This window comes from Paraliobacillus sp. JSM ZJ581 (assembly GCF_044383835.1).
GTDB lineage: Bacteria > Bacillota > Bacilli > Bacillales > Amphibacillaceae > Paraliobacillus.
This window is the reverse complement of record NZ_JBISEP010000008.1, coordinates 1-57671: the sequence shown is the minus strand read 5'-3', so window position 1 is coordinate 57671 and position 57671 is coordinate 1. Positions and strand designations below refer to the sequence as shown.

49 protein-coding genes, 3 pseudogenes and 1 riboswitch are annotated in these 57671 nt (G+C 34.4%); of the genes and pseudogenes, 45 read left to right on the top strand and 7 right to left on the bottom strand.

The window, feature by feature from the left end:
* Positions 1-312: 312 nt before the first annotated feature.
* The 15 genes and pseudogenes from ACH6CY_RS06830 (at position 313) to ACH6CY_RS06760 (ending at position 16387) form a co-directional block, all read left to right on the top strand.
* Complete coding sequence (locus tag ACH6CY_RS06830; protein ID WP_374066571.1) at positions 313-591, top strand: hypothetical protein; 279 nt, start codon at positions 313-315, stop codon at positions 589-591.
* 34 nt (positions 592-625) lie between these two features.
* A complete protein-coding gene (locus ACH6CY_RS06825) occupies positions 626-2389 on the top strand; it encodes an SIR2 family protein (RefSeq protein ID WP_374066570.1) in 1764 nt (587 codons plus the stop codon).
* A 192-nt stretch (positions 2390-2581) separates the two neighbouring features.
* Positions 2582-3164, top strand: a pseudogene (locus ACH6CY_RS06820) (transposase); the annotation flags it as partial.
* Between the two features lie 347 nt (positions 3165-3511).
* Positions 3512-3907 (top strand): MurR/RpiR family transcriptional regulator, encoded by a 396-nt coding sequence (locus ACH6CY_RS06815; RefSeq protein WP_374066569.1) that lies wholly within the window; start codon positions 3512-3514, stop codon positions 3905-3907.
* Positions 3904-4251 (top strand): SIS domain-containing protein, encoded by a 348-nt coding sequence (locus ACH6CY_RS06810; protein WP_374066567.1) that lies wholly within the window; start codon positions 3904-3906, stop codon positions 4249-4251. The genes ACH6CY_RS06815 and ACH6CY_RS06810 overlap by 4 nt, the downstream gene beginning before the upstream one ends.
* A gap of 118 nt (positions 4252-4369) precedes the next feature.
* Complete coding sequence (locus ACH6CY_RS06805; RefSeq protein ID WP_374066565.1) at positions 4370-5692, top strand: 6-phospho-alpha-glucosidase; 1323 nt, start codon at positions 4370-4372, stop codon at positions 5690-5692.
* A 72-nt stretch (positions 5693-5764) separates the two neighbouring features.
* The gene (locus ACH6CY_RS06800) at positions 5765-7300 is read left to right on the top strand and encodes a PTS transporter subunit EIIC (RefSeq protein WP_374066564.1); all 1536 of its coding nucleotides are present in this window, start codon (positions 5765-5767) and stop codon (positions 7298-7300) included.
* Positions 7301-8534: 1234 nt separating this feature from the next.
* On the top strand, positions 8535-9371 hold the full coding sequence (licT, locus tag ACH6CY_RS06795) for a BglG family transcription antiterminator LicT (RefSeq protein ID WP_374066563.1): 837 nt from the start codon (positions 8535-8537) through the stop codon (positions 9369-9371).
* 90 nt (positions 9372-9461) lie between these two features.
* Entirely contained in the window at positions 9462-11321 is a 1860-nt protein-coding gene (locus ACH6CY_RS06790; protein ID WP_374066562.1) for a beta-glucoside-specific PTS transporter subunit IIABC, read from the top strand.
* A gap of 15 nt (positions 11322-11336) precedes the next feature.
* Positions 11337-12749: a glycoside hydrolase family 1 protein gene (locus ACH6CY_RS06785; RefSeq protein ID WP_374066561.1), complete on the top strand. Its 1413-nt coding sequence runs from the start codon at positions 11337-11339 to the stop codon at positions 12747-12749.
* A 32-nt stretch (positions 12750-12781) separates the two neighbouring features.
* Positions 12782-13492 (top strand): glucosamine-6-phosphate deaminase, encoded by a 711-nt coding sequence (locus tag ACH6CY_RS06780; protein ID WP_374066560.1) that lies wholly within the window; start codon positions 12782-12784, stop codon positions 13490-13492.
* A gap of 1382 nt (positions 13493-14874) precedes the next feature.
* Positions 14875-15195, top strand: a complete 321-nt coding sequence (locus ACH6CY_RS06775; protein ID WP_374066558.1) for a hypothetical protein — start codon at positions 14875-14877, stop codon at positions 15193-15195.
* Positions 15195-15434: a hypothetical protein gene (locus tag ACH6CY_RS06770; RefSeq protein ID WP_374066557.1), complete on the top strand. Its 240-nt coding sequence runs from the start codon at positions 15195-15197 to the stop codon at positions 15432-15434. The genes ACH6CY_RS06775 and ACH6CY_RS06770 overlap by 1 nt, the downstream gene beginning before the upstream one ends.
* Before the next feature lie 225 nt (positions 15435-15659).
* Positions 15660-15983, top strand: a complete 324-nt coding sequence (locus ACH6CY_RS06765; RefSeq protein WP_374066555.1) for a hypothetical protein — start codon at positions 15660-15662, stop codon at positions 15981-15983.
* A 92-nt stretch (positions 15984-16075) separates the two neighbouring features.
* Positions 16076-16387 carry a Tle-like phospholipase domain-containing protein gene (locus ACH6CY_RS06760; RefSeq protein ID WP_374066643.1) on the top strand — a complete coding sequence of 104 codons (312 nt, stop codon included), beginning with the start codon at positions 16076-16078 and terminating at the stop codon, positions 16385-16387.
* Positions 16388-16754: 367 nt separating this feature from the next.
* On the opposite strand, the gene ACH6CY_RS06755 is transcribed toward ACH6CY_RS06760, so the two are convergent.
* On the bottom strand, positions 16755-18695 hold the full coding sequence (locus ACH6CY_RS06755; protein WP_374066553.1) for a BglG family transcription antiterminator: 1941 nt from the start codon (positions 18693-18695) through the stop codon (positions 16755-16757).
* A 156-nt stretch (positions 18696-18851) separates the two neighbouring features.
* Between ACH6CY_RS06755 and ACH6CY_RS06750 the strand changes: the two genes are divergently transcribed.
* The 4 genes from ACH6CY_RS06750 to ACH6CY_RS06735 are packed head-to-tail and all read left to right on the top strand — an operon-like array spanning position 18852 to position 22239.
* Positions 18852-19160 carry a PTS sugar transporter subunit IIB gene (locus tag ACH6CY_RS06750; RefSeq protein ID WP_374066552.1) on the top strand — a complete coding sequence of 103 codons (309 nt, stop codon included), beginning with the start codon at positions 18852-18854 and terminating at the stop codon, positions 19158-19160.
* 29 nt (positions 19161-19189) lie between these two features.
* On the top strand, positions 19190-20422 hold the full coding sequence (locus ACH6CY_RS06745) for a PTS sugar transporter subunit IIC (RefSeq protein WP_374066550.1): 1233 nt from the start codon (positions 19190-19192) through the stop codon (positions 20420-20422).
* An 18-nt stretch (positions 20423-20440) separates the two neighbouring features.
* Positions 20441-20788 carry a PTS lactose/cellobiose transporter subunit IIA gene (locus tag ACH6CY_RS06740; RefSeq protein WP_374066549.1) on the top strand — a complete coding sequence of 116 codons (348 nt, stop codon included), beginning with the start codon at positions 20441-20443 and terminating at the stop codon, positions 20786-20788.
* A 17-nt stretch (positions 20789-20805) separates the two neighbouring features.
* Positions 20806-22239: a glycoside hydrolase family 1 protein gene (locus ACH6CY_RS06735; RefSeq protein ID WP_374066548.1), complete on the top strand. Its 1434-nt coding sequence runs from the start codon at positions 20806-20808 to the stop codon at positions 22237-22239.
* Positions 22240-22300: 61 nt separating this feature from the next.
* On the opposite strand, the gene ACH6CY_RS06730 is transcribed toward ACH6CY_RS06735, so the two are convergent.
* Positions 22301-22498 carry a hypothetical protein gene (locus ACH6CY_RS06730; protein WP_374066547.1) on the bottom strand — a complete coding sequence of 66 codons (198 nt, stop codon included), beginning with the start codon at positions 22496-22498 and terminating at the stop codon, positions 22301-22303.
* A 342-nt stretch (positions 22499-22840) separates the two neighbouring features.
* Between ACH6CY_RS06730 and ACH6CY_RS06725 the strand changes: the two genes are divergently transcribed.
* The 7 genes and pseudogenes from ACH6CY_RS06725 to ACH6CY_RS06695 all read left to right on the top strand — a co-directional run bounded on the left by ACH6CY_RS06725 (position 22841) and on the right by ACH6CY_RS06695 (position 30504).
* A complete protein-coding gene (locus ACH6CY_RS06725) occupies positions 22841-23578 on the top strand; it encodes a MerR family transcriptional regulator (protein WP_374066546.1) in 738 nt (245 codons plus the stop codon).
* On the top strand, positions 23571-25289 hold the full coding sequence (locus ACH6CY_RS06720; RefSeq protein WP_374066545.1) for an ABC transporter ATP-binding protein: 1719 nt from the start codon (positions 23571-23573) through the stop codon (positions 25287-25289). Before ACH6CY_RS06725 ends, ACH6CY_RS06720 begins: the two co-directional genes overlap by 8 nt.
* A 311-nt stretch (positions 25290-25600) precedes the next feature.
* The gene (locus ACH6CY_RS06715; protein WP_374066544.1) at positions 25601-25759 is read left to right on the top strand and encodes a virulence RhuM family protein; all 159 of its coding nucleotides are present in this window, start codon (positions 25601-25603) and stop codon (positions 25757-25759) included.
* A 21-nt stretch (positions 25760-25780) separates the two neighbouring features.
* Positions 25781-26320: pseudogene (gene rhuM, locus ACH6CY_RS06710) on the top strand (RhuM family protein).
* A 558-nt stretch (positions 26321-26878) separates the two neighbouring features.
* Positions 26879-28429 (top strand): Re/Si-specific NAD(P)(+) transhydrogenase subunit alpha, encoded by a 1551-nt coding sequence (locus tag ACH6CY_RS06705; RefSeq protein ID WP_374066542.1) that lies wholly within the window; start codon positions 26879-26881, stop codon positions 28427-28429.
* A gap of 3 nt (positions 28430-28432) precedes the next feature.
* On the top strand, positions 28433-29839 hold the full coding sequence (pntB, locus tag ACH6CY_RS06700) for a Re/Si-specific NAD(P)(+) transhydrogenase subunit beta (RefSeq protein WP_374066541.1): 1407 nt from the start codon (positions 28433-28435) through the stop codon (positions 29837-29839).
* Between the two features lie 323 nt (positions 29840-30162).
* On the top strand, positions 30163-30504 hold the full coding sequence (locus ACH6CY_RS06695) for a hypothetical protein (RefSeq protein WP_374066540.1): 342 nt from the start codon (positions 30163-30165) through the stop codon (positions 30502-30504).
* Between the two features lie 292 nt (positions 30505-30796).
* On the opposite strand, the gene ACH6CY_RS06690 is transcribed toward ACH6CY_RS06695, so the two are convergent.
* Positions 30797-31123, bottom strand: a complete 327-nt coding sequence (locus tag ACH6CY_RS06690; protein WP_374066641.1) for a DUF3139 domain-containing protein — start codon at positions 31121-31123, stop codon at positions 30797-30799.
* Positions 31124-31350: 227 nt separating this feature from the next.
* Between ACH6CY_RS06690 and ACH6CY_RS06685 the strand changes: the two genes are divergently transcribed.
* From ACH6CY_RS06685 to ACH6CY_RS06675, 3 genes are all read left to right on the top strand, one after another.
* A complete protein-coding gene (locus tag ACH6CY_RS06685) occupies positions 31351-31602 on the top strand; it encodes a hypothetical protein (RefSeq protein ID WP_374066538.1) in 252 nt (83 codons plus the stop codon).
* Between the two features lie 60 nt (positions 31603-31662).
* Positions 31663-31959 (top strand): hypothetical protein, encoded by a 297-nt coding sequence (locus tag ACH6CY_RS06680; protein WP_374066537.1) that lies wholly within the window; start codon positions 31663-31665, stop codon positions 31957-31959.
* A gap of 538 nt (positions 31960-32497) precedes the next feature.
* On the top strand, positions 32498-34597 hold the full coding sequence (locus ACH6CY_RS06675) for a tetratricopeptide repeat protein (protein ID WP_374066535.1): 2100 nt from the start codon (positions 32498-32500) through the stop codon (positions 34595-34597).
* A 228-nt stretch (positions 34598-34825) separates the two neighbouring features.
* On the opposite strand, the gene ACH6CY_RS06670 is transcribed toward ACH6CY_RS06675, so the two are convergent.
* Positions 34826-35854: an NAD(P)H-dependent amine dehydrogenase family protein gene (locus ACH6CY_RS06670; protein WP_374066534.1), complete on the bottom strand. Its 1029-nt coding sequence runs from the start codon at positions 35852-35854 to the stop codon at positions 34826-34828.
* 82 nt (positions 35855-35936) lie between these two features.
* Between ACH6CY_RS06670 and ACH6CY_RS06665 the strand changes: the two genes are divergently transcribed.
* The 4 genes from ACH6CY_RS06665 (at position 35937) to ACH6CY_RS06650 (ending at position 41738) form a co-directional block, all read left to right on the top strand.
* Positions 35937-36770, top strand: a complete 834-nt coding sequence (locus tag ACH6CY_RS06665) for a MerR family DNA-binding transcriptional regulator (RefSeq protein WP_374066533.1) — start codon at positions 35937-35939, stop codon at positions 36768-36770.
* Between the two features lie 562 nt (positions 36771-37332).
* Positions 37333-38175 (top strand): PRD domain-containing protein, encoded by an 843-nt coding sequence (locus tag ACH6CY_RS06660; RefSeq protein WP_374066531.1) that lies wholly within the window; start codon positions 37333-37335, stop codon positions 38173-38175.
* Positions 38176-38364: 189 nt separating this feature from the next.
* Positions 38365-40227: a beta-glucoside-specific PTS transporter subunit IIABC gene (locus tag ACH6CY_RS06655; protein WP_374066530.1), complete on the top strand. Its 1863-nt coding sequence runs from the start codon at positions 38365-38367 to the stop codon at positions 40225-40227.
* 47 nt (positions 40228-40274) lie between these two features.
* On the top strand, positions 40275-41738 hold the full coding sequence (locus ACH6CY_RS06650; protein WP_374066529.1) for a glycoside hydrolase family 1 protein: 1464 nt from the start codon (positions 40275-40277) through the stop codon (positions 41736-41738).
* Between the two features lie 1334 nt (positions 41739-43072).
* Here ACH6CY_RS06650 and ACH6CY_RS06645 read toward each other — a convergent pair.
* Both ACH6CY_RS06645 and ACH6CY_RS06640 read right to left on the bottom strand, forming a co-directional pair.
* On the bottom strand, positions 43073-43615 hold the full coding sequence (locus ACH6CY_RS06645) for a helix-turn-helix domain-containing protein (RefSeq protein ID WP_374066527.1): 543 nt from the start codon (positions 43613-43615) through the stop codon (positions 43073-43075).
* 429 nt (positions 43616-44044) lie between these two features.
* Positions 44045-45143, bottom strand: a pseudogene (locus ACH6CY_RS06640) (IS4 family transposase).
* 354 nt (positions 45144-45497) lie between these two features.
* Here ACH6CY_RS06640 and ACH6CY_RS06635 point away from each other — a divergent pair.
* Positions 45498-45758 (top strand): hypothetical protein, encoded by a 261-nt coding sequence (locus tag ACH6CY_RS06635; RefSeq protein ID WP_374066526.1) that lies wholly within the window; start codon positions 45498-45500, stop codon positions 45756-45758.
* A gap of 102 nt (positions 45759-45860) precedes the next feature.
* Here the strand turns inward: ACH6CY_RS06635 and ACH6CY_RS06630 are convergent, their stop codons facing one another.
* Entirely contained in the window at positions 45861-47051 is a 1191-nt protein-coding gene (locus tag ACH6CY_RS06630; protein WP_374066524.1) for an MFS transporter, read from the bottom strand.
* A gap of 73 nt (positions 47052-47124) precedes the next feature.
* A riboswitch (purine riboswitch) is annotated at positions 47125-47223 on the bottom strand.
* 223 nt (positions 47224-47446) lie between these two features.
* On the opposite strand from ACH6CY_RS06630, the gene ACH6CY_RS06625 reads away from it, so the two are divergent.
* From ACH6CY_RS06625 to ACH6CY_RS06575, 11 genes are all read left to right on the top strand, one after another.
* Positions 47447-47926: an RrF2 family transcriptional regulator gene (locus ACH6CY_RS06625; protein WP_374066522.1), complete on the top strand. Its 480-nt coding sequence runs from the start codon at positions 47447-47449 to the stop codon at positions 47924-47926.
* 33 nt (positions 47927-47959) lie between these two features.
* Positions 47960-48913, top strand: coding sequence for an LLM class oxidoreductase (locus ACH6CY_RS06620; protein ID WP_374066520.1), 954 nt, complete (start codon positions 47960-47962; stop codon positions 48911-48913).
* 54 nt (positions 48914-48967) lie between these two features.
* A complete protein-coding gene (locus ACH6CY_RS06615; protein ID WP_374066519.1) occupies positions 48968-49195 on the top strand; it encodes a DUF896 domain-containing protein in 228 nt (75 codons plus the stop codon).
* Between the two features lie 45 nt (positions 49196-49240).
* Positions 49241-50242, top strand: a complete 1002-nt coding sequence (locus ACH6CY_RS06610) for an LLM class flavin-dependent oxidoreductase (protein ID WP_374066517.1) — start codon at positions 49241-49243, stop codon at positions 50240-50242.
* A 1412-nt stretch (positions 50243-51654) separates the two neighbouring features.
* Positions 51655-53100 (top strand): PTS sugar transporter subunit IIC, encoded by a 1446-nt coding sequence (locus ACH6CY_RS06605; protein ID WP_374066516.1) that lies wholly within the window; start codon positions 51655-51657, stop codon positions 53098-53100.
* Between the two features lie 76 nt (positions 53101-53176).
* Positions 53177-53401, top strand: coding sequence for a hypothetical protein (locus tag ACH6CY_RS06600; protein ID WP_374066514.1), 225 nt, complete (start codon positions 53177-53179; stop codon positions 53399-53401).
* Between the two features lie 194 nt (positions 53402-53595).
* Positions 53596-54027, top strand: a complete 432-nt coding sequence (locus ACH6CY_RS06595; protein WP_374066512.1) for a DUF3284 domain-containing protein — start codon at positions 53596-53598, stop codon at positions 54025-54027.
* A 322-nt stretch (positions 54028-54349) separates the two neighbouring features.
* Positions 54350-54667 carry a PTS sugar transporter subunit IIB gene (locus ACH6CY_RS06590; protein WP_374066510.1) on the top strand — a complete coding sequence of 106 codons (318 nt, stop codon included), beginning with the start codon at positions 54350-54352 and terminating at the stop codon, positions 54665-54667.
* A gap of 110 nt (positions 54668-54777) precedes the next feature.
* On the top strand, positions 54778-55095 hold the full coding sequence (locus ACH6CY_RS06585; RefSeq protein WP_374066509.1) for a PTS sugar transporter subunit IIA: 318 nt from the start codon (positions 54778-54780) through the stop codon (positions 55093-55095).
* Positions 55096-55175: 80 nt separating this feature from the next.
* Entirely contained in the window at positions 55176-56066 is an 891-nt protein-coding gene (locus tag ACH6CY_RS06580; protein ID WP_374066508.1) for an ROK family protein, read from the top strand.
* A 50-nt stretch (positions 56067-56116) separates the two neighbouring features.
* Positions 56117-57439: a 6-phospho-beta-glucosidase gene (locus ACH6CY_RS06575; RefSeq protein WP_374066507.1), complete on the top strand. Its 1323-nt coding sequence runs from the start codon at positions 56117-56119 to the stop codon at positions 57437-57439.
* Positions 57440-57671: the final 232 nt, after the last annotated feature.

The window sequence follows — 57671 nt, the reverse complement described above, 5'->3', positions numbered from 1 at the left end:
TAACTGAAAAACTCAATAGGAAATTTCTAACCGGGACTATGATAGTTGCAGTTTATTTGTGTTTGATTAAGAAAGGAGGTGATGTTATGTCACCAATTGATTTATTTAAGGCAGGGGTTGCATTTGGGATATCTATTTATGCATTGGCTAAAAAAGGATTTAAAGATGATAGATTTCGAGCCTAAAAGCTTTTGGAGGGCTGAAAAAATGAAGGGGGTAATTATATTGCCATATTTCTTATTAGGTACTGTTGTTGGAATAGTTGTCTGTGTGGTTACGGAATATACCCAAAAATAAATGGAGGAAAATTAAATGAAAAGAATTCAAAATATAAAGGAATTATTAGCATTAGATCAAGAACTACCAGATGAATTTATTAAGTATTTGGAGGATGAATTTTTACTTGAATCCTATCAAGCTATGATATTATTGGAGGGAAAGGAAGAATTGAATAAACTCGTAAGTAACCACTTTAAATTGGAATTTACAGAGGAAGTTAAGCTTGAAAGTTTCATTGCTTTAAGAATAGGAATACTTAGTGATGAAGATGTACAACTTTACTATATGGTAAAAAGTAATCCCAATATATGATTAACCGTAAATTATAGATTAGGAGGGCGTTATGATGGATGAAAAATTAATGTCAATGTCGTTTTCAGTCGAAGCAAATAAAGGTGTTTATGCTTTATTGCTTGGTTCGGGTATATCATATTCTGCAAGTATACCTACAGGGTGGGGTGTGTTAAAAGAACTATGCAGAAGAATCATGTTATTAAATGGAGCGGAAGAACAAGATGAAATTAAATGGTATGAAGATAATTTTGGTAAAGCGCCTTTATATGACGAGCTAATAGGTATGTTAGCAAAGACTTCTTCGGAGCGGAATGGATTATTAAAAGAATTTTTTGAGCCTACTGAAGAAGAAATTGAGGAAGGAAGAAAAGTTCCTACGGACGCACATAAAGCAATAGCGGAATTAGTAAAACAGGGTTATATAAAAGTAATTGTTACCACAAACTTTGACCGATTAATTGAACAAGCATTAGATGAATTGAATATACAGTACCAAACACTTTACCATGATTCAGACATAGAAGGAATGAAGCCATTAGCACATGCTGATTGTACGGTTTTAAAAATTCATGGTGATTATAGAGATACAAGATTTAAGAATATCACAGATGAATTGGAGAGTTATTCAGATTCTTTAACTGACATTCTAAAAAGAATATTTGATGAGTACGGATTGATAATATCGGGGTGGTCTGCTGAATGGGATACAGCCTTAAGAGATACTATTAAAAGCGTAAAAGGACGGAGATATTCTTGGTATTGGCATTCATTTTCAAAAGAGGTTGGTGAGAAGGCTCAAGAGTTAATAAATTTTAGAGATGCTTCTGTCATAATTGATAGTTCGGGTGCAGACCACTTCTTTAGAGAATTAAGTGCAAATGTAATTAGCATCTCCGAAGTAAAGAAAGTGAATCTTGATAACCTTCAAGTAAAATTAAAACGATTAAAACGCTATATAGCCAATAATGATGAAATTGAAATTAGAGAAATGATTACTGATGAAACATTAAAGGTAGCGGAATATGTTAATAAAGTTAATACAAATGCTGAAGTTTCTAAAGAATATGTAGACCAAAAGGTGGATGAAATTAAAGAAAAATCCAAGCAGCTTGCTATTTTACTTGCTTTACTTTCTTATTATGCAAAGACAACCGAACAAGACCAATTACTTATTGAAACACTAGAGAGGTTAACTTCGACAAATAAGCACAGTGGTAATGTATTATTATTGTGCTTACCACAAATTCCTTTACAAATAGCTTTTTATAGTATTGGAATCTCTTTGGTGAAAAGTGGGAATTATAAATTATTGGAAAAGGTATTTAAATTACCTAGGGTCAGAGATAGTTTTAAAAATAGATTAGATTTCTTAAGTTTTACTTCTCCAAGTAGAGGTCTTCATGGTTTATTTGATTACATTAAATCTGAACGTAGATTCCATTTACCTATGGAAGAAGTATTAATTTATCCGTATATGAAAGAGGTATTTTTAGAAAGCCAACTAGTGTTCAACGATGAGGAATATACAATTTATTATGATATCTTTGAATTTTTACGGAGTATTAAGAGTCGCTCTTTAGGTCATAGCGGTTACTTTAGCGGTAGATTTGGATTAAAGGATGATAGAAACCACTTGATTCAATTTTTAATAAATGGCTATTCAAATGAGCAGTGGTCAGTTCTGGAGATATGCGAAGGGGACAAAGAGATATTTAAAGAATCATTAAACCAATTAGTTGGAGATTTGAATAGTCAATCGATGTTCAGTGGATATGGTTTGTTGGAAGCATATATAAATGGGGAGAATAAATTTTAAAAAACCTCATTTAGATACACCACGGTGAACCGTACCATAAATAGTGGTAAAGCAAAAAGAGGAAATTGTTATTAATAGAGAGTGGTTAGATAAAGTCTTGTAAAAACGTTATTTTAAATTACCAATTGAATGAATTTCATAATTCTTAGCCCTTGTCCTACAACGAGTTTAAGAGACTAAAAAAGAAGTACCTCCTCCATCCCATTACTGAAAACTGCACAAGAACGCTTAGGCTTCTTATCCTTACGTTATCACACCATGGATGTTGGATAAGATTACGAGCCAATCTACGAACAAGTGCATCGAATGGGGCATCAATCTGTGATTGCATACAACAAGCGAAATGAAGGAGAACTTCTTGGATAGGACAAACACTGTGCTCCCACCTGTTTTCGCGAGCACTCCTATCGTTACGATAGTTTCGACCCTAAATACGAAACGTTAAAATATACAAGACCAAAGGAATGTAGTGACTGTCCTTTAGCCAACGAAGGTATCTGTCAAAAGGTTTACAAAGTGAAAATAAGCCAAGATCTAAGGTAATACACAGCGCCTGCCCGTGGTTCAATAGCTTGGAAAAACATTTTCAAACGCCGTACGGATGTGGAACGTGTGAACGCCTATCTAAAGGAGTTTTTTTCAGCTCAATAATGTCCGATATCGCACTGGTGAACGTGCGAAGGTCCATTTTGACATGGTAACACTTGTTTATAATGCTTCAAAACAAGCAGCAGGTTGTATAAATGCACAGTTGGATCAGCAACAAACGGTATAATTTCTGTTTTTTAAAATCCTGTATCTCTCTGGATTTTAAAAAAGAGCAATTATGAAATTGACTCTAGTAAATGAAATAAAATTATAATAACATAATAAATGTATGCAATTTTATAAAATTGAGGCGGATTAATGGCGAATTATGTCTTTTACTCTGGACAATCAGGTTTATTGAATAATACTAAGAGAGATTTTCTTGGAGGGTGTTGCATTTAATATTGCAATTTAGAATGGATGTTTCTTTAAAAATTTGGTTAGTTTAGTGTTGACACACCATTCTATACTTTGTTCATTAGTGCAAAATATAAATGAATAAGACAATTTAGAATTATGTTAAGGGGAGACATTATGAGTCTATTTAAACATTTTCAAGAAAACCAACACTTATTAAATGAGCAAGAATCAAAGTTGTTGTCTTACTTAATGGATAATATTAACGATATTAAGACTAAAACACTTAAAACGGTTTCTAATGAGCTATACGTATCACCTAATACAATTGTTAGAATGGCAAAAAAATTAGAGTTTAGGGGGTACACTGAACTTAAAATAGCGATTGAGATAGAGAACAGTCAAGCCAAAACATTAAATAAAGAAAAAAACTTGTCTTTGTACGATCAAATAAAACAAACTGATAAATTACTAACATCTGAATTAATTGAGGCGACGACTCAAAAGTTATTGGAAGCTAATCAGGTCTTTTTTTTAGTTGTGGCCCTTCCAAATTTCCTTGTGAAGAAATGAAAGAGCGTTTAAGAATACTTGGTATTAATACCTCTTTATACTTTGAACCACATGTCATGAATCAAAGAGCTAAACAATTAGATAAAAAAGATGTTGTGTTTATTGTCAGTTTAAGCGGAGAAACAAAAACGCCTTTGGAAGCCGCCAAAATAGCTAAGTTATCTCAAGCATGTATTATCTCAATTACAGGTTTTTCTCAAAACTCTATTTCTCAATTAGCAGATATTTCATTATTTACATTCTATGATAGATTAACTTATGCTGAAATGGACGTTTCCTCTCGAATAGGTATTCACTTTATTCTAAATCATATATTTGAAACGCTCACATCTAGGTGTTTATAAACACCTAGATGTGTTTCTTTTTAACCTGCGTGTTACTGATATAGACTTGGAAAAATACCGTACTTTTCAAAATAAATGTTTTAAAATGAATTCATCAAGTAAAGCAGGAGTGATGAAAATGAAAAAAAATAATATCGTTATTGTTGGTGGCGGATCAACATGGTCACCTGGTATTTTGAAAGCTTTAACAAAACATCAAGACATTTTCCCGTTTAACAAAATAACTCTTTATGACATTGATAAAGAAAGACAAGAAGTGATTGGAGAATTTGGTAAGATACTTTTTAAAGAAGAAACTCCAAATATCGAATTTTCCTATACAACAGATAAAACAGCAGCTTTTACTGATGTGGATTTTGTTTTTTGTCAAATGCGTACTGGTGGCTATCCTATGCGTGAAAAAGATGAAAAAATACCATTATCTATGGATTTAATTGGGCAAGAAACATGTGGTCCTGGAGGATTTGCTTATGGGATGCGCTCTATTAGAGATATGATTGAATTAGTAGAAGACGTTCGTAGGTTAAGCCCAAATGCATGGATTTTAAATTATACTAATCCAGCTGCTATTGTAGCACATGCACTTAATATGGTGTTTCCAGATGATAAGCGTATTTTAAATATTTGTGATCAGCCAGTAAACTTACTACGTTCATTTGGTCGTCTGATTAATAGAGATTACAATGAATTTGAACCGACTTATTTTGGGTTAAATCATTTTGGTTGGTTTACCCATATATATGATAAAGAAGGCAATGATTTACTTCCTGAAATTAAAGATTATACGTTGAAAAATGGTTTCTTACCTGTCGATGCAGAACAACGTGATCAATCATGGTTGGATACTTATGCGATGGTAGAAAATATGTTGAATGATTTTCCTGATTATTTACCAAATACTTATCTACAATATTACTTGTATCCTGAATATAAATTATCAACACTTGACCCTAACTATACTCGAGCTAATGAGGTTATGGATGGGCGAGAAAAACGAGTATTTGAAGAGTGTCGTAAAATTGCTGAAAAAGGAACGGCTAAAGATTCTCATATTGTTCATAATGATGCTCATGGAGACATGATTGTCGAGGTTGCTGCTTCTATTTATGGTAATTTAGGAAAAACATTTATCGTTATTGTTCCGAATAATGGAATTGTATCAAATCTATCTAATGATTTAATGATTGAAGTTGCAGCATCACTTGGAGCGAATGGTCCTAAACCATATGCTGTTGGTGAAATCGGTACATTCTATAAAGGTTTGATTGAAGGCCAGTATGCTTATGAAAAATTAACTTGTGAAGCTTATCTTGAAAATTCTTACACTAAAGCCTTACAAGCTCTAACATTAAACCGTACAATTGTTGACGCTAAAAAAGCTCGAAAAGTACTTGATGCGTTGATTTTTGAAAATAAAGACTATTGGCCAAAATTAAACTAAATACCGTAAGAGAGAACATTCTCTCTTACTTTTTCAGACAGTAATGAAACCGTTTTTTTTGGAGGGAAACTTGTGAAAAAAGAAAAAATGTTAGAAACATTTCAAAAATTAGGGAAAGTACTTATGGCTCCTGTGTTAATTTTACCTATTTCTGGAATATTAGTTGGTGTAGGAAGTGCATTTTCTAATCCTAATTTGATAAAAGCAGTACCTTTTCTAGGAAGTAATTTATTTGTTTATTTATTTACTATTATGAAAGATGCTGGAAACGTTGTTAATAATCATATACCTGTGATATTTGCTATTTCTATTGCTTATGGATTTGCTAAATCAGAGAAAGGAACAGCAGCATTATCTGGATTTTTAGGTTATATGACAATGAATGCGGTAATGGGTTCGTTTTTAACATTATTAGGAACAATTACACCTGAAGAATTGTTAATAGGACAACGAAGTATCTTAGGGATTTTAACTTTAGATACAGGTGTGTTTGGAGGAATTATTATTGGGTTGATTGTGAGTTATTTGCATAATAAATATTATAAAATTGAACTACCGTCGGTTATATCTTTATTTAATGGAACAAGATTTATTCCAGCTATTACTATTTTAGTATCATCTTTTGTAGGACTAGCAATGGCGTTTATCTTTCCGCCAATTCAAAACGCTTTGAATTTATCTTCAGAATTTATTGTAGCTACTGGCTCATTAGGCTCATTTGCTTACGGGACTATGGAAAGATTGTTATTACCATTTGGACTACATCATTTCATTTACTTACCGTTTTTCTTCACGAGTTTAGGAGGAACTGAAGAAATTGGTGGGCAAGTGGTTGAAGGTGCTGTAAATATTTACAATGCAATTTTAAATACTCCTGGTGCACAATTCGATATAAGTGTCAGTCGATTCTTAATGAATGGTAAAGTTATCTTTGCGATGTTTGGCTTGCCTGGAGCTGCTTTAGCTATGCATAAAACATCTTTACCAGAAAACAGGAAAAGAGTCGCTTCTTTAATGATTGCTGCAGTGATTCCATGTGCTTTAATGGGGATTAGTGAACCTTTAGAATATAGCTTTTTATTTGTTGCTCCAGCATTATTTGGAATCCATGCCATACTATCTGGTTTAGCTTATTTTTTAACTTATATTGTTTCCTTTAATGTTGTGGGGTCAGCATCTTTTGGCGGTCCATTTATGTCTCTCATTTTTAATGGAATACTTGGGGCAGATAAAGGATCAAGTTGGTTATGGGTATTTCCTTTGGGTGCTTTATATTTCTTTAGTTATTACTTTATATTCAAGTTTGCGATTGTTAAATGGGATTTAAAAACTCCTGGACGTGAAAAAGAAGTAATCAACGATTCAACAGAATCAATAGAAAATAATGAAGATGACTTTCTTGAAACCCTTGTGTTAGCAGTAGGAGGAAAAGAAAATATAACCAAAGTTGAAGCTTGTTTTACTCGTCTTCGTTTAACTTTAGAGGACCCTAAAAAGGTTGAAGACAGTGAGTTTTTTAAGACAACACTGAAAGCTAATGGAACGGTTAATGTGCCTTCTGGCATTCAAATTATTTATGGAAATAAAGCAGCTGTTTATAAAACGTAATTAAGAGAATATTTAAACATGGAATAAAATACAATCTATATTTAGTAAAATTAGTTTTGAAGAAGCTCTTCTATAAAACTTATGCTTAATTGCTTTAATTCTGTAGAGGAGCTTTTTTAAGCTATGTCTTACTACATATAATGTACGAAGCATTTAGACAAATAGTCGAATTTCAGGTTATTAATAAATGGCGAAAGAGTTACAATCATACATGATAGTGGATTTATATACGTGCCTATAAGTGGAACGATTAATCATTTGGTTTGTCAAATGAAGCGATACAACTTGCTTTTATCAAAATTCCGATCGACATAACCCATGAAAAACTTAATCATTGTTTTATAATCAATGTATTTATTTGGTATATTGCTTCGTTTAAGTGTAACCTCAGAAATATACGCTTGTGACACGACGGTGCGACAGTTCATTCTTTCTTTCTTATAAGCCCATTGGAATGCTCATTCAGCAACCCTCGGGATAGTTTTGTAGGATATACAAAATAAATATATAGAACCTGTTTATTGCTGCTGGATTTCTAATTGGAAAATGCTTTTCTACAGGTGACTATTTGGTTTTCATTTTTCTTGCAAGGGCAAATCTTTTTTATTACATGCATTTGTTTGAAACTTTCGATAAAGAGTCTGCATGTTGGAGGAAAGAGGTCTTTCATTTTGTCCGATTATTACATCAGGAATCTAGCCATCATGGACTTTTTCATCAGGAGTTAATTGTGTTTTTTACGGTCATATTTAGCTTTGTTCGCTTGATATTGAAGATAAACATCTATCACAGTAAGTACTTTTTTCAGTTATTTAATAACACGATAAACAACTTCATGACCATAATTCAAATTATCAGCAATTTTGTGACCGGAAGCACCTAATGCATGCTATTCTACTAGGATACCAATTCTGGTAGGGAAGGTTGGGTGTAGGAAATGGCAGATAGACTCACCTTAACTTTAGTAGATGATAGATGTGTATCATGATAGGTCTTTTTAGTGTCTCGTTTAATTTTACAATCTAGAAAATGTATTTAAAAAAAAGATTGACAACGCTTTATTATAGTGCTAATCTATAATTGAATTCATTATGTTATTACTTAGGGTAAGCATTTTTGAATGGTTTACACATTTTTATAATATGGAAGTTATCACACTAGTGAGCTGAGACCTATTTATATCATTATTAAGATGATTAAATGGGATTTTTTTGCTTGAATAGGGAGATATACAGTGATCATAGAACGAGTATTAAATAATAATACGGTTATTTCTTCAAATAGCAAGGGTATGGATATACTGTTAATGGGAAAAGGTATTGCATTTGGGAAAAAAAGAGGTTCCAAAGTAGATATGGAAAGTGTAGAAAAAACTTTTGTGCTACAGGATAAACAAAATCAAAATAAATTTACAGAACTATTAATCAATGTGCCTATGGAATATGTGTTAGTATCTGAAAAAATTATCAACTTTGGAAAAATAAAGTTGGGTAAAGCGTTGAATGAAATTATATATATCAATTTAACAGACCATATCCATTCTACGATTGAAAGATATCAAGATGGCATCGTACTGAGAAATCCATTAGTTTTAGATATAGCAAGATTTTATCCAGATGAGTATTCTGTTGGAAAAAAAGCACTTAGTATTATTAAGTCTGATTTAAATATTGACTTAGAGGTTGATGAAGCGGCATTTATCACACTGCATTTTATTAATGCCTCGTATAGTAGAAGCAATGATTACGCTTATGAGATTACTAACATAACTAAAATGATTGATGAAATTGTTAAGGATCATTATAATACAGAATTTGATGAATCTTCTTTGGACTATTATCGTTTTATCACTCATGTAAAATTTTTTGCGCAAAGGTTACATGCTAAAGAGCATTATGATGATGAAGACGATGAGTTATTAGAGACTTTAAAAAACAAGTATAAGAAAGAGTATGATTGTTCATTAAAAATTAGAGACTATATTATTAAAGACTATCAATACGAGTTAAGTGCAACTGAACTAGTTTATTTAACCGCACATATTAGAAGAATAACGAAAAATTTAAGTTAATTATAGGATTGTTATCTTAACAGAGCATGACCTATTACTAGAATTATTCTAGTTTTAGATCATGCTTTTATTATTTTTGGAGGGAAAAAAATGGATTATAAAAAAACATCAAAAGACATTTATAAAGCTTTAGGAGAAGAAAAAAATATTCTATCAGTTACGCACTGCATGACTCGTTTAAGAGTAAAACTCAAAGATGTTAACAGCGTAGATAATGAAGCAATAGAGAATATCGATGGTGTTATGGGATTGATGAATAAGGGTGGACAATATCAAATTATTCTAGGTAATGGTGTAAATAAGTATTATAAAGAATTTGTAAAATTAGGAAATTTTGAAACAGATAGTAGTAATGAATCAACAGAAAAACCGACAATATTAAATACATTAGTTGACGTCATAACAAGTTGTATGTCGCCGTTAATTCCGGCATTAATTGGTGGTGGAATGATTAAAGTTTTACTGATTATTTTACCTATGATTAATGTTTTAAGTAAAGAATCACAGACGTTTGCTATATTATCCTTTTTTGGAGATACACCATTTTATTTTATTCCAATTATGTTAGCTTATACAGCCGCACAAAAATTTAAAGTAACACCAATGTTGGCTGTTACAGTCGCAGGGATAATGCTTCACCCAAATTTTGTAGCACTTGTAGCTGAAGGAGATGCGCTAAATGTTTTTGGGTTACCTATAACGTTAGCTTCGTATGGTTCATCAGTTATCCCAATCTTGATAGTTGTATGGTTAATGAGCTATATAGAGAAATTCTTTGATAAAATTATTCCAACTATCATTCAAAGTTTTGCAAAACCACTTTTAGTAATTATTGTTTCAGGCGTTTTAGCATTAGTTGCTATTGGTCCATTAGGCACATTTGTAGGAGAAGGATTGTCTGTTATTATGATCTGGCTTCAAGATAAAGCTGGGTGGCTAGCGCTAGGAGTAATGTCTGCATTTTCACCTTTAATTGTTATGACAGGGATGCATTGGGCATTTGCACCTATTTTTTTAGTAGCTTCAATTAAAAATCCAGATATGCTTATATTACCAGCAATGTTGGCATCAAATATTGCTCAGGGAGCTTCTTTCTTAGCGGTTTCTTTCAAATCAAGAAACAAGAATACAAAACAAACTGCTTTAGCGGCAAGTTTATCTGCTTTGATTGCAGGCGTGACAGAGCCGGGGTTATATGGGATAGCATTGAGATTTAAGAAACCTTTATATGCATCCATGTTAGCCTCTGGAATAATGGGAGTATTTGCTGGATTTGTTCATTTAGAATCTTATTCCTTTGCGGTACCATCATTTATATCATTACCACAATTTATAGCTGAAAGTGGTAATTCTAATATTATTAATGCGATTATTGTCGCAGTTGGATCTTTTGCATTATCATTTGTTTTTACATTGGTTTATGGATTCGAAGAGAAAGGTATGTCAGTAGTACAAAAAAAATCAGTTGAGTCAAAAAATATTGGTGTTAGCAATGATCTTAAAAAAGTATATTCTCCAATTACAGGCGAGTTAATTGCTTTAGAAAAAGTGAATGATCCAACGTTTTCTGAAAAAATAATGGGCGATGGTATAGCTGTTATTCCACAAAAAGGTGATATCTTGGCTCCGTTCTCTGGAACAGTATCAGCAGTATTTCCAACGAATCATGCAATAGGTTTGACAAGTGATTCAGGTATTGAACTATTGATACATATAGGTATTAATACAGTTGAACTAAATGGGGAGTATTTTGAATCTTTCGTTCAAACAGGAGATACGATTAAAAAAGGTCAAAAATTAATCAACGTTGAAACAAAGAAAATTCAAGAAGCAGGTTATGATATTACGACACCAGTAATTGTTACAAATACTTCTGATTATATAGATGTAGTTGTGTCAAATGATTCCGGTAATATAACAAATGAAGATGCTATCTTATATACAATTTAATTAGGAGGAGTATAAATGATAGGTTTCCCAGATAATTTTTTATGGGGTGGAGCTATTGCAGCAAATCAAGCTGAAGGCGCATATACTGAAGGGGGGAAAGGATTATCCGTACAAGATGTAACTAGAAAAGGTTGGCTGGAGAAGCCGCAAGAATTTCCAACTGAAGATAATTTGAAACTTAAAGGAATTGATTTTTATCATAGGTATAAAGAGGATATCAAATTATTTGCAGAAATGGGTTTTAAAGTTTTTCGTTTGTCTATATCTTGGCCAAGAATATTTCCTAATGGTGATGAAAATACACCAAATGAAGATGGCTTAAAATTTTATGATGATGTATTTGATACGTGTTTGAAATATGGAATAGAACCACTAGTCACACTGTCTCATTATGAGACACCTCTACATTTAACTAAAAAATATGACGGGTGGAGAAATCGAAAAGTTATTGATTTTTTTGAAAAATATGTAGAAGTAGTTTTTAAACGATATAAAAACAAAGTAAAATATTGGTTAACATTTAATGAGATTAATTCAATTACACATGTTCCTTTTCTGAGTGGAGGTATTAATACTCGAAAAACGGAGTTGACTAAAAAAGATATTTATCAAGCAATTCATCATGAACTAGTTGCAAGTGCAAGGGCTGTTAAGAAATGTCATGAAATGATACCTAATGCACAAATAGGATGTATGATTTTAGGGATTCCAGTATACCCACTAACACCTAAGCCAAAAGATGTATGGAAATCGATTGAATCGGAACGTGAAAATTACTATTTTTCAGATATCCAAGTTAGAGGATATTACCCTAGTTATACGAAACGCTTTTTTAAAGAAAATGATATTGAGTTAGAAATTACTGAACAAGATAGAATTGATTTAAAAAATACTGTTGATTTTGTTTCATTTAGTTATTATATGAGTGTATGTGCGTCTACAGATCCAACTAAAAAATCTGGTAAAGGAAATATCATAGGGGGGATACCAAATCCGTACTTAGAATCAAGTGAATGGGGATGGCAGATAGACCCATTAGGCTTACGCATTTATTTGAATGAATTGTATGATAGATATCAAAAACCACTGTTTATAGTCGAAAATGGATTAGGGGCAATTGATACGCTTGTTACTTTAGAAGATGGAACTAAGACAGTCATTGATGACTATCGAATTAACTATATGAATGATCATTTAGTCCAAGTAAGCGAAGCTATTGAAGATGGTGTTGATATCATGGGATACACATCATGGGGGTGCATTGATTTAGTAAGTTTTACAACCGCTGAAATTAAAAAGAGGTATGGTTTCATATATGTTGATCGAAATGATGATGGCAGTGGAACTATGGAGAGATATAAAAAGAAAAGCTTTGAGTGGTATAAAAAAGTGATAGAAACAAATGGTGACTCATTGGAATACAAGTAAGTATATGAAGTGAAAATATTAGGAGGATCGTTATGCGATTAATTATAGCTAAAGATGAAAAAGAAATGAGTAATATAGCAGCACAACATTTATTAGGGTATATGTACCAAGACAGGCGTGTAAATATGGCGATCACTGCTGGAAGCTCTCCGGTAGGAACATATAATACGTTAATTCCACAAGTTAAAAATAAATTATATTTTTCAAATGTTCACTATTATAATTTTGATGAAGTTCCTTATAGACAAGAGGATAGAGAAGGCGTAACAATTTCTAAATTGCGAGAATTGTATTTGACTCCTGCTAATATAAGTAGAGAGAATATTCATGTATTAGATCAATATAATTATTCAAAGTATGATGAGATTATAAAAAAAGATGGAGGATTAGATGTCGTTCTTTTAGGTGTTGGATCTGATGGGCATTATTGCGGAAATTTACCTGGAACAACTAAATTTGGCGATATGACTTCTAAAGTTACAATTAAAGAGAAATCAAAAAAACACATTTTGCCGGAGTTTGATTATATAGAGTCGCATCTTCCAGATTATTATTTAACAATGGGTCCTAAAAGCATAATGGCTATCCAAAATTTAATAATGATAGCAACTGGAAAAGAAAAATCGGATATTATTAAACGACTGTTAGATGGCCCTGTAGATGAGGAGATACCTGCTAGTATATTAATGCTACATCCAAATTTAACTTTAATTATTGATGCTGATGCAGCTAGTAAGTTATAAGAATCTATTCTAAGCTACAAAACGATGCAGTTTGGAGATTAATAAAGGAGTAAGTAATCAAAATATCTAGTATGAACCAGATGGTTGAAGCTGTTCTATAATAACTAGAACTAATATGATTGGATTAGGTTTTAGATAGCGTTTTTTGTTAATCACTATTGTTGATAGTAAAAAAATAAAAATGAAGATCTAGGAAGTTATTATTTTCTAGATCTCTTTTGGTAAACGTCAAATAGTCTAGACATATGATTTGGTCTGACCCTGTCAAGTAGACAGTGGAAATAATTAAATTGATTTAAGCGGCTTTAGCTCTATATTCCAAAGGGCTGAGGCCGCTTAATCGTTTTTTTCTATCTTTCATGATTATAAATATGATTTTACTCCTCTATCGCGGTAGTACATTTTTTAAATGGCTTATATTTATGTAAATAATACTTCTCGCATTTCAGTGTGCCCAAAAAAGATTCCATTGTTCCATTATCAATACACCGACCAATTCGTGACATGCTTTGTGTCATTTCAGCTACTTCTATCTTGCGTTTGACCCTTTGGAGGTATATGGAATTCACGGTCGCTATGGATAAAAGGATGTTCTTCATTCGATAGTACCATGGCTTGAAAACAAGCTCACTATTATTGGAGTGTCCTAGAACATAACTGATAATGGATCGTCCTAAAGATTATGAATCGCACTTAAATAAGTCTTTTATGACTGAGCATACTTAAATTCTGTAACGTCCATTACCCATTTTTCATTTGGTTATCGACTGTAAATGCACAATTTAATATATTGTCTGCAGCATGTTGAGGTGTAGAGCAATTATATTGCTTCTTCTTAACAGCGTAATCCAGCCACTTTCATAAAGTAAACAATTGCTTTCCCCTCATTCTGATGAAGTTCTTAAACAGTGATATACTTATTCTCAAATCGGATACGACTTATTTTCATCTCCTTTCGATTATATATACCGTTTAGATCAAAAATATAAAATCACAACTATTCAGAAATTGGAGAGGTAAGGAGCGTTGAAGGTAAAAAATATTAATTCCCCAAAACTGAAGACAAATCTGCTGAGGGGGCGCAAGCAATGGCTGTTGTTCCAGTGAATAATGGTTAAGTAGATACGTCAGAAATTGTGGTTGCGTATGCCGGCATAAACCTAAAGCATTTTAACGAAAAACAAACTAAATATTCTGAACATTTTCACATAAGTAAAGTAGCTTAATAAATAGAACATAAAAGATACTGAAACAACAGAAATTTGAATGCGATTTATCCTACATAAAATAAAGAAAGGACTAGTGATATGAAGGAAAAGAGCAGCATCATTATTGGTATTTTATTGATTATTTTAATAATTGGAGTGGGAGGGAAAGTGTTTATGGATAAAAAAGCAGAACATAAGGAAGCGGAAAAGATTGAAGCGGAAAGGATGTCTGTGAAGGCTTTAAAAAAGGAGTTTCAAGATATAAAATCTATTGAATTTAATGAAAGTGAATATAATGAAATAACTGGCTCATACACATTCATAGTAAAAATGACTAACCATAAAAATGAATTTGTTCATTTTATGTATATTTACGTGCAAGGAAAAGAAAAAATTGAAAGTAGTGTGATAGAGAATGAAGAGGTCCAAATAGATGGGGTGACAACAAATAAGGTACACGTAATTTATTCAAACCAAAAAAAGGGTGAAGTTTAGTGTCATTAACAATAGTAGGATACAATAAAGTTAGTGGAACGGTATATAGGGTGGATAAAAAGTATAAAAACTATGAACCTTCGATTAAAGACGGGAAAAAGATTAAGATTGAAGGGAAGAGATATGAAGTTATACGGGTTGAAAACAACACTGATAACGGTATGCAAGCAATGGCTGTTGCTCCAGTGAATAATGGTCAAGTAGATACGTCAGAAATTGTGATTGCATATCCGGCATAAACCTAAAGCATTTTAACAAAAAATAAACTAAATATTCTGAACATTTTTCACGTAAGTAAAGTAGCTTAATAAATAGAACATAAAAGATAGTGAAACAACAGAAATTTTAATGCGATTTATCCTAGATAAAATAAAGAAAGGACTAGTGATATGAAGAAAAAGAGCAGTACGATTATTGGTGTTTTATTGATTATTTTAATAATTGGAGTGGGAGGGAAAGTGTATATGGATAAAAAAGCAGAACATAAGGAAGAGGAAAAGATTGAAGCGGAAAGGATGTCTGTGGAAGCGTTAAAAAATACTTTTGAAAATATAAAGGCTGTGGAATTTAAGAACACTACTTATGAAGAGTTGGTTGGAGGATATTTCATGACTATTAATTTGATTAACATGAATGGTAAAAAAGCAGAGTTTCGTTACTCCTATTCTAAAGGCGATAAAAATATAATGAGTTTTAAAGTTGTTGATAAAAATAGTGTTCAATCTAAAGGTAAAACTACGAAAAACGTAAAGGTTACCTATTCTAATGGTAAAGGGGGAGAAGTATAATGGCATCTAAATTAACATACAAAGATCTTAGTTTTAATGTTTATCTCTTGGACTCAAAGCATAAAAATATAGGAAATGATAAATTAAAATAAATTTCTGGCTATCCTGAATCGATTATAAAAAAAGATCTAACTATTGCTTATGCTGGAACTAAGACTTGGAAAGATTGGAAAACAAATTTTCGTGAAATAGCTAAAAATGAAAAACATTCTGAAGGAGCATTTCAATCAGCATTAAATTACGCTAAAGAAGTTCAATTAAAGTACTCAGGATATAATATATCGACTACTGGTCATTCTTTAGGTGGAGCAGAAGCTATTTATGTGGCAGTTTTATTAGGCTTGGATGCTATTACTTATGGAGCTGCGGGTTCAGGTTTAACAGAAGAGCAAATAAAAGCATAGGTGGTTACCCGTAAAAGTTAGAGTTTTGATTATCCAGCCAATCAGCTGCATAATCAAAACTCTAACTTTTGGGTCTTTTACTTAAAAATTTAATGCACAGCTAGTGAGTTTCTATAGGATAAGAAGAAAACAATAGCTTTCTAAGTAAAATGGATATTCCAGCAGCACGGATTATCTCCCATTGTCGACGGATCGTTAGTAGCCCAAAGGTAAATCTAAAGTCTTCTTATGAAAGAGGATTTAGGTGCATCTCTCACTTAGACTTGTCCAGATCGATTTTCCCAATCTTGAAGTGAGATCTTATATCCAGGATAAAAATCTTACAGAAAACGGATGACATGAGTATGTTTGATGATATCATTGTATATCAATCTTGGTTTTTCATTAATAAATTAGATAATTGATCAATAAACGTTTGAAAGTTTGGCGCCTTTGATAAGATGGAAACATTTTTTGGATCTGTTAACACTTTAATATATGCATCATATATTTCGCGGTAAACCTTTCTTTCTTTTTGACTCATAGCGATCATAGAAACAATTCGAATATTATCATTTGCACCCCATGAAATTGGTTGTTCGGGAATTAAGATAGCGATAGCTGTTTGAAAAGCATTCATGTTCATGGCATGTGGGACAGCGACTATATTATTAAATGCCGTTGATGACATGCTTTCACGCTTCATCACATCTTTAATAAAGCTGTTTGGCACAATTTCATATTGTAGGAATTTCCCCCCTAAATAGGTGATTACTTCTGTTTCATTGGCAAATGATTTACCACGAATAAATAGTCGTTCATCAAATAGTGCAAATAGCTGCTGTTTTATTTTCGTGTTTGCTTTCATTTGTTTAACCCGATCTACTTCTTGATTGATTTTTTTCACATCTTTTTCAGAAACAAAAGGGCTAATCGTAACAATAGGATTTTCAATAGAAAGGGATAGGGGAAGCGTTGTAATCATTATATCCGCTTCCATATCTTCCGCTAATGTTTCTAATTTATGATCTATTTGTGTAATAACCTGCTCAATGACTAACTGATTTCCAACATGTGTTAGTAATTTCTGTTTTATTTCTAGATGTACATCATAGTATTCTGGAGAAACTAGAATCGCTTTTATTTTGGTACTCGTATGCTGCTTTAATTCTAAACAACTCCCAACATGTAAGGCGATATACGTAATTTCATCCTCTGCAAATTGCAAGTTTTCTTCTTCCATAATGATGTTAGATATAAAAACGGCAAGGTCGTAAATTAGTGGTGAAGATGTTTTTATCGTTTGAGTCAAAGGATTTTTTGATAAAAATCCACTAGCTGATCTTACTGTCATATTTTTTATATGCAAGGCAAATTTAGTTATAAACTCCGCATCATTTAAATCAACGAGATAGCTTTCATTTACTCTAGCGATTAGTTTTTCCACCAAAGCGATATATTTTTCGTCAATAAAACTATTTGTGTGAGAAGATGTGTTGTCTTGCAGATGTATTGTTGTTTTACTTGCTAATAAAGATTGTAAATAGTTCATTTCTGAAGTGCGTAAGGACACCTGAAAATAGCTTTCAATCAACTGTTTGACCTCATCTGTTGCGCTATTGGCTAGAATAGAGTTATCTAATTCATAGCTGTATTTCTCGATGAATTGTTCATCTTTCATACGTTCAATTGAAATGACGATATGATAAAGGATATTACCTATCGTGTATTCGTTAATATCTAACCCATGGTGATTTAAAATGCGTAACAGTTTGTCTCTAAACGTATGCAAATCATAACCAAAGCTTTCCTCTAAATCGACGATATTGTAGAAGGTTGTATTATATTCTTTAAAATAAATTGCACTCATTAACTTTCGCTTATTACGCTCCAATCCCGTTAACGTCAATTGATCTTTATGACGCAAAAGTTGCAAGTCAAAATTTTTTAATATAGACCTACTGTGTTGAAGGTCTTTTTCTATTGTAGGGACACTAACATCCAGCTCATCACTTAAATCGAATACATCCAGTCCCTCTGATTGCAGTACAAGCTGTTGTAACAGGTAATACATCCGTTGTGATGGCGTTTTCATAAATGAATGATACGTTTTCTTCATCTTTTCAGACTCTTTTTTCACGCCAGTCCAACGATAACCGAGGTGAGAGGATTCAATGATTTTTTTGGGTGAAGCCTTATTCACTTGTGAAATATAATTTCTCAACGTTCTTGGGGAGACACCTAATAACTCGGTAAGTGTTGTTGTGTTCACCCAATCTTGTTGCTGCTGTAAATAATGAACAAGTACTTCCCTCTTTGATTTACTCAATCCGAACCCCTCCTATTTCTTTCTATTCTATTTTAGCTCATTTATTCGTTTTTTAATAATCGTGATGTTGCCTACCCTTAGGCAAATGCTTGATTGGTAAAAAGAAAGAGAACACGTAATAATAAGCGTATAACAACAAAACGAGGAGGATCTAAAATGAAACAAACAGCACTTTTAATTTGTAGTGGTGGGGCATCCAGTGGATTCTTGGCGCAAAATATTCGAAAAGCAGCTAAGAAGCGAAGCATGGAAATAGAGGTAATTGCTAGAGGAGAGTCCGAGTTAAGAGAATATATGGATCAAATTGACGTTGTACTCATTGCTCCACATCTTAGTTATGTACGGGAGGATATTGAAAAGCAATTAGAAGGTAGTAATATTCCTTGTACCTTAATTGACCAATCTACCTATGGTTTGCTAGATGGGGAAAAAGGATTGGACATGATTTTAGAGCAATTGAGTTAATAAAAAATACGAACAGAGGGTGAAAGATAATGAAAAAGTTTATTCAGTGGATGAATGAGTCATTTGCACCTAAAATGAATAAAATCACGCGTAATCCTTGGGTATCAGCTATTCAGGAATCAATTATGGGTGTTCTACCACTTATTTTGGTAGGATCACTTATTACGCTTATCTCTATTTTAAATGAGTATATTTCCGGAATGCCTAATTTGCAGCCAATCAGTGATTTTTCATTCGGGCTTATGAGTTTGTTCATTGCATTTTTAACACCATATTATATTATGGATAAATTAAAGAAAAATGATCGCAGGCTGGTTGCAGGGCTAACAGGGGCAGCAATGTTTCTTATGTTACTGTCACCAGAGTTTACCGATGAAGGTGCAATTTCCTTTGCTTTTGAACGATTAGGAGCAAACGGGATGTTTGTATCTTTGTTTGTAGGGTTGTTAGTTGGTGTTGTGTTCTATCAATTTAGTAAGTTTTCATTTTTTAAAAGTTCTAGTTCCTTGCCAGATTTCATTATTGTATGGTTTGACACAATTATTCCAATTACATTGATTCTATTAGCTGGTTGGTTATTTACGTTTCAATGGAATTTTGATTTATATAGTGGCATTATAAGTCTTTTTGAGCCTTTAAACTTAATTGGTCATAGCTTTGCTGGTTTTGTTATTATTACTTTTATTTGTGTGTTTTTATATACATTTGGCATTAGCCCGTGGGCACTGTACCCGATTATTTTTCCGATTTGGGTGTCAGGAGTTGAAGAAAATGCCGTGCAGGTCAGTCAAGGATTGCAACCAGAAAATATTCACGTATTTGAAACTTTGATGGGGTGGATTTGGATTGGCGGTATGGGGACGACCCTTCCATTAGTCATTTTAATGCTATTCTTAGCAAAATCAAACCATTTAAAAGCGATGGGTAGGGTGACGATTGCACCGTCCATTTTCAATATTAACGAGCCAGTGATTTTTGGTTCACCGATTGCATTTAATCCGATTTTGATGGTGCCAATGTGGTTAAATGGGATTGCTATGCCAGCTATTACGTATTTTGTCATGAACTTAGGCATGGTTACCATTCCATCTGAAGTTTTACAACTATGGTATTTGCCGATTGGCATCTCCACATTTTTAGTTAACACCGATTTTAGAGGATTAATTTTGTTAGCCCTCCTCTTAGTAGTATCTTTTATCATTTGGTATCCATTTTTTAAAGTGTACGATAACCAAAAAGTTCAAGAAGAGGCTAATCAGTAATTGTAGGAGGCGTTATTAATGGAAAACGAAACAAATCGAATGCTTGAAACAGCGATGAAAATCATTTTAGCGGCAGGCAATGCACGTGAACAAATACAATCTGCAATGGTTGGGATGGGAGCATTTGATTTTGCCGCTGTAGAAGAACATTTGGCGCAAGCAAAAGAATATATTTCAGAGGCACATACGGCACAAACAGAAACGATTCAAGGTGAGGCCAGAGGAGAAGTTATTCCATTTTCCTTATTATTTACTCATGCACAAGATCATCTCATGACTGTAATTAGTGAACATCAAACAGCAAAAAATTTGTTAACTGTTTTTCGCTCGCTGGATCAACGGATTTCGGAGCTTGAGAACAAATAATTATTGGAGGTTATAGCATGTTTTATTCAGGGAAGCCATCGTTCCCAAAGGACTTCCTTTGGTCAGCAGGAACATCAGCATATCAATGTGAGGGCGCACACCTTATACATGGAAAAACGCTCTCTGTTGTAGAGAAAAATATGAATCATAAATATGCAGATCCTAGTGTTGCATCAGGGCATTATGAGTTTTGGGAAAAAGATGTGGAGCTGATGAAAGAATTAGGATTGAAAGCTTATCGATTTTCTATCTCCTGGCCACGTGTCCTCCCAAAAGGTAGAGGAGAGGTCAATCAAGAAGGAATTGACTTTTATAGCAATTTAATTACGAAATTAAAAGAATACGAGATAGAACCTATCGTTACCATCTATCATTTTGACCTGCCACAATGCTTGCAAGAAGAATATGGAGGGTGGTCATCTAGAAAGGTTATTCCAGATTTCGAGGAGTACTGCCAGGTGTTATTTGACAACTTTGGTCAAGACGTAAAATATTGGATTACGATTAATGAGCAGAGTAACATGTTTCAATTGCCATATTTAATGGAGTTTAATGAGAATCTCCCGTTAGAAAAGCAGAAATTTGAAATGAACCATATTATGACATTAGCTCATTCCAAAGCGATTCATCGGTTACGAAAAGCAAATCCAAACGCAAAAATTGGCCCAGCTTTAGGTATTATTCCGAATTATCCTGCATCTCCTAAACCTGCGGATATTTTAGCGGCAAAACATGCAGATGATTTAAGAACGTATTTATTTATGGATTTATATATGAAAGGTTCGTACAAGCAATCGGTATGGAATTATATGATTCATCGAGGAGTAGAACCGACGATTGAATCTGGTGACATGGAATGTATAAAATCAGCAAAGCCTGATTTTTTAGGCATCAATTATTACCAATCTCGTGTAGTCAAGTACATTCCATCCCATATCGAGGAGAAGGAATTAAAATTAAATTATGATGGAGAAGATGATGATACGCAGTTTGAAAATATTCCAGGTTTATACGAAGGAGCGGCGAATCCATACACGGATAAAACGCGATGGGATTGGGAAATCGACGCTGAAGGCTTTCGTTATTTGCTAAACGATATATATGATCGTTATGAAATCCCGATCATCATTACGGAAAATGGACTTGGTACGGTTGATGAATTAACGGAAAACAACGAAATACATGACGAGGAGCGCATTCAATTCTTGCGTGATCATCTGAACCAATTGCATTTGGCAATGAAAGATGGTGTAGATGTATGGGGATATGCGGTTTGGTCATTTATGGATCTTCTAAGTACCTCCAGCGGTTTCCGTAAGCGTTATGGTCTTGTATATATAGATCGAGACGACACAGATATAAAAACATTAGAACGAATTAACAAGAAAAGCTTTTACTGGTATCAAGGTGTTATTGCATCAGATGGTGAAACATTAGCTGATAGTGAGTAGACGAGAAAAGTCACAGCTACTAGACTGGCATAACGACTTGAGTTAATAATAAAACACCTTCTTAGGCTGCCATTCCTCTAAATTCAAATGGGGTTGGCAGCCTGGTTTTTTTGAATATGTTCCTCGTTATAATGATAGCTATTGCAGCTTCTGACATTAGTTTTATAGGCTCATTCGTCCAGCGATAATAAGTTGATTTTCCCACTCCTAAAGTAGATAGAATAGCCGTTACCGTATACTTCCCTCGAAATTTATCCACCAGCCGCAAAACGCCCTTTTTCTCTACTCCTTTTTCACTTCTAAATCCTTTTCTAACCTTTCAATCTCCATCTAGAAATGATCTATTTATGCATTTTCTTTTCTTCTTCGCTTTTTCATTCAGGATCATGTTGAAGGTGTTTTTTATTGTCCCGTTTTATTATGTTAGCCTAAAGAGAGAAAACCATTCAGTGAACCTTTAAGACCAAGGACCGTACCAAAGACTTACAGTCACAGAGCAAACTACCAGTTCATAAAGGTGGCTTTAATTTGTAAAATGTATAAAAGTAGTTGCATCTGACGTAACGTTAGATATTATACTAAAGAAAAGGAGGGTGAAAATATGTATGCAATTGGACAATTTTCAAAAAAGACAGGGCTAAGCGTACGAGCGTTACGATTATATAGTGACAAGGGATTGCTAGAACCATGTTTTATTTCAGATGCAGGCCATCGTTATTACAATGATGATAGCATTGAAGCCATTCAAAAAATAGTGACATTGAAATATCTAGATTACTCACTTGAGGATATTGAAGAGATAGTATGTAATGGGGAACAGCAGTTAATAGAATCATTTATGTTTCAAAAACTCCAACTAGAGAAGAAGCGCAACCAGATTGAACGTGTAATTGCCAGTCTAGCTCAGGCGATTGAAATAGGAAAACGCAGTGAAGTAATCGATACATCGCTTTATTTATCGGTAATTTTTAATTTGCTAAAAGAGGATGAGCAAAGGGATTATTTAAAAAGCATCTTACCTGAAGAGCTAGTCCAGCGCATATATGATTTTTTTGAAATGAACGTTATTGAATCAAATCAACAATACATATTGTTAGCAAATCAGCTGAAGAAAGCTTACATTCAACCGGTAAAAGATGCGTATTTGAAGTCATTAATCGAGCAGTTTTTTTCACTAATTCCACACGATATTGTAGTGGAGCTGGTTGATGTATTAAAAGAATATGAGGATCTTAAAATGGATGAATGGTTGTTTCCCTCGCCTTTTACAAAGGAAGAGGAAGAGTGGTTAATTTCCCAGGCTGAAAGGTTTGGGCTGGGAGGTACAGGTGATGAATAATTCGGTAAGAGGAATATGGCGACTTGTTAATAGTAATCAATTGTCGAAAAAACTTACGATAGGAACACTTTTACTAAGTATTTTTGAAACACTTATAGGGTTGGCTGTGCCTTTAGTGACGATGAGAATGATTAATAATTTCTCATCGATTGGTTTTTCAGTGCAGTCAATTTTATTAGTAGGTGCATTTCTAATTTCCCAAGCTTTACTGAGTGGATTAACGTTTTATATGATGCGTAAGCTTGGGGAAAGAATTGTAGCTAACCTGCGAGGTAAGGTATGGGGACATGTTTTACAATTACGTATTCCATACTTTGATGCACATGAATCTGGAGAAACAATGAGTAGAATCACCCAAGATTCCAATGTAGTGAAGGAGCTTATTACAGATCATTTGATCAGTTTCATTTCAGGCATGTTTGCTATTGTTGGGGCAGTAATTATATTAATTATCATTGATTGGAAAATGACGCTGCTTATGCTAATTGTAGTTCCGATAGCGATTTTATTGATCCTACCTCTTGGACAACGTATACATAAGATTGCCATAGCAAATCAAGATGAGCTTGCTAGTTTTACTGGTCAGTTGGGCCGTGTGTTAACGAATATTCGATTAGTGAAAACTTCGCAAACAGAATATTTTGAGCAGAATAATGGAGAAGAAAAAATTCATCATCTGTATCAATTGGGTTTGAAGGAAGCAAAAATTTTAGCTGTGCTATCACCAATTATGACGTTCATCATGATGGTTGTACTCATTTTATTATTTGGATATGGCGGTGCAAAAGTAGCGACAGGTGCAATCTCGGCAGGTGAATTGGTGGCGATTATGATTTACCTCGTACAAATCATTGTTCCATTTACGCAAATGGCAACATTTTTCACTGCACTTCAAAAAGCAATGGGCGCAACAGAACGATTACAAGATATTTTGAACGAACCAATTGAAGGGAAAGGAAAAACTGCCATTGTATCACTTGGTGAATCGATTGTTTTTGAAAATGTGGCATTTCAATATAATGACACACCTCTTTTAAAAGATATTTCCTTTACCATTCCAGCAGGAAAAACAACTGCGCTGGTTAGCTCCAGTGGAGGAGGAAAGACGACAATCTTTTCATTAATCGAACGATTTTATGATGTAACAAATGGTACGATTCGATTTGGAAAACAGCCTATTGAAAGTATCGATTTAAAGCAGTGGCGTAGCTTATTTGGCTATGTATCACAGGAAGCACCTCTCATGAATGGAACAATCCGAGACAATGTAGCTTATGGTGAAAGTGAAATTGTAGAATCAGATATAATACGGGCATTAAAAAGTGCTTATGCATGGGGTTTTGTCCAACAATTAGAGCAAGGGATAGATACAGAGGTAGGCGAGAGTGGAATGAAGTTATCAGGTGGACAAAGACAGCGCATTGCGATAGCACGTGCATTATTTCGAAATCCAGCGATATTATTATTAGATGAAGCCACCTCTAACCTTGATAATGACTCAGAGAGAGAAGTGCAAAAGGCAATTGAGCAAGGAATGAAAGGACGTACAACGGTTATTATTGCACATCGGTTATCTACAATTACCCATGCCGATCAAATTCTAGTGTTTGAGGATGGGCGGATTACGGGTTCTGGAAAACATGAGGAGCTTCAAGAAAACCATACTTACTATAAACAGTTAATTAAGCTAATGACGACAGAAACTATGTAATGAATGATTATTGAGTTTGATTAAAGTGATAGATTGTAGAACAAATTAAATGATAAAATGAATCCCCCTCTTAGAAGGCTTCAAAAGTTTGAGGGGGTATGTTTTTATGCAGTAATATAAAATTGTAGAAAAAGGAATGGATGTTCTTTTTTGCTAAATTATTCAATTTTAAATGGTATAATAGTATATATCAGACGTTGAAGACGGTAATGAAATTTGACTAAAAGGGAGTAAATTGAAGCGGGTATCCTAATCTATCAAACAGAGGACGGAAATACTAAAATGTTAGATTGGAAAATGAGACGGTTTGGATGACGCAAAAGGCAATAGCTGAATTGTACCAAAAAGGAGTAAATACTATTAATGATCATATTAAGAATATATATGTAGAAGGAGAACTGCGAGAATCGGCAACTATTCGGAAAAACAGAATAGTTCAATTTGAAGGCAAAAGAGAAGTTGAACTCTAAGTAGCAATTTACAATCTCCAAATGATTATCGCTATCGGATACCGCATTCATTCGCATCGAGGTACACAATTTCGTCAATGGGCAACAGAGCGCTTAAATGAATATCTTGTTAAAGGTTTTACTATGGATGATGATCGTTTGAAGGAAATACGTAACTTTGGACAAGACTATTTCGATGAATTACTGGAACGAATACGCGAGATTCGTGCTTCAGAAAAAAGGTTTTATCAAAAAATTACAGCTATTTATGCTACATCTGTTGACTACAATCCTAAAGCAGAAATCACACAAGAATTTTTCGCAACTGTACAGAATAAATTACACTTTGCCATTCACGGTCAAACAGCTGCTGAACTTATAGTAGATAGAGCAAAAGCGGAGAAAGAAAACATAGGACTAGCTTTATGAGAAGGTGACAGAGTTCGTAAATCGGATGTTACGGTTGCTGAAAATTACTTATTCCAAAAAGAATTAAAAGCGCTTAATCGTATTGTTATCATGTACTTAGATTATGCTGAAGATCAAGAAGAAAGACAACAGCCAATGCATATGAATGATTAGATTAATAAACTTAATGCTTTTCTTCAATTTAATGCTCGTGCCATTATGGAAAACACCGGAAAAATTTCAATAGTAGTTGCAGATAAGATAGCCACTCAGGAATATAAAAATTTAATCAACATCGAATAAATCACATGTCGGATGATGATTTTGATCAATTTATTGAGAAGAAAAATCTAAAAAAGTAACGTTATAAAAATATACAATAGTTACCCTTGTTTTTAAAAGTATACGTAACAATTTCATTAAAAACAAAAGAACTAAGACTTTAGGAAGTACAAAAAGATAATTGTCCATTTGTGGTGCCTGAAGTCTATTTACAAGCTTACGCATGGCTATCTTTTATAAAACTCTTGGTATATTTTATACCGCCAACATAAAATAGCTATATACATACACAACAAATTTGAATATACTGAATTTATAGATTTTTTATGCCGATCTAATATGGTAAAGCAAAAACGTGTCCATAACCTCACAAAAAGCCATCACACGTCCTACTATACATACTTATGTGAAATACGACACAAATCAACAACGTTTGAAAGGAGTATTGGAATGAATATAGGTATACCAAAGGAAAGTCATGCCGGTGAAACCCGGGTTGCTGTGATTCCTAAAACCGTCGAACAGCTAAGTAAATTTGGTTTTGATGTTTTGGTTGAAGCTGGAGCCGGGGAGCGAGCTAGTTTTACCGATGAGCAATACGAAAAGGCGGGAGCCATTACTGCAAGTGCTACTGACGTTTGGCAATCGGACATCATTTACAAAATAAACCCGCCAAACGAGGAAGAAATCGTAAAGATGAAAGAAGGTGCGACGTTAGTTAGTATGATTTTACCGCGTCAAAACGACGAATTAATTCATCGCCTCAATGAGAAGAAAATCAACGTATTAGCAATGGATATGGTGCCACGGATTTCGCGTGCACAGTCTGTTGATGTCTTGTCTTCGATGGCTAACATTGGCGGATATCGCGCGGTGATGGAGGCGTCACATACGTTTGGGCGTTTTTTGAATGGCCAAATAACTGCAGCGGGTAAAGTGCCACCTGCGAAAGTATTTGTTATTGGGGCTGGCGTAGCTGGACTAGCTGCAATTGGTACAGGTCGTTCGCTTGGCGCAATTGTTCGAGCGTTTGATGCGCGTTCAGAAGTGGCGGAACAAATTGAATCCATGGGTGGAGAGTTTTTAAGGGTGGACATCGATGAAGATGGAGCTACCGACTCTGGGTATGCAAAAGAAATGTCTGAAGCTTTTATCAAAGCGGAAATGGATTTAATAGCAGAGCAGGCGAAAGAAGTAGATATTATTATCACAACTGCATTGATCCAAGGGAAGCCAGCACCGAAGCTTATTACGAAAGAAATGGTCAATCGTATGAAGCCTGGATCAGTAATTGTGGACATGGCCGCTCTTACAGGTGGTAACTGTGAATACACCGTTCCTGATGAATTAGTTGTAACAGAATCTGGTGTGAAAATTATTGGATACACCGATCTTCCGGGTCGCATGCCAGGGCAAGCTTCCGATATGTTTGCAACTAACTTAGTCAATTTAACAAAATTGTTATGTAAAGAAAAAGACGGAAATATCACGATTGATTTTGATGATGTGATTCTACGCAATATGGCGGTTGCTCATGATGGGGAAATAACCTTTCCGCCACCTGAAATAAGTGTTTCTGCTGCGCCTGTAAAGAAAGAAGAAAATCAACCCGTGACAGAACCAAGTGTAAAAGAAGAACCTAAAAGCCGTGCTGGTTGGAAATATGGTTTTGGCATAGCTGCGATACTTTTATTCGGTTGGATTGGGCAAGTATCACCGCCAGAATTTTTATCTCATTTCACCGTCTTTTTTCTTGCGATTGTCGTCGGTTATTACGTGATTTGGAAAGTGACAGCAGCATTACACACGCCGTTGATGTCTGTTTCGAATGCGATCTCAGGTATTATCATAGTTGGAGCATTATTGCAGATTACTAGTGATATTCTGGCTGTGAGAATTTTAGCGTTTATTGGTATTTTAATTGCATCTATTAATATTTTTGGTGGTTTTATGGTTACACACCGTATGCTGAAGATGTTTAGAACGGATCGGGAGGTGTAAGGGATGGGATTATCTCAAGGATTAGTAACTGTAGCATATATTATCGCGGGTGTCCTATTTATCCTCAGCTTAGCAGGTCTATCGAAACAAGAAACAGCTAAAAACGGGAACATCTATGGCATGATCGGAATGGTTATTGCGATAGTGGCGACTGTTTTGAGTATAGATCTTAATATGGAAGCGTGGATTTACGTTATAGTAGCGGTGCTGCTGGGTGCGTTGATCGGTGTCTTTTCAGCAACAAAGGTACAAATGACGGAAATGCCACAGCTGATTGCAGCTTTAAATAGTTTTGTAGGCTTGGCTGCCGTATTAGTCGGTTATAATAGTTTTATAAAAATATATACACATGTGTCAGTCCGTGATGTGCATTTAAATATTGAATTAATCGAAGTATATATTGGTGTGCTTATTGGCGCAATTACCTTTACGGGTTCTATCGTTGCTTTTGGTAAATTGCATGGCATGATTGGATCAAAGCTCCTTTCTTATCCATTTAAGGGAGCCGTGAATGTCATACTCCTAATTGGGTCTGTCGTTCTTTTCTATTTATTTCTTGTCGAGGGAACGTCGCTAAACGCACTTATTTATCTGATCATCATGACCGTGTTAGCTCTGTATTTAGGCTGGCAAATGGTGATGTCCATTGGTGGAGCAGATATGCCAGTTGTTATCTCGGTGTTAAACTCTCTATCTGGATGGGCGGCAGCAGCGGCGGGATTCTTGCTATCGAATGACCTATTAATTATTACGGGTGCTTTAGTAGGCTCGTCTGGTTGGATTTTATCTTATGTCATGTGTAAAGGGATGAATCGATCGATCGTTGCTGTTATTGCAGGTGGATTTGGAGACCAAGCGACGAGTGCCACATCTGCCGGAGAACAGGGTGAACACCGTGAGATTAGTGCAGAGGATGTAGCAGAAATGTTAAAGCAATCAAGCTCTGTTGTCATCACACCAGGCTACGGAATGGCTGTTGCTCAAGCACAATATCCAATTGCAGAAATGACAAAAAAACTACGTGATCAAGGAGTAACTGTTCGTTTTGCAATTCATCCAGTTGCGGGTCGTTTGCCTGGCCATATGAACGTACTTTTGGCGGAAGCAAATGTGCCATATGACATTGTGTTGGAAATGGATGAGATCAATGATGACTTCCCTGAAACAGACACAGTGCTCGTTATCGGTGCCAATGATACGGTAAATCCAGCAGCACAAGATGACCCAACTGGCCCAATTGCTGGTATGCCCGTTCTTGAAGTGTGGAAAGCGAGAAATGTTGTCGTAATGAAACGTTCTATGGGAGTCGGTTATGCTGGTGTCCAAAATCCACTGTTCTTTAAAGAAAATACAAGTATGTGTTTTGGGGACGCGAAAGTGACTACAGAAGCTATATTGAATGCTATATAAGATAATGTTGAATACCCTCGTAAATGTAAAAAATTCGTTTGTGAGGGTTTTCTATAGATGCTACCTCTCTATTGAGTAGGAGTTTATTTTTTTCAATAGTTAATAATTTCACTCATATATTTTTATCTTATGCCTTATAAATAGTACAGCTTACTTTAAGCAAGTTCCTTAACAAACAATATTACTTAGATAGAGGTATATTAAAGCGTTTTGTTGAACTATAGATTAAGATAAAAAGTTGGAATGGTGATAATTTGACTTATTATTATTTAGCTTCAGATATTCCATTATAAAAAGGATATTATTTTGACGATGGATTCCATTTGACTTTTAATAACTCGATTTCACTTGATAAAGCTTTAATCTTAGAAAAAAGTGAAGAACATATAAAAGGATTTGATTACCCTATTCAAATTGAGGTTTTTAACGGTGTTGAACGAGAAGAAGAATTGCAAAAGCTTCTTCATTACATTAAAGAACAGACAGCTTTATATAAAGTTTGTACTGTTCAAATAGCGAATTTGTTAAACTCCAACAAATCAACATTCAAAGTAAAGGAAAAATCTAAAATATTACTTCATGAAATTACAAACCCTAAACAATTACTTCTTTCTGAAGGTCACTTCATTACCATTAAAAGGGTTCCAGAATTTTTTAAAAAATAAGGATGACCTACATAGGCAAGATAAAGGTAGATGCAAACATTAGCGGGATATTGAATATGACCTTCAATATGATCTAATAAAGCTGGATGATGATTGGTATGGAATTAGGATTAGATAATTGCTACATATACACGCATCTTCTAATCCTTTGGTTTGTTTTTTGTCAATCCAAGTGTAAAGGATGTAGGAGTTTGCTATTTTTTTTGCTTCATTTTTTTTATACTCAACATAAGTAATAGAGCGAAAAAAAAAATCAAAGAGCTTCTAATATTGGGCTCTTTGATTTTATCTTTTAATTATCTATATATTTTGCTTCTTCTTCATTTGTTATTTCTTCATTTCCATTATATCTGTACCCTATAACATAAACTTTTTTTGAATCATCTTTGACATAAAATTCATAATAATTTTCTGTTTCATCTTTGAAAATAATATTTGCATAATATGTTCCTAGTTTCCAATCAAAAGAAATTTCTTTTTCTTTTATCTTATCTTCATAGTTGTTTTCTGTAATATAAGTATCTATTACATCAGTTATCTCTTTTTTTTTATTAAAGTAGTGCATATAAATCATTCCTGCTGCAAGTAAAATAGTAACTAAAATGACCATTACCAAAATTTTAAATATTTTCCATTTTCTATTGACATATTCTGTTATTCTCCTTATATTTAATTTGTATTAATTCCCATGTAAAAACCAAAAAATACGAAGAGGTGATAATCTTGTTAAAAAAATGTTTATAGTTTTATCTTTTGTTTGGTTCACTATTTATTCATTATAACACAGTTTTTTCCAAAAAAGAGAATGACTAAAGCGTTGATTTATCAAAAGAAAATTATAATCAAATGATTAATGAAGGGGACTTACCCAAAGAGGTATCTTATGAAGAATGGTTAGCAATAAATGATGAATCATTATTTGAAAAATTAGATGAAGAAATTCCTATGCCGAATATAATTTTAACTCCAGGCAGCACAGGTTATTTCTCTAAATCTATGTTGACAGCTAGAGGTTTTTTTACAAAAAGGAGATATCCTAGTTGCGAATGGAACATCATCTTATGGTCTTACTGGACATGCGGGAATAGCAATAAATAGTAGCCGAATTTTGCATATTCAGGGTCCTAGTAAGCTGCCATCAGTAATATCTGCATTAACATGGACAAAAAATATGGTCTTATAAAGGGACAAGAAGATGGTAGGACACGAACTAAAGTTTATAGAGTTTCTGCTAGTACTGGTAATTCAGCGGGGAATTGGGCAATTAATAATTACAAAGGGAAAAATTACAGTTACGGATTTGGTGGTAAAATAACTTCTAAAAATCCAACATGTTGTTCGAAAATTGTCTGGCAATCTTATTGTTTTATAGGTAAAGCTACAAAGCCAACCAGTGTAATGATTATTCCATATCAATTACCAAGTTATATTAATGGAGCTAAAGGCTTGGAATAATGTAATAGAGTTATATAAATAATAAAAAGATTCTTAGTATAATATAATTAGACAGTGACCCTTGAAAGTTAGAGTTTTTCTTATGCTGCTATATGGCTGGTTTGAGTTCAGTAGTGTGTTGGACTTAAACCAGCCAATTATGTTTTATTGGTTCATTATTTCTGTAGCTAGTTTTATAAAGGGGTTAGCGTATTTAAACGATTTTTAACGACTTTTACAACCGTTCCTTTGTGGGAGTCATAACGGGATATAAGTTTAAATTTAACGCACTTTAGATAGCCTTGCCTTCGTGTTTCTTAAACAGGATACTAAATTCTTCTTTCGGTTCAAATACCATTGTTGTTTAATATAAAAAATAGCACAACAATCCCCATAAATCCAAGCCCTCATTCGTATTTTATATATAAATGAATTTTTGTGAGGTATATGTAAACAACACTATTTCACGAATGGCACAAAAATGAAGTGAATACGAATAGATGTATGATGGAGTAATCAGCTTCATAGAATTATAAAAAACAAGATGTGAGGGATTATCGTGACAACAGAGAATGAACGAATTAGCAAATCTTATTATCAGACGATGATAAATGAAAGTAACAAACAAGGAAACGCAGTCAAAATATTGGGTGACATGTACATAGAAGAAATGCAAAAACACCAGCCTAACTTATCATCAATACGCTTCGCTCAGGGAGAAGTGTATTATTTGAATCAGGATTATGAGGCAGCTATTTTCAAATGGCAGCAGCCGCTAGAAGAGGAGCTTATTCCATGGGCACAGAAGAATATAGCAGATGCTCAGATGGAATTAGGACTACTGGAAGATGCAGAAGGACTTTATAGGCAAGTCAACACGTCCTCACTCGCCCTACAATCGGAAGTCTTGTTGCAGCTGTTGTCTCTGTATGTACAACAAGGTAATCAAATAAAGGCTGTTAGTACAATTAAGGAAGCTGTTACGTTAAATCCTGATTATCCTCGTTTAACAGAGATAGCCCAGGCGTATTTAGAGGATATTAACGATTGGAATAACGCCATTGAACTAGCAGTTGACGAGGCGATACGAACACAATCAATCTATTGGGTTGAAGTGTTATCGGGATATGCTCAAAAAGGGTTAAACGTTAATCATAGACCAGATTATTTTAATGGCCTACTGATTGATTTACTGCATATGGATCGTGACCGTTTTGAAAGCTTTACAGAAGTATTATGGAATAGCTATCGATCAAGTGCGCATTATTTAGAGTGGCTAAGCGTTATTAACCGGCTTCTTTTCGATTTGCAAAATGAACTACCTTTTGTGTGGGAGAAGCTTCCGAACTTGTATCAAGAAGCATACTTCGACTTAATTAGCGGAGAATTTTTAATCCAAGATATCTCTGACTTGATACAGATTCATTTAGCGAACTGGTTAGAGATAACCTCGGAATCGGATGCGTTGGTTTCTTCTACTGCTATACTTGCATGGGACGAAACGATTCCTTCCGTACTCAATTCAAATCTGATTAGCAAAGCGACATACCTGTATGAAAACGCAGCACCCAATCGAAATGGTAGAAAAGATGGCGTACAGCTTTTTGATGCTATCCAAGCTTGGGCAAAGGAAGAGGATTTGTTAGAAGATTTAACGGAGTGTATAGGCTCTATGCTAACGGACTCCAATATGGAAACAGCTAGTCCGTCAAAAATTCAGAGAGTGATTAAAGCTTCGATAACATTTCTATTAGAACAAAGAATTGAATTGGAGAAAGGCATACAGGAAGATATCCATTGGAATGAAACATTACTAACTAACTTGCAGCATACGCACCAACAGATTGGAACGATGGAGAAAGAAGCGGCTTATGTCATGACAGATACTTTCCGTAAGATGAAAAATTCCTTAACGCAACGTGTGTTGACTGAACTACCTAAGCAATTACAAGATAGTTCTAGTATTATTCAAGAAGACAGTGATTTCTCCACGATCCATGAAGACCTAAATGAAGAAATGAATAAACGCATTGCCAGCTTTATGAAGAAATTTGCAAGCAATGATGTTAAACATGCGATACAGCAGTGGATTAAAGGATGTAAAAGTGATTTCAAAGAACATCAAGTAGCATGTAATGAATTAAGTCAGACGATTAATATGCCCTTTGATGAAGAAAAGGTTGTCCTTAAGGGTGACTTTAAAGTACTCGATGATTGGCAAAGAGATCTGGAACGGATATCTCGCGGCTTGCTACGGATTGAAAAGACGAATGTTTTGCGTCGTAATACAGCTTCCCAGTTGTTTTTAAAAGGGGCGGGAAAATTAATTGGTTCTATTTCCAAGAATAACGACATGCTCTATAGTAAATATATAAACAATGTAGAAAATGAGGATTATAGTCAAACGGTAGAGGGTATTATAACCCCTTTCATGCAACAATTGGATTTGTTTGAGAACTCCATAGAATGGGACGTCAATAGGTTTTTCTCAAATCCACAGGATATATTGGAATTGGAGATTGAGAAGGTCGAAGTGGATATTGAAAGCCATACAAATGTCATACAAAAAATGCACGAAAAGCCTGAAATTTATCGTGATCCACTAACCTTGTTTGAATTGAGATTGTCCCAGTATGAGTTAATGAATACCATTAGTTAGATGTAGAAGTCATAAATCGATATAGAACATGAAATACTTTACAAACTGTAAAAATAAGACCTTCTTCATTTTAAGTTAAAGCCTGTTGAAGTGAAGATAAGAAACAGAACATAAAAAAACACTCCAAAGTAGCATAAACATACTTTGGAGTGTGATCAAATAGTTATCGACGAAAATGCGTCACCAATGTTATTTGATAAAAAAACTTAAAATAAGGCTATTAAGATTTTATATATACATGTGTAAAGGATATACTGTTAGCTCTGTAGTCTCTAATATTTCTGCTGTTACAAATCCTGGTTTTGCTTTTAACACGGATGGTATACGGTTTACTACAGTTCCGCAAGTGTGTGCAACTGTATCTGGTTTTTCTAACGAAAATACCATGTTTGGTTCTCCTTCAATTTCCCAATCACACATATCTCCATCGTTTTCTCGATAAACTTTACCAATACACTCTACTTCTAACACAGGACCTTGATGCGTTTGAATGGTTGTTACAGCTGACATACCTGTCGCATCTCCTTTAGTGATCGTTCGTCCTAATGTCGCTGAATAAATATCTTCCTCAAGTACAATAGGAACATTCTTCTGAGAAATTGATTGAATCGTCCAATTCATTTTAGAACAGATTGCTTCTCCAGCATTCCACATATATGAAGGGAGACTTTCTGCTTCAGCCACTTCTTTTTGGAATTTTTCCATATCATACCCAGCACCATGAGCTTCAGCTAATGCCAGTCCATAATCTTCTACGTTATAGCTTACCGCACCTTTGATTTTCTTCACACTGTTCATTCCAGCCATCATTAATGTTGGCATATTAATCCAATAAATATCTTGCATGCCACTTCCGGTAATTGTTACATTATGCTTTTTTGCTAACGTATCTAAATAATTGGTCTCTACAGGAGAGGTATGCCATGGATAAATTGCTTCTTCACAAGTAGTGATAACATTCACATTATGTTTTAAACATAATTCGAAAAATGGCATCATTTCTGGCATATAACTAAATATTGTCACAATAGCAATATCCGCATCTGTCTCGCTTAATACTTTTTCAGCATCATCAGAAATTAGTACACCTGTTTTTTTACCCAATTTAGCGAAATCGCCTACATCTTTACCAACTAAAGAAGGATTGTTATCAATTGCTCCAACTATTTCAGCACCGTGATGATCCAAATAGTTCACCATCACTTCTCCCATTTTCCCACAACCATACTGAATTACTTTTACTTTATCTAATCTCATTTTAATACCCTCCTGTATGTTAAATTGTTCACAAACATAGTATAATGTCTATAGTAACTATAGAGTCAAGGAGGCTTTTAACATGAGTGATTTAATAAAAATTGGTGATTTCGCTAAATTAAATAATCTTTCGGTACAAACATTGAGATATTACGAATCTATCAACCTATTCGATCCCTATTTTGTTGATCCAATTACTAATTATCGGTATTATCATATTTTACAGTCACCAATTATCGATAGTATTCAATTTTTAAAAAGTTGCAATTTCTCTTTAGTTGACATCAAACTTATGCTTGCTGAAAAAACGCCTAATGTTGCTTTACAAAGAATAGTAGAAGAAAAATCAGAAGAATTATTAAACGAACAAAAAAACATAGAAACAAAAGTAAAAAAGGTTCATTCCTTTCTAAAAAATAATGCTATTTATGAAGATAGTTTATTACACACCTCATTTGAAATAAATTATTTTCCTAAACGTTATCTTTATACTTTCTCTATCCCTGCTAATATTTACGATTTAACTGAAGCGGAATATGAGCGGTACTTAAGGAAATTCAAACAACATTTAACAAAAGAAAATTTCTCAGAATTTCAATTTAGTCATGTTGGTTCAATCACTAGAAAAGAAGATGTCTTAAAAGAAGTATTAGTTTCTAATACTATGTTTGTTTTTTGTCCTGCCTCATTAAGGCACCATGAACAGGTCATTATGTTACCTGAGGCGTACTATGCAATTGATTATTGTCATGATTTTAAAGATGAAGAAGAATCTTTCTATTTATTTAGAGAAAAAATCCTATCGAAAAATAAAAGAATAGACGGTGATTATATGTGTGAAGTGATTCGAGAAATTCCTCATTCAACTAAATTGAAACGTAATATGTGTATCCGTATGCAATTACCTGTAATATAACAGGAATAAAATCACAAGTGCTTTGCAATCTTGTGAGAAGTTGGAACAAACACTGGTGTCCAATTTGATAGACAATTAATCAATCCATTGTTCTATAACTTTGTTCATGATAACTACAACAGTATAAGCTTTGATGTGTATATATCTTTATGAAAAGACATCTTCTGTTCTTTTAAAAAACTGAAATAAGACGCACAAACATTCGTATATCCTTGGCAGTAATCAAAAAGATTATAAGGAAGACGGTAAATGCATAACAAAACCAATAATGACATATGATAAGAAAACACAATAGCTAAATTTAGAGATAATAGCCTTGAGATCATAGTATTATCATGAATTTAAGAAAAATGGCAGAAAAAAACAACAGAAAAAATATTGACAAATCACTTCGTTCGTGAGATATTTAATTTGTAAAATGAAATTAAATATTTGACGCAGGAGTGTAACTGAGTCTAAACACAGGCACCACCAAGTCAAATTTAACTGGATTTGAGTCTTATCATTTCATGGTTACTTTTGATATTGGTGTTTTTTTTATGATTTTATAGGGGTGAATACGATGCTACAAGTTATAAAGTCACTAAACAACAATATCATATTAGCTGAAAATGATGGTGGAGAAGAATTTATTTTGTTTGGAACTGGAATCGGTTTCAAAAAAAAGCAAGGGGAACCAATCGATCCGAAACAAGCTCAAAAAGTATTTCGTCCATCTAATGAAGAGAAGACGACTGAACGAATCGAAGGGATTATGCCGGATGTTTTATCGGCAACACAAAAAATTATTACAATGTCTGAAGCTGAAATAGGTAAAAATTTAAATCAGTCATTATTATTCTCTTTAGCAGATCACTTGGATTTTGCCGTGAAAAATACGGATCAAATTAATAGCGAAAACCCTCTTCAATGGGAAGTGCCGCATTTATATCATACAGAACATGAGATAGGAAAAAAAGCGCTAATCATTGTTGAAAAAGAGTTAGGAGTAGCACTTCCAGATGCGGAAGCTGCATTTATTGCGCTCCATATTGTGAATGCGCAACTAGAAAACATCACCATAGAAGAAACAGTTCAAGTAACAAGTATTATTAAAAATATAGTTGGCATTGTTCAGCGTTTATTTGATATTAATCTAAACAAACAACAGATTACTTATTCAAGGTTTATTACACATTTGCGATATTTTATTGCAAGGAACAACAATAAGCAAAAAGTTGAACAGCTAGGTGAAATGGATAGCAATTTTCGTCAACTAATTCAATCACAATACATGCGCAGCTATGCTTGTGCACTGATGATTAAGGATATGATTGAAAAAGAGTATAACTGGATAGTCTCAGATGATGAGATTGTGTATCTTGTTATACACATTGAAAGGCTTGTAAGAGAAAACAAAAAATAAAATATCTTTCACTTAGGTGTGTTACCAATAGGCATTAACCTAAGCAAACGACTTATTTCATCGAATAAGCCGTATTGCTTAGGTTTTTTTATTGCAATAGATTAAATCAGCCATTAGACCAACAGCTGATTTAAAAGATGGAAGCGAAGTAATCGGATTATAAAACAGAATAAAGGAGAGGAATGAGTTATGAATAAGAAACAAGTTGCAGAGGAAATTGTTAAATTTTCTGGAGGAATAAGTAATATTATTCAAAATTGGCACTGTATTACAAGACTAAGATTCAATGTAGAAGATGAATCAAAAGTAAATCTAGATAAGATTCAAAAGATTGACGGCGTGTTAGGTGCTCAATTTAAAAGTGGTCAATTACAAGTCATTATTGGACATGGTGTAGAAGATGTTCACAAAGAGGTTAGTGTATTAACCAATAATAATGAGCAAAATGTGCAAAGAAAAAACAAGGCGAACTTTTTTGAAGGACTTCTTGATGTTATCTCAGGTGTTTTCACTCCTATCTTACCAGCCATTGTTGGGGCTGGGTTGTTAAAAGGTCTTTTAGCACTTTTTGTTGCGTTAGGTTTGTTAGACCCGGCATCTTCAAACTATGAGCTTTTACATTTTATTTCAGATGCAACGTTTTATTTTCTACCTTTCTTATTAGCATTTTCATCTGCTAAAAAGTTTAATGCTGATCCGTCAATCGCAGTATCCTTAGCAGGTATCTTAATGTATCCTCAGATCATTGAGTATGCTAATACAGGAACAGAAAGCTTACTATTTATGGGTATCCCAGTTCCGATGGCTAGCTATGCATCTTCTGTTATACCTATTATTTTGACAACCTGGTTGCTGAGCTATGTTAATAAATTGTTAGGAAAGATTATTCCTAAATCTTTAAATATTATTTTTATACCGTTACTTAGCTTGGTAATTACCGCTCCGATTATGTTAGTCATTTTAGCCCCAATGGGAATGTACTTAGGGTCATACTTAGAATCTATTTTCTCTGCTATGTTCTCATTCTCTAGTTTAGCTGCTGGCTTATTAATGGGAGGGTTAATGCCAATTATTGTAATCACAGGTATGCACTATGCTTTCTTCCCAAGTACGTTTGCTAGTTTCGAGCGTTACGGACACGATGTTATGTTCTTACCAATGAATTTAGTAGCAAATCTTGCTCAGGCAGGTGCTGTAACGGGTGTGCTTTTAAAGACGAAAAATAAAAAAACAAAACAAATTTCATTTTCTTCTTTAATACCTGCAGTATTTGGAATTACAGAGCCAGCCATATATGGTGTCACATTAAGATTAAAAAAACCTTTTTATGCTAGTTTAATTGGAGGTGCAACTGGTGGTGCGTTATTTGGCGCACTTTCAGTAAAAGCAACTGCATTTACAATACCAGGCATCATGTCATTGCCGACGTATATCATCTCCGGAACGAATAATCTAATATTTGCATTAATTGGAGTTGCTGTAAGTTTTACTGTGGCGCTAATAGTCACCATAGTATTAGGTTTCGATGATGAAGATTCAAAAAAAGAATCATTACAAAATAAAAGTGAAGTAAATGCAGAGGAACAACAAAAGAAACCAATTGAAATCTCATCTCCTTTGTCAGGAGAAGTAGTTTCTTTATCCGAAGTTCCAGATGAGACATTTGCATCTGAAACAGTGGGAAAAGGAGTAGCGATCCAGCCATCTGAAGGAGTTATTTATTCACCTTTTACTGGTAAAATCGTTGCTATTCCACCTACTAATCATGCTGTTGGAATACTTTCTGAAAATGGAACCGAGCTTCTTGTTCACGTTGGCATTGATACTGTTGACTTGAAAGGACGAGGCTTTAAGGTACTTGTAGAAAAAGATCAGCAAGTGACCAAGGGAGATAAGTTAATTGAGTTTGATTTAGATTATTTAAAAAGCGAGGGAATCTCTACTCTAACCCCTGTTATTGTAGCAAACTCTCCTGAGTATTTAGAAGTTTTACCTAGTGGTGTAAAGGAAGTTAATGCTTGTGATCAAAATTTACTTGTTTTAATCAAGTAAGTTTAGATAAATATACATTATTACAATTATTATAGGAGGAATTTTAAATGAATAAAAACAATAAAGGCTTTCCACAGGACTTTCTTTGGGGAGGTGCAACTGCAGCAAACCAGATAGAAGGAGCATACTTGACAGATGGAAAGGGGTTATCAACATCAGATTTTGCGGCATATAAAGATCCGTATGCAAAAGGAAAGGTAGATAACTTTACATTTAACGTTAGCTCAGAGGAGCTCAAAGCTTACAAAGAAAATCCAAGTGATTATTTATTTCCAAAGCGTTGGGGAATTGATTTTTATAATCGTTATAAAGAGGATATTGCTTTATTTGCGGAGATGGGATTTAAAACATTTAGACTTTCTATTTCATGGGCACGAATTTTTCCAACGGGTTTAGAAGATGAGCCAAATGAACAGGGATTAGAATTTTACGATAAGGTATTTGATGAATGTAAAAAATACGGCATCGAACCATTAGTAACGATGTCACACTATGAGATGCCAATCACTCTTACAGAGAAATACAACGGTTGGGTTAGTAGACAATTAATTCCGTTGTTCGAAAAATTTGCTCGCGTGATTTTAAATCGCTATAAGGACAAAGTGAAATATTGGATTACTTTTAATGAAATGAATATGAACCTAAATAGCTTATATACTGGAGCGGGTGTACTAGCTGATTTAGTTGATGATCCTTTAGAGGCAGCTTATCAAGCTTCCCATAACCAGTTTTTAGCTAGTGCATTAGCTGTTAAAGCAATGAAAGAGATCATTCCAGATGGCAAGATTGGTTGTATGATTAACCAAATCGAATCTTATGCCTTAACAACAAAGCCTGAAGATCAGCTACAAGCTCTAAAATCGAATCAATTGAATTATTTCTATCCAGATGTGCAGGTAAGAGGAGAATATCCTTCTTATATGACGCGTTATTTTGAAGATAATAATATTAACGTTGTAATGGAAGATGGCGATGCTGACATTTTGAAAGCAGGAAAGGTTGATTATGTAGCAATTAGTTACTACATGTCTCATGTGACCGAAGCGAGAGAAGATGCTTCTAAGCTTGCTGGTACTTTTGATAGTCCGATCAAAAATGAACACTTAGAGTTGACACAATGGGATTGGCCGATTGACTCAATTGGATTACGTATTTCACTAATCAAGCTCTATGATCGCTATGAAATTCCTTTATTTGTATGTGAAAATGGACTTGGAGCAAAAGATGAATTAACAGCTGATGGCAAAGTTCATGATGATTACCGAATTGATTATTTAGAAAAGCATGTTATTCAGATGAAAGAAGCGATTAAAGACGGCGTTGAATTGATGGGTTATACGACTTGGGGATGTATTGACTTAGTTAGTTGTGGTACTTCTCAAATGAGTAAACGTTACGGATTTATTTACGTAGACCAAGATGACCAAGGTGAAGGAAGCTTGGAGCGTGTTAGAAAAGATTCGTTCCACTGGTACAAAGAAGTAATTGCAACCAATGGAGAAAAATTATAAGTTAGTTATCTAATAATGACTGAAAGACGTCTCGTTGTTTGCTTTGTTTTACTGACATGAATAAAAGGATATTTATTTTTAAGCGAGTAAGAATTGATTGACGTTTAACTAGGAGCGATTGTGTCTTCCTGGTTAAATGATATGAACCGTTTGACTGGAGAAGAATGAGTTGCAGTTAGCAATTTCTTCTCTGGTCATTTTTTATATAGTCTCTTAGATATAGTTATTATTTCTTCAATTAATATTTTCGTCATACTATTTGGGTGTTAACTTCTTTTTTTGTTTTTCAAAGTCCTTGTGGTATAAGTCCTGCCAATGCTAAAACTTATTCGATTTGATATCATGTGATACCTTTGTTCCAAAACATGGATCATTCAAGTATACATGTAATATTTAAAATTTTTTCTGCATTTTAAGAATTTAATATTGGATGTTTTTAAATGAATTCATATTAGAATTTAAATAATATAGGGAGGGATAATTAAATTGAATGTAATAAAGTTCTTATCAGCGTTATCTATTGTGATTTTCATAGTATTATCGTATATCTTTCAAATAAAAGATGTCATTTTTAATACTGTGATTACTTATTTAATAGTGGCATTCATAGTTATTTACTGTATTCAATTAATAAAAAAAGAAAATAGAGAATTAGGCTTTATTTTACTCTTTTTAGCGATATTTTCCGCATTAGTCCCCATACTTAAAATGTTAATTTAGTGTCCCTCGTGTTGAGCGGATATTATTTGAATCCTCGGTTTAATGTCATATTTTGTTTGAAGCGATATGCTATATCAAATGTTGGGGTAGGAGTGCTTTTTTCTATCTTTTTAGTTTGTTTCTAGTTAATTAAAGTGTAAGGGATATAGAAGCTTGCGTGTTGTATTTTGCTTAAATTTTATAACCCAACATATATAATAGAGCCGAATTGACAAGAAATAGCTTGATGATTAATTTTAAAATCGTCAAGCTTATTTGTTATGTCCGACTAGCTAATATACAGAGTATTAAATTTTTCTATTGGCTTTATAGAGTTAGTCTCATTTCTGTACAACGAATTACGCACAAAGAATTTAAGCATTGATTATCGTTGTGAGATAATGGTAAGTCGTATACTTTAACAGGGCACACGCGGTTGCTAGGGATAGCCTAGTAAGAAATTCAATTTTAAAATGAAAAGGTTGTTAGATAGATGATTTTTTGAATATATGTTATTATCTTCAAAAAATATACCTTAACAATATACTTCTATCTTTTGCTTTAAAAAGAAAATACTTGAATGCCTTGCTTTTGTAACATTTTAGGTGGGGTCTGTTTGTGTGTTTTTTATAAATTTAAGAATCTGGAATAATAGTAATACCAATTGTTCGGATAGGTGCATTTTTTTCGGTATTTTTACTTGTATCATTGTAATATTTCACCATCAGATCATTAAGTTCTGTTTGAAAGTCTTTGAACCTTTCATCATCAAGCTTTAATTCTACCATTGAGAATGTTGATCCATCTGCTGAATCATCGTTATCTAAATGAGTTAGATAATTTTTATATTGATTTAAGAGTGATAATTGGTAATAAGAGTAGTAGTTTATTTTTTCATCTAAGGAGGCTTTGTTCCAATCAGCACTGCTTAGAAGCACCTTTTCTTCATTTAAAATGTAGTACTTTTCAGAAACAGATCTAACTTTTTTTTCTTTTACCACACGAATGATACCTGCGTCTAATAACACTTGTATATGCCGATAAAGGGTTGCTTGGGGAACATCTTTAATAATTTCCAGCATTTCACGTGGGCTTAATCCATTTTCTTTGTTCCTCATTAATGCTCGGGATATTTTTACTCTTACAGGATGCATTAAAATCTCAACTTTATTTGTCATTGTCCTATCTCTCCTATAGATATATCTAAGTAAGTAAACGTTTTGATAAGCAAATAAAAAACCTAATTAATTAAGCGTGGCAACGTTTGAAAAGCTGTTTGTTGATGAACTATCAATAGTCTAGAGTAATCAATGAACTTATGTCAAGATATTGGACACACAAAACGTTGAATATTTTTAGAACCTCTATCATGATTAGCTTGCTTGATCTAACACGGTGATGAATGGGCACCACCGTGTTAGGTTATAGAAATCTCTATTTTCTGTGTCTAATAATTTGATTAACACACTATCGTCGCATAAATAACGTTTGAATATTCTGACTACGTGTTTAGGTACAAAACAAAAAAATGAAACACCTAAGTTAAGGTAGTAAACATCTATTTTTTTACGATAGCTAATGGCAAGGGAAACAGTGAGTTAGAAGCTTTACGGGACGCCTTTTCCTTTGATTTTCTGAACCCAAATATATGATGGTCTCCATAAGGATGCTTTTAAGTGGCGACTTATTTGTAAGTAACTACGGTCACTATTTGTGTTCAATTGAGCGAGTACGTTCACTTGATTATGAACCGCTTGCTCGCTATGTCCATAAAACTTTTTAATACTTAAATGTTGTTTCATTCATTTTAAAAAATAGTTCAATTGCCCATCTTGATTGATAGATATCGGCTATTTCATCAGCGTCTAAATCAAAGCGATTGGTGAGTAAAGTTAGCTCATTTCCTTTTGTATCTAATAGTTTTAATCTACGAAATACGTTTTCTGAACGATTTTGCGATGTTCCGATGACAACCATTTCGTCTGATAATACGTTAGATACTGATGGAAGTCGAGAAGTCTCAAGCACTCTTACTACCTCGTTCTTTCGCAAGCGTGAAACAAAAAAGCAACCATCATCTGTCATACGATCAAAACGCTCATAATCCATATAGCCACGATCAAAAACATACATGCAGGCTTTGTCGTCGATCAAAACCTCTAGTTGTCCACGGTCATGTTCAATTGCATTGGTAAGAACCGCTTGATCTGGATAGGAAAGACCCTTTTCCATAAACACAAGTCGTAAATGTAGCTTGACACCTGACTTTGTTTTACGAAATTCACCCCATTGATGGTTCGTTAAATTTAATGGCAATGTGCTAGAATCAATGATCTTTAAGGGTGTTGTTCCTTTTCTTCGTTTTTGAAAATTTGTTTTTTCATGAATCTTAGCAACTAAATCCAGAAAAATCGTTTGAAAGAAAGCAGTTGGCATCTGATTTAGCTTTCTTCCTAGCTGTGAAAAACTAATGGATTCTAACCCAATTGCTTGTTGTAAATCATCTGAGAAAACAGCATCACTGAGTGCTCGTAAGCTTTCAGTTTCATGAAGTGGAGCATAAAGCAGTAATGACATAAATGAATCCATATGTAGCTTTTTTGTATAGTGATTCAGTTGATATGTTTTCACCTGTTCTTCAAATAAAGTTTGATTAATAGGCGTTAACCATTGTGTAAATGATGTTTTTCGTGTAGACTTATTCATGACTTTTGTCCTTTATATTGGATTTGGATAGGTTACTACCACCAACCATTATAAAGGATTTTTTTATGGGAATATACTAAATACAGAAAATTCTGTATTTGGTATTACACGAAAATATTTTAATGTGACGCTAGTGATTCACAATATATACCAAAAAATGATGAAGTAGAATTAGTTATTTCAGCCAGAGGTATAGGATTAAAGGAAACCATACCCTTTGATATTGAAGAAAAATGGTTTGATAAAGATACAACAGAAGAAGCGATAAAGAAAGCATTCACGCCTGGGATTACTGCTGGTAGTAACCATAGCTATGCTCCAACGAATTACCTTAACTCTGGGTTTGGATTAGCAATGGTAAGAAGTATTATAACTGAAGCAGGTGGAACTATAAGTATAGCAACTTCTGATAAGTCTATTACGTTCAGTAATGGTATTCAAGATGTTAATGATTGTAACATAAAGGGAACTCTACTTAGAATTAGAGTCGACTTAGAACAGCTAGCTAAAGTAGATTTCAACAGACAACTTGATGAAGTGACAAATCAAGCAAAATTGTTAGGAATCTCTTCTGCTCCATCCGGAAGATCAAAAACCCTTAAAAATCTTATTTAGATTGGTAGCTGTGAACTGTACATAACAAAATTCAATTTTAGAATATAGACAGCACTACTCAATAACCAAGAGTGGTGCTGTCTTCGGCTCTTCAAACCTGAATTATCCATTTGTCTCTACGTTCAATCCAACCTTAGCATCCTTCTTCACAGCCGTTTTCCTCGTCAAAGAAAACACTGCGCATAGCAACGAAATAATCACAAGGATTCCACCGAACCAAGCCATATTGGAAATGGAACTGGAGAAATTCAATACAACACCGCCATAGGCTGATCCAAGTGAGATGCCGATTTGTAATGCCGAGTTGTTAAAGCTTTGCTGAATATCAGATGTTGCAGGATCTGTTTGAATCAAATAGCTTTGCTGTGGTGGAGCTAGACTCCAGCTTAATGCAGCCCAGATCATCATAACCGGTATGAACACCACGATTGAAAACGTAGTGAATGGCAGGATGAATAGTACGGCAGCAAACGCTACGATGACGGCAATGATACTTTTTGGTGGTCCGATTCGGTCTGAAAGAATCCCGCCGAATGCGCCACCGCTTACTGCTGCAACACCAAACAACAGATAACTAATGCTAATCCAAGTCGAACTTAGGCCAAGCTCCGTCTCTAAAAATGGAGTGAAGTACGCATATAACGTGTAATGCCCTGCTAGCATAAACATTGTTGCAAGGTGGGCGCTCCCTAACTTAAAGCTACTCACAGCTTTCAATTGTTGTTTTAGTGGCACTGTACTTCCTCCAGGGATTTGCTCCAAAAAGATCGAGATTAGGATAAAGGAACCGATCGATACAATGGCAATGCCAAGAAAAATAATGCGCCAGCCAAATTGATCGGAAATTAGAATGCCGAGTGGGACACCCATAACAAGTGATGAGCTAATCCCCATATAGATAAGTCCTAGCGCTTTTGCTCGGTGTGCTGGTGCTACAATTTTTGATGCGATCGTTAAGGATAATACAACGATCAGTGCTGTGCTCATTGCGGTTAATACCCTTGCGACCATCATTAAGGTGAAATTTGGACTGAAATAAGTCATAACATTACCGATGAAGAAAGCGAACAACGATATAAGGTATAATTTTTTTCGTTCCATCTTGCTAGTTAAGACTAGTAACACAGGGCCGGCAATGGCATATATAAGTGCGAACACCGAAATTAGTTGTCCTGCAGAGCTTAATGAGATGTTTAAATCGGCGGCGACAGTTGGTAGGATACCTCCGATGACTAATTCAACTAGTCCAACTGCTACTGTTGATAATGCGAGTATAAAAACTTTTACATTCATATGCTGTTTTTCGTCCTTTCTGAGATAACTATGTTGTATGTGTTTTAGGAAATAAAAAATCCTGATTACAAAAAATGAATGATTCATTTTCTGTAATCAGGATTTTAAGGTTCCTGGTAGAGACCCTCAAGCCATATTCTGAGGTTATACAGGTAATTTAATTGATAAGCACTAGAATAGTTTACTAGTTTTCTTCTAATTTATCAAGTAGAAAATGATTAGTTGTGACGCTAATAAATATGGAAACAATATAAACAACCAAAAAAATAACACGAGCAAATAAGTTTACTTTTAAAGATCCATAAATTAAACTAAAGCGGACAATATATATCCTCGTTAGTAACATTTAATTTGTAACATAGTTAAAGCCAGTAGAATAAAGGTGGTGATGAAGCATGCAAATGAAAACTGGAGTGGAACAATCCGTATATGCCATTTTGATCCTACAAATGTTACCGGACAAAGCGGTATTACCAGGAGAAGCAATTAGTCAACAACTAGGTGCCTCATCAACGTATTTTCAAAAACTGTTGAGAAAGCTAGTCAGTGCGGATTTAATTACTTCTGTGCCAGGGGTAAAAGGCGGATTTAAGTTAAAGAAAAAACCTGAAAATATTCGAGTGTATGATATTTACCTTGCGATAGAGGGGAAACAATCGCTTTATTGTTCAAGCGGTGTATTGTGTGACATGCTGGCATTGGAGGAAGTAGATCAATGCTGCTTGTTAACAGGCTTAATGGAAGAAGCTGAGTCATCTTGGAAAGCTGTGTTGAAACGCGAAACAATCGCAACTTTGTATGAGAAAACTAAAAAAGACTATCCAGAAAAAGCAGAAATGCTACAGGCGTGGGTACAGGAAAAGAAAGTGTTATAAAATCGAAAAGCGCCATTGTTAGGTGGAGTATATATGAAAGAATTTCAATCCCATAATGGTTTTGCTCGAACATTTAAAGAAAATAAATTGACGCTGGGAATTTCTTTTTCTACGGAGGCTGCTAACGGTAGTCCTTGGTCATTAAATGTAACAGAACAAGTGACGCTAGCAAAGCAAGCGGAAAGCCTAGGGTTTTCCTCTTTGTTCGTAAGAGATTCCCCATTGTATGACCCAAATTTCGGTGATAATGGCGTGATGTATGATCCATTCTTGCTACTAACATACATCAGCGCACATACAGAAGAAATTGCACTCGGTACTGCAAGTGTAGTTACTACATTGCGACACCCTTTGCATGTAGCGAAGTCAGCTGCATCTTTAGATGATATGTCTAAGCAACGTTTTTTGTTTGGCGTGGCAACAGGAGACCGTAAGATTGAATTTCCTGCATTTAAAGTAGAACGTGAGGAGCGGGCCGAATTGTTCAGAGAGTCTATTTCAATTATGCGGAAGGTGTGGAAAGAAGCCTTTCCACAAATACAGTCCAAGCGTGTTGGGCTAACGGAAGGGGATGTGATTCCTAAACCTCTTTTAAACACAATTCCCATTTTAGGGACGGGATTTTCTGGGCAAACGATAGAATGGTTAGCAGAAAATACAGACGGCTGGATGTTTTATGGGCAGGAGGCATTTCGTCAGCAGGAGCTAATTGAGCGTTGGCGAGAAGCGTCAGGAAGGTTCAAGCCTTTCACACAGCCTCTAGTTATTAATTTATCGAAAAATCCAATGGCTGCACCGTATCCAATTCCAGTAAAAGTCGGTTTTACATCAGGTCACAAGTTTTTGATTGACTACCTTTATGCATTACAAAATATCGGGGTGAATCATGTCATTCTAGTTTTGGAAAATAGGGATCGACCGATAGCAGAAGTAATTCAAGAATTGGGTGAATATGTCGTACCGCATTTCCTTGCATTAACAACATAAGTGCTCGTATGTTTTTATAGAAAAAATGAATAAGAAGCGTGGTGAGAAAACAAAATGATTAAAAGTTTAGGGCGTATTAATGAATTAGCGAAAAAGCAACGCGAAGAAGGTTTGACAAATGCTGAACGAGTAGAACAACAAGTGTTACGCGAGGATTACTTGCGCGAAATTCGAGGACAAATGATAAGTACTTTTTCTGGGGTGAAGGTCATTGATCCGCTTGGTAATGATGTAACACCTGATAAATTACGTGAAGAACAGAAACAAGATATTCTACACTAAATCGAAAAATAATGATTCATTTTTTATGGGAAGGATGTTATCTAAATGAGATTAAGTATTCTAGATCAAGCACCTATTACGAGAGGGAACAAAGCGACAGATGCGTTAAAAAAGGCAGAAGAGCTAGCCATATTAGGAGATGAATTAGGCTACCATCGCATGTGGATGGCCGAACATCATGCCGGTTCAGACACGAATGTTTTTGCAAGCTCTGCTCCAGAAATTTCGACAGCCTTTTTAACTGCAAAAACAAAAAATATTCGTATCGGAACGGGTGGAGTGATGATGATGCATTATTCCCCATTGAAATTGGCTGAGGTATTTAAAACCTTGAGTGCCTATGCGCCGGGGCGAGTTGACTTTGGTGTTGGTCGAGCTCCTGGCGGGGATAATCACGCAATATATGCTTTATCTGAAGGACGGCAACCTATGGTAAACAATATGTATGAAAAATTTGATGCGGCATTGCAGTTAATGCATGACGAAGTACCTAAAGATCGTTTATATCATAAAACAATTGCCACACCAGACCAAATTGTTTTACCAGAGGCATGGTTGTTAGGATCGAGCGGTAATAGTGCTGTTGAGGCAGGTCGTAGAGGGGTAGGTTATTCTTTTGCACAATTTTTCAATGGTCAGATGTCGAAAGAGATTTTAGATACGTATAAAAAGAATTTCCAACCTTCTGCTTTTATGCAAAAACCAGAAATAAACGTTTCTTATATGATAACAGTCGCTGAAACAAAAGAAGAAGCTGAATTTGAAGCGAAGCCACAAGATATTTGGCGTTTGTTATTTATGAGAGGGAAAATCACGCGCGTCATGACACCAGAGGAAGCACGCGACTACCCTTTGACAGAAATGGATCGCATGATAATAAACGAAAATCGTAAAATTCATTTAGTTGGAGATGCAAAAGAAATTGCAAAGACGCTACAAGAAGAGAAGGACTATTATGGTTACGATGAAGCAATGATTTGTAGTATTCCGCATTCACAGGAAAAACGTTTAAATGTATATCGATTATTGGCGAAGGAGTTGTTTTAAATAGTAATAACAAATCAGTTAATTTATAGGATGGTTTAAATTGTAATTACAATTTTTTATTGATACAATGTTTTTCCTGTTTATCTTGTGTATGTACTGAATTAGTCGGATACAATTAAATGCGTTCTATTTTTATTTAACTGTATTCATTTTACAATTACTCTTCTTAAACATGAAACATATACAACGTTTTATTAAAAGATTTTAATGAAATAAAATAATAAAATCATTTTTCATTTCAATTGTTTAATACAATAAACAAACAGCCGAAATTCCATGGTAGAATGGGATTGACGGCTGTTTTATTGTTGTTAAGATAAAAGGATAATTGCTATTTTTCGGTGATTTTAATGTCCGTATGAGACTCGAATCTAATGATTGAAACAAGACTACGTATTTATTTTTAAAATGTTTTATTGTATTAACAATTGTATTAATTGTATGCTTATGAGTAATACGTTAACAAAAATATTAACATTTTGAGATACTTTTTAAAAAAAGTACAAAAAACAGTATACAAATGTGTTTGGAATTAGTATAATAAATGTAAATCAAGTAAATTAAGCTCAAAAGAGTTGTTATATTCTAAGATTATTAGAATAGTTATAAACATAGAGACACTTGATTATATAAGAACAATGAATTACTTAACCATATGAATCTAGTCCAATTGTTCACCGCTATGTCACAAAAATAGTTCATATGTAACAGGCAGTACTCCTCTTAGTCTAAACAGAAAAGTTACGTAAATAATTGATTTTATATCATTTAATACTAGAAAGAACATCTTTGTTATAACAAATCTAGATGGTTGTAATGAAATTGAATATTGTCTTCGTACACCAATGTCAGTTTAATCAATATTCTAAGATAATTAGCAATAAAAAGATTTGTCACATGTAGTTTCTGTTTGTTCGTAATAATTACAAACGTAGCAGTCACAAAATGAATGCGCTTGCAATTGTTGATTTTCACTTATACATTGTGAGGTGTGTGGCGGAATTAGTTATTAAAATTATCCATAAAACCTTATACATAAAAAAACACAAGCACTTATTTCTACACAAAAAATTACGATTTTAAAACAGGTTAAATTGAAGATTTGGTTATAACAACAGCTAGAGCAAGGGGTTATTGCTCAATAAATTGTTCTATTCTGTTGTTGTCAACAATATAAGTTTTATAGACTTTCTTTTGTCAGCTAGTGATTTTAGAAGTAAGTTATCAATCGATTTGACAAAAGCGATATTGCAAAGAAGTGGGTCATCAAAAATTAGCATTTACGGCTAGGATTGAAGGGAGTGGTGTAGAGGAAATAAGAAAAGAAGCTATAGGAAACAAGATACTCCAAGATGTGACACCGTGTTAGTATTGATCTTATTTTATTATTCCTTAAAGGGAGGGTATCGTTAATGAATTTTTTAATTACATTGCTAGAAAAGTATTTTCTACCTATCGCAGGTAAAATTGGTGGACAAAAGCACCTTGTTGCTTTGAGGGATGCATTTGTTGGAACGATTCCAGCAACAATGGCTGGTTCTGTCGCGGTTATGCTTAATGCGCTTTTGCGAGATTTACCACCGCAATTTTTTGATGGATATGACGGAAATACCATTCCAATAATTAAAGATATTATTGCAATCAATGGATTTATATGGAATGGAACGCTTGCAATTGCCGGTCTAATTTTCGTATTTTCATGGGGTTTTAACCTTGCCAAAGCGTATGGTGTAAACGAATTATCTGGGGGGATTGTTTCTACAGCAGCTTCAATCGCTGGTATAACATTCTCATTCTCTGGTTCCATTACAGGACTAAATTTAAACCAAGAAACAGTTGATTCTATCAATAATGCTGGTTGGGCAGCAACTAGTGAAGGTATCACAGCAGCGGGTTGGGGCTGGCTTCCGTTAAGTAACTTAGATGCTAACTTCTTCTTTACTGCAATGATTATTGGTTTTGTAGCTACGATGATTTATGTTAAATTAATGTTGAAAGACATTACGATTAAGTTGCCGGAATCTGTTCCGCCAGCTATTTCTAAAGCGTTTGCAGCGATTATCCCTGCTACGGTCGCTTTATATGTTGTTGGTCTTTTCTATTATGTATTCTCTAAGCTCGTTCCTGACTTGACATTCTTACAATGGCTACAAGAAACAATTGCTCTCCCGCTTCTCGGACTATCACAAGGGTTTGGAGCAGTTATCTTAGTTACCTTATTTGTTCAATTGTTCTGGTTCTTTGGAATTCACGGCCCGAACGTACTTGCTCCAATTTTAGAAGGGGTATTCGGTGTTGCACAACTAGAAAACGTGAACCTGTTCCAACAAGGTGGAATGGATGCAGTTCTTGAAAGTGGCTACATGTGGGTGCGTGGATCGTTTGATGCTTATGTTTGGTATGGTGGTTCTGGTGGAACGATTATCTTAATCATCGCGCTTCTACTATTCTCTAAACGTAAAGATTACCGTACAATTGCGAACTTGTCAGTAGGACCTGGTATTTTTAATATCAATGAACCGATCATGTTTGGTTTACCAATTGTATTAAACCCACTCATGTTCATTCCGTTCTTGATTGCACCAGTGGTATCTGTTGCTATCGGTTATTTTGCAACAATTTTAGGGTTAGTTGCTCCAGTATCAGTAGTAGTAGCTTGGGTTACTCCGCCGTTCTTATTCTCGTACTTGGCAACAGGTGCAGACTGGCGTGCCCCAATCGTTACATTGGTAGCTATGGTAGCGTCATTCTTGATTTGGCTTCCGTTTGTTATTTCCGCAAACAAAATGGATCCGGATTTGACTAAAGAAGATCCAGTTGTAGATTCAGAAAGTGATAACAATTCAATACAAGGTTAAATGCTTAATTGAAGGAGGCCGCTTCCATGGTGAAGTGGCTTATCCTTCTTAAGGTTTAAAGAAAGGAGAAGTAAAATTGATTGAAATTAGTTCTGCAGTACATCAAGACAAAATTATTGATCTATTAAACAACTACAAGGAAGATGGTGTTGAATTTTCCTATAAAGAAAAAAAGGGAATAAACCTTTATTTCGAAACAAATATGAAGAATTTAGAAGATGCATCGAAATTGGTAAAGAAAGTCATTAAAGGCCAGCCTTGGGGTACTGTTCTTTACTTCCGTGTTTCCCCTGCCGAATAAAAAAGGATGATGAATGTGAATAAATCAGGATGGGTTCTACTTAGTATGGGCTGTCTGTTATTCGTAATCAGCGCTAACGCTAAGACAGGAACATACAATATTTTTAATTTGACTACTGCACTCTTTCTTATTGTAGTTGGTATCTTTATCTTGATTAGGGGAAAGAAAAAACGAAAAAAGATTAGGTGAATCTAATGGAAATAGTTCAAAAAATGCAAGTTCCAGCTGAATTTTTATATGAAACGATTATCAATTCTGTTTTAGCAGACATTGAATCACAAACAGAAAAAAAAATACCAGAAAAACAGCTGGAAGGATTCGAATACACAAAGACTTTTTCAAAGCATGCTAAAGCGACGCTTCGAATTGAAGAAGCTAGAAAAAATGAATCCTATGCGTATCGAACAACTAGTAATAAAAATGATTTTTTAGTATCCTATCAGATTCGTCCGATAGACAATGAAAGCTGTGAATTACACTATAATGAAACAATGAAATCATTCGGATTCCTTCAAAACATGAATGATACGATTTTTGGTTTATTTTTGTCTCCGATGAAGAAAAAGAGATTTAAGCAAATGCTTAAACAAATAGAAGCAGCTTACTTTAACAAAGCTGAAGGATAGTGATTGAGGGGAGAAGTGTTATCTATTGACAAAGTCTCTGTCATTAAAAGATGATTCGAGATGCAAAAGCAGTATGAATTTGAAGCCACATCCGAAAAAAGCAAATCTTTTGGCTTAACTAACTTTTATCGAGAAGGATAAACAGGTATTTCATCTTTTAAAGAGATGTTTGCTCGGATTAAATATAATGATAAAAGTTTATCAATTTATTGATTGAAATCATTCGAAAGAAGTGGCTATTTGCTTTACAATGAGAATGTTTTCAATACTAATATCATATCCATATGCTTCATGAGGATATAAAAAATGGAGGAGAATTTCAATGAAAACAATTATGTTAGTTTGTTCAGCAGGAATGAGTACAAGTTTATTGGTATCAAAAATGCAAAAAGCAGCAGAAGCGCAAGGTTTGGAAGCGGATATCTTTGCTGTTTCTGCTTCAGAATCCAATGATGCTTTCGCAAAGAAAAATGTCGATGTTTTATTACTAGGACCACAAGTGCGATATATGAAGCCTCAATATGAAAAAGAATTAAGTGGCAAGGGTATTCCAGTAGACGCAATTAATATGCAAGATTATGGCACAATGAATGGTGAAAAAGTATTAGCAACAGCTTTGACAATGATCGATAATAAATAATTTAACTGCTTTGCATTATAAGGAGTTAAATGAAAAAATAAGTAAAATCAGGCTTAAACCAGGGATGATTTATTCAAGATTTAGGCTGTTAGTTGAAAGGTGTAATGTAAATGACTGAAGAGAGTTTGGAAATGATTCCATTTCAAATTATTAGTAACGTTGGATCAGCAAAAAGCCTAGTAATGGAAGCTCTTTATGCAGCGAAAAATGGGGATTTTGATCAAGCAGAAGAAAAACTACAGGAATCTCAAAGCTTTTTTGTTGAAGGGCATAAAGCGCATGCTTCATTAATTCAAAAAGAGGCTGCTGGAGAGGAGCTTAGGTTTTCCTTGTTCCTAATGCACGCTGAAGACCAGCTGATGAATACAGAAACGATCAAGGAATTAGTAAAAGAAATGATTGAGATGTATAAAAGATTCGGTTCCTAGTTGGATATATTCCGATGTTAAATTGGATCATTACAAGAGTATGAAGTAATGATCCTTTTTATTAGATTGCGAGGGATTAAATGAGCAATGTAATTGTGTTTGATTTCGGAGGCACAAAGATAAAACATGGCTTGGTAAATGCAAGCGGTAACATAATTACAGCATCTACTTACAAGACGGAAACAAATGATTTAGATCGATTTTTAAATCATTTATTTTCGACTGTACGTACCTATCAAACGAGTTATGACATTCGTGGTATTGCGATTAGTATGCCTGGCTATATTGATGTCCATACAGGTTATTCAGAACGAGCAGGTGCAATCACGGCATTAGATGGGAAAAATATTAAACAATTACTAGAGAAGGAAGTTTCTTTGCCAGTCGAGACGGAAAATGACGGGAATTGTGCAGCCTTAGCAGAAAGGAATACCGGTAATGCCCAAGGGTGTGAGAGTTTTATCTGTATGACGATAGGAACAGGAATAGGTGGTTGTATTTATCTAAATGGTGATATCTATCGAGGCTCTCGTCTACGAGCAGGCGAGTACGGCATGATGATTACGCACCTTGCTTCTGATTACAAGAAAAATATGCACCAAACAGCAGGATTCTCTAATCTAGTAAAAGACTACAAGACCTATAAGCAAACAAACGAAGAGGTAGAAGGTGCAGACATTTTTGAAGATGCATTAACCGATCCGCATGTTAAAAAAATGATTGATAGTTGGATTGAGCATATTTCAAGAGGTATCTTCAATCTTTGTGTGACATTAAACCCTGAAAAAATATTAATTGGTGGTGGTGTTAGTGCACAACCTTACTTAATTCAGGAAATTAATCGACAGCTAAAAGAATATCACTACTGGCACGAATTTGAAATACCGGTTGTTCCATGCAAGTATCAAAATGATGCGGGTATGCTCGGTGCTTTTTATCATTTCAAAAAAATGCAAGCAGTCAAAAATTAATTTTAAATAGATCATGAATGATGTTTACAATTATTTAGGAGGGATATCTAGTGAAAAAGGGTATAAAAATTACAACAATTGGTGGTGGATCTAGTTATACACCAGAATTAATTGAAGGGTTTATTAAATGTTATGATGAATTGCCAATATCAGAAATTTGGTTAGTCGATATAGAAGAGGGGAAAGAAAAATTAGATATTGTAGGTAACCTTGCGAAACGTATGATCAAAAAAGCAGGATTACCGATTGATGTTCATCTAACTTTAAACCGTAAAGAAGCATTAAAAGATGCTGATTTTGTTACTACGCAATTACGTGTAGGCTTGTTGGAGGCGCGTGGAAAAGATGAGCGAATCCCATTAAAATACGGTGTATTAGGCCAAGAAACAAATGGACCTGGTGGATTATTTAAAGGGTTGCGAACGATCCCGGTTATTTTAGATATATGTAAAGAGATGGAAGAGTTGTGTCCAAACGCATGGCTAATTAACTTTACAAACCCTGCTGGGATGGTAACAGAGGCAGTTTTAAGATATTCCAATATTGATAAAGTTGTAGGATTATGTAATGTGCCAATCGGTATGGAAAGAGCGGCTGCAGAGTTACTAGGTGTGGAACATTCTAGAGTACGAATTGATTTTGGTGGATTAAACCATATGGTATATGGATTAGATATCAAAGTAGATGGTGTTAGTGTAATGAATGAATTAATTGACACATTAACATCGCTTGACGAGGAAGGTAATGTAAAGAGCATGCAAGGTATGGAATGGGAACCTGAGCTCTTGAAATCCTTAAAAGCGATTCCTTCTTATTATCATAACTATTATTATAAAATGAGAGAAGCATTCGAAAAAGTGAAGCAAGAGGCAGACACGGTAGGCACACGCGCGGAGACGGTTTATAAACTGGAAAAAGATCTTTTTGAATTATACAAAGACCCTAACTTAGACATTAAACCTCCACAATTAGAGCAACGTGGTGGTGCTTATTATTCCGATGCAGCAGTCCGATTGATTGCAAGTATTTATAATGATAAAAGAGATATTCAACCAGTTAATACGAGAAATAATGGTGCAATCGCGAGCATTCCTAATGATTCTGCCGTTGAAATTAGCTGTGTGATTACAAAAGAAGGACCGAAGCCAATCGCAATGGGTGATTTACCAGTACCTGTACGTGGGCTTGTACAACAAATTAAATCATTTGAACGTGTTGCTTGCGAGGCCGCAGTAACAGGAGATCGTGATCTTGCTATACTAGCATTAACAATTAATCCATTAGTTGCATCCGATACAGTAGCAAAGCAAATTGTTGATGAAATGCTAGATGCACATAAGGAATACTTGCCACAATTCTTTCATAAAAAGTAAAGCGATTATTTCGACTGCTCTTTATGGATGAAATCATCGTTGAACTGATAATAAGTGAGCGAGAAATAACGTATCGTTTAGTACGTGATCAATAAGCGATAAAAATAAGATTTAAGTCCATTTTGAAAAAAGAGCCTAAGTGGCTCTTTTTATTTTGGTTCTACGTCAAATCACGTTGGTGAGTCAGAATAGTCAACTGAATTATTTTATGTTCGCGTCCTAAAGTAGCTAA

Excerpts from the sequence above, each read along its gene's own strand:
- ACH6CY_RS06830 (WP_374066571.1), top strand. The coding sequence starts at position 313 with ATGAAAAGAATTCAAAATATAAAGGAATTATTAGCATTAGATCAAGAA.
- ACH6CY_RS06825 (WP_374066570.1), top strand. The coding sequence starts at position 626 with ATGGATGAAAAATTAATGTCAATGTCGTTTTCAGTCGAAGCAAATAAA.
- ACH6CY_RS06815 (WP_374066569.1), top strand. The coding sequence starts at position 3,512 with ATGAGTCTATTTAAACATTTTCAAGAAAACCAACACTTATTAAATGAG.
- ACH6CY_RS06810 (WP_374066567.1), top strand. The coding sequence starts at position 3,904 with ATGAAAGAGCGTTTAAGAATACTTGGTATTAATACCTCTTTATACTTT.
- ACH6CY_RS06805 (WP_374066565.1), top strand. The coding sequence starts at position 4,370 with ATGAAAAAAAATAATATCGTTATTGTTGGTGGCGGATCAACATGGTCA.
- ACH6CY_RS06790 (WP_374066562.1), top strand. The coding sequence starts at position 9,462 with ATGGATTATAAAAAAACATCAAAAGACATTTATAAAGCTTTAGGAGAA.
- ACH6CY_RS06785 (WP_374066561.1), top strand. The coding sequence starts at position 11,337 with ATGATAGGTTTCCCAGATAATTTTTTATGGGGTGGAGCTATTGCAGCA.
- ACH6CY_RS06780 (WP_374066560.1), top strand. The coding sequence starts at position 12,782 with ATGCGATTAATTATAGCTAAAGATGAAAAAGAAATGAGTAATATAGCA.
- ACH6CY_RS06775 (WP_374066558.1), top strand. The coding sequence starts at position 14,875 with ATGGATAAAAAAGCAGAACATAAGGAAGCGGAAAAGATTGAAGCGGAA.
- ACH6CY_RS06765 (WP_374066555.1), top strand. The coding sequence starts at position 15,660 with ATGGATAAAAAAGCAGAACATAAGGAAGAGGAAAAGATTGAAGCGGAA.
- ACH6CY_RS06750 (WP_374066552.1), top strand. The coding sequence starts at position 18,852 with ATGAAACAAACAGCACTTTTAATTTGTAGTGGTGGGGCATCCAGTGGA.
- ACH6CY_RS06745 (WP_374066550.1), top strand. The coding sequence starts at position 19,190 with ATGAAAAAGTTTATTCAGTGGATGAATGAGTCATTTGCACCTAAAATG.
- ACH6CY_RS06740 (WP_374066549.1), top strand. The coding sequence starts at position 20,441 with ATGGAAAACGAAACAAATCGAATGCTTGAAACAGCGATGAAAATCATT.
- ACH6CY_RS06735 (WP_374066548.1), top strand. The coding sequence starts at position 20,806 with ATGTTTTATTCAGGGAAGCCATCGTTCCCAAAGGACTTCCTTTGGTCA.
- ACH6CY_RS06725 (WP_374066546.1), top strand. The coding sequence starts at position 22,841 with ATGTATGCAATTGGACAATTTTCAAAAAAGACAGGGCTAAGCGTACGA.
- ACH6CY_RS06720 (WP_374066545.1), top strand. The coding sequence starts at position 23,571 with ATGAATAATTCGGTAAGAGGAATATGGCGACTTGTTAATAGTAATCAA.
- ACH6CY_RS06715 (WP_374066544.1), top strand. The coding sequence starts at position 25,601 with ATGACGCAAAAGGCAATAGCTGAATTGTACCAAAAAGGAGTAAATACT.
- ACH6CY_RS06705 (WP_374066542.1), top strand. The coding sequence starts at position 26,879 with ATGAATATAGGTATACCAAAGGAAAGTCATGCCGGTGAAACCCGGGTT.
- pntB (WP_374066541.1), top strand. The coding sequence starts at position 28,433 with ATGGGATTATCTCAAGGATTAGTAACTGTAGCATATATTATCGCGGGT.
- ACH6CY_RS06685 (WP_374066538.1), top strand. The coding sequence starts at position 31,351 with ATGATTAATGAAGGGGACTTACCCAAAGAGGTATCTTATGAAGAATGG.
- ACH6CY_RS06680 (WP_374066537.1), top strand. The coding sequence starts at position 31,663 with ATGGACAAAAAATATGGTCTTATAAAGGGACAAGAAGATGGTAGGACA.
- ACH6CY_RS06670 (WP_374066534.1), bottom strand. The coding sequence starts at position 35,854 with ATGAGATTAGATAAAGTAAAAGTAATTCAGTATGGTTGTGGGAAAATG.
- ACH6CY_RS06665 (WP_374066533.1), top strand. The coding sequence starts at position 35,937 with ATGAGTGATTTAATAAAAATTGGTGATTTCGCTAAATTAAATAATCTT.
- ACH6CY_RS06660 (WP_374066531.1), top strand. The coding sequence starts at position 37,333 with ATGCTACAAGTTATAAAGTCACTAAACAACAATATCATATTAGCTGAA.
- ACH6CY_RS06655 (WP_374066530.1), top strand. The coding sequence starts at position 38,365 with ATGAATAAGAAACAAGTTGCAGAGGAAATTGTTAAATTTTCTGGAGGA.
- ACH6CY_RS06650 (WP_374066529.1), top strand. The coding sequence starts at position 40,275 with ATGAATAAAAACAATAAAGGCTTTCCACAGGACTTTCTTTGGGGAGGT.
- ACH6CY_RS06645 (WP_374066527.1), bottom strand. The coding sequence starts at position 43,615 with ATGACAAATAAAGTTGAGATTTTAATGCATCCTGTAAGAGTAAAAATA.
- ACH6CY_RS06635 (WP_374066526.1), top strand. The coding sequence starts at position 45,498 with ATGGTAAGAAGTATTATAACTGAAGCAGGTGGAACTATAAGTATAGCA.
- ACH6CY_RS06630 (WP_374066524.1), bottom strand. The coding sequence starts at position 47,051 with ATGAATGTAAAAGTTTTTATACTCGCATTATCAACAGTAGCAGTTGGA.
- ACH6CY_RS06625 (WP_374066522.1), top strand. The coding sequence starts at position 47,447 with ATGCAAATGAAAACTGGAGTGGAACAATCCGTATATGCCATTTTGATC.
- ACH6CY_RS06620 (WP_374066520.1), top strand. The coding sequence starts at position 47,960 with ATGAAAGAATTTCAATCCCATAATGGTTTTGCTCGAACATTTAAAGAA.
- ACH6CY_RS06615 (WP_374066519.1), top strand. The coding sequence starts at position 48,968 with ATGATTAAAAGTTTAGGGCGTATTAATGAATTAGCGAAAAAGCAACGC.
- ACH6CY_RS06610 (WP_374066517.1), top strand. The coding sequence starts at position 49,241 with ATGAGATTAAGTATTCTAGATCAAGCACCTATTACGAGAGGGAACAAA.
- ACH6CY_RS06605 (WP_374066516.1), top strand. The coding sequence starts at position 51,655 with ATGAATTTTTTAATTACATTGCTAGAAAAGTATTTTCTACCTATCGCA.
- ACH6CY_RS06595 (WP_374066512.1), top strand. The coding sequence starts at position 53,596 with ATGGAAATAGTTCAAAAAATGCAAGTTCCAGCTGAATTTTTATATGAA.
- ACH6CY_RS06590 (WP_374066510.1), top strand. The coding sequence starts at position 54,350 with ATGAAAACAATTATGTTAGTTTGTTCAGCAGGAATGAGTACAAGTTTA.
- ACH6CY_RS06585 (WP_374066509.1), top strand. The coding sequence starts at position 54,778 with ATGACTGAAGAGAGTTTGGAAATGATTCCATTTCAAATTATTAGTAAC.
- ACH6CY_RS06580 (WP_374066508.1), top strand. The coding sequence starts at position 55,176 with ATGAGCAATGTAATTGTGTTTGATTTCGGAGGCACAAAGATAAAACAT.